The following is a 57,671-nucleotide window of genomic DNA, read 5'->3' as shown; positions in this document are numbered from 1 at the left end:
TCCGGTAAGTTTTCGTAGAGCCTTAGACATCAAACGCGCCTGAAGCCCCATTTGAGAATCCCCCATTTCTCCTTCAATCTCAGCTTTTGGTGTAAGTGCAGCAACAGAATCCACCACCAAAAGATCAATAGCTCCGGAACGAATAAGGTTGTCAGCAATCTCTAAAGCCTGCTCTCCATTATCCGGTTGAGAAATTAAAAGATTCGCTACATCAACACCCAATTTTTCAGCATAAAACTGATCAAAAGCGTGTTCTGCATCGACAATGGCAGCAATTCCTCCCTGCTTCTGGACTTCTGCGATTGCATGTATCGCCAGGGTAGTCTTACCGGATGATTCAGGACCATATATCTCAACTACACGTCCTTTCGGAAAACCTCCCACCCCCAAAGCAAGATCCAGTGTTACCGAACCGGTCGGAATAACATCCAGCTTTTCAATCGGAGCATCACCAAGCTTCATTACAGCTCCTTTTCCAAAGGTTTTCTCCATCTTATCCATCGTCAGCTGAAGTGCTTTCAATTTCTCTTTATTGATCTCTTTCGAATTTGCCATGTTTTCTATTTTTCTACAAATTTAGGTCTGCCGGTACGTAAAATATTTACGTTCTTCATAAAACATCAAGAATCTGTGCAGCGTGTTCTTTTGTTTTTACTTTTTCTATAATTGCTTTAATTATACCTTTTTCGTCAATGATAAACGTTGTACGGTGAATTCCTTCGTATTCTTTTCCCATAAACTTTTTAGGTCCCCAAACACCATACGCTTTGATCATAGTCAAATCCGTATCTGCCAGAAGGGGAAAAGGCAGATCATACTTTTCGGCAAATTTTGCGTGCCGCTTTTCATCATCTGCACTCACCCCGATTACCTGTATATTCTTATTCATCAGAACGGTTTCGTGATCCCGCAAGTCACAAGCCTGTGCCGTGCATCCGGGAGTCATATCTTTCGGATAAAAATAAATTGCCAAAATTTTACCTGAATAATCTGCCAGCGTGTGAGCTTTACCATTCTGATCTGTTACCGAAAAATCCGGCGCTTTGTCTCCAACCTTTAATGTCGTCATGTCGCTATATTTTTTGTCGTTTTATTGACGATATTTTCGTCAAAAATAAAAATTATTTAGTTCTCACCAAATAAATTTATGAGTTCTTTTGTTAATTTCGAAGAAATCTTCAGAAAATGCTCCCGTTTGTAAGAAACATAGCTCAATTCATCCACGATCAATATCCTGAGAAATCACAGGTAACCGTTGTTTTGCCTTCTCAGCGTGCGGGTAAGTATATTCAGGAAGAGCTTTTTTCCATTGTGCAAAAGCCTTTCTTTTCTCCGAGATTCATTACGATTAACACCTGGATACAACAACTGGTTTCCGAAACAGTTCTCTCTCAGACCGAATTATTATTTCAATTGTATGAAGTGCACCTTTCCCTCGCTGATCAGAAAGAATCATTTGACGAGTTTATGCGTTGGGGAAAAACACTACTGAGCGATTGTGATGAAATTGACAGGTATTTAATCAATCCTTCTGACCTCTTTAAAAACCTTCGGGATGTGAAGGATATTGAGAACTGGTCTTTTGATTCTACTAAAGAGCTTACAGAAAATCAAAAGCGATTTATGGAGTTCTGGGATAAATTGGGAACCTATTATCAAACACTACAGCTTCGCTTAGCGAAATCCGGAAAAATATATAACGGAGCTGCGTACCGTAAAGTAGCCGAAAATATCGATTTGTGCTTCAGAGAAAATAAAGATGCTCATTTCCTGTTCGTTGGATTTAATGCACTCTCTCCCGCAGAGATCAGTATCATGAAGCAGTTACAACAAACAGGACGTGGTCATATTTTGCTGGAAGCGGACCGTTTTTTTCTCGACGACCGTCAACATGAAGCCGGAACGTTTATCCGTGAATTAAAACAACAGGTACCGGGTGCTCAGATTTACACTTCGGATCTTCTTCTTAAAGAAGAAAAAAACATCGAAATAATCGCTTGTGCACAGCCAACGAGTCAGGTGAAAGCTGCTATGACGGTACTTGAGAGCTTTCCGGAAGAAAAAATTAAAAAAACACTTTTGCTTCTTGCTGATGAGTCGCTTATTGTCCCCGCAATTAAGCACATTCCTCTAAAAGCGAAAGAAGCTAATATTACCCTCGGGCTTCCGTTAAAAAACACCCTACTCCGAACGTGGGTAGATTTGTTATTTGAAGCCCAGGAGAATATACATTACTTTAAAACAAAAGCAGTATATCACAAAACGATTGTCCGGTTTTTCCGACATCCGTTTGTACACAAGCTGGCTTCGGAAAAAGATGTCCGGGAAATTGAAGCGATACAATTGCGTATCATTAAAAAGAACAGGCTTTTCTCGAAACCGGATTTTCCGGAACTATCGGAAAAACTGAATGAGCTGATACGCCTTGTATTCTCAGCCTGGGAGGACAATTGGGGAGACGCTTTGCAACGTATGCATGCAATCAACGCCCTATTATTTCCCTGCTTCGATATACAACAGGATCTTCTGGAACGAAGTGCAATCAACCAGTTTGACTCGGTTGTACGCGAGATGGTTCCTGTTTTCCATTCTCAATCTCCATCCATCGGTTTATTTACATTCAAACAACTCTTCAATCCCAGTTGGATGAATAAGGCAGTAGCTTATTATGGAAACCCCACAGAAGGGTTACAAATAATGGGATTACTGGAAACACGGATGCTGGATTTTGAAACACTAATTGTTATTGGAATGAATGAAGGAAAAATGCCTCCCGGAAATCATATTCAGACCATTATACCTATGGATCTCAGGAGGTATTTCGGGCTTCCGACTCCCACACAAAAGGATGCTTTATTTGCTCACCACTTTTACAGACTGCTTCCCTCGGCAAAAGATATTTACATCACTTACAATAATGCCCCGGGAGAAGGAATAGCAACGAATGAACCCAGCCGCTATTTACGCCAACTGGAGTTGGAGCTTGCCAGGGAGAATAAAAAAATAAACTGGTCGGAAAAGACCTTTCTTCTCGAAAAGGAAGAAAGTCACCCTGTTCAGATAGAACGGACAAAGGAAATAACCGAAGCTATTCTGAATTTTTTCAGTTCGGGGGTTTCCGCTTCTGCGCTCAAAAAATTCATTACCTGCCCTCTGGATTTTTATTACCGGTACATACTTGGATTGTATGAGAATGAAGAGGTGGAAGAAGAGATGGAAAGCAGTACATTCGGAGATATCGTACACCGAACACTGGAAGCCCTCTATACTCCATTTGTCGAAAAAAAGATTCAGGTTACCACTTACGATATTGAAAAAATGTTGAAAGTTTATCCTGTTGAGTTACAAAAACAGGTGTCCGAAGTATTCAATGCAGAGAAAGAAACCTTCGAAAAAGGACGAAATCTTCTTTCCTTCGAAATGGCTTCCTATCAGATTGACCGGTTTTTACGGGCCGAAAAGAAAATGCTTGAAGAAAATCCGGACAAGGAGCTCTATATCGAATCACTTGAAAATAAAATTGAGATCGAATTCGAAATAGAATGGGAAAAGAAAAAGTATCCTTTCAAACTATTGGGGCTTATCGATCGTATTGATAACTGGGGAAATAAAAGAAGAATCGTAGATTATAAAACCGGAAATTGTAAAGGAGATGATGTGAAATTCAATTTTTCGTCTTATTCTCCTATTCCGGACTATCCCAAATTGAAAAAAGAACTTACCAAGCATAAATTCACGCTACAGTTGGGGATATACAATGTCCTGTATTATTATGCTGAAAACAGTATACCTGACGCAACAGGGGTTGTTTCTCTGACTGCTCTTTCCAAAGGATTCCAGTCTTTACATTTTCCCAAACGCTCTGAAATAACTGAAGTCAACCCTGAGTTTATTGAACTTATGAAACAAATACTACTTAATATAGGTGAAGAAATGTTGAGTTTAGAAGTTTTTGAACACAGTCCGGAAGCCAAATACTGCGAATATTGTTACAAATAAAAAAAAGGAGGTTTTAGAAACCTCCTTAATTTTTTAAACCAGTAATAGTAAGTTGAGTAGCAAAATATAATTATTAATGTTGTGATTATTCTTTATTTACTCTTTGCTTCAACCTTGACACAAATTTAAGTCACAATAAGAAACAAAAAAAGAGGGCTGCCCCCTCAATTTTCAACTTATCCCTTATTTATCCCTTCTAAACGAAAATTCAGACCTATTTATAGAATCTACTTTCCATTCCAGTTTGTCATGGTTAACTGAATTCCCACAGTGCAGAAACCTTTAACAAATTCAGTCGCTGTTTTGATGCGTTCTTCAAGCTTCTCTGACTCTTCTTTTGACCATTCTCCCAACACATAGTCCGATTGTTGACCTGGAAAGAAAGCATCTCCCACGCCAAAACGCAGTCGTGCATACTGGTTCGTATTCAGGACAGCCTGAATATCCTTCAATCCATTATGTCCCCCATCACTACCTTTTCCCTTCATTCTCAATTTCCCGAACGGAAGCGCGATGTCATCTGTGACAATCATTACCCGATCCAAAGGAATATTTTCCTGTTGCATCCAGTAGTTTACTGCTTTCCCACTCAGATTCATATAAGTAGTCGGTTTAACAAGGAGAATCTGCCGTCCTTTATACTTACAACGTGCCACTTCTGCATGTTTTTCTACGTAGAAGGATTCTCCGACCTCCTTGGCAAAAGCATCTAATACCTTGAACCCTATATTGTGTCGTGTGTTTTCGTATTTAGATCCGGGATTTCCAAGACCTACAACCAAATATTTCATGATTTTTTCCTTGTTCTGACAGGACAAAGATACATAAAGTATAATAGCTATCCGTTTCTTCGTTCCACCGAATTGTATGTTACACCCATACTTTTGCTCCCTCCGAACAGTTCGTACAAATGTCGATCTGATTCCGTCGGGTAATGATCGCCTTTCGCATCGCTGCGTATTTTTCTCCGAACCAGATTGTACGGAAAGAATGTATTTTTAAATCTCCCAACTGGTGTTGAGCATCCTTGTCAAAACAACAAGGGACCAAGATTCCATCCCAGGTAAAAACAGTAGAACTCCACATTCGCCAGCAATGATTTCCTGTTTTTGCCTTCAGCGAATAAGTCCCATCATTATTACGTTTGTATCTGCTGTAACTTGTATCCGATGGTAATAATTCGTTCCCGTTCTTATAATCATATACCTGAACACTTTTCAATCGCACCTCATCTACTCCCAATTCATTTGCCAACTGACGAAGTTCTTCAATCTCGTGTTCATTTTGGCGAACTACTAAAAACTGAAAAATAAGATGTGGCGTTGTGCTTTTTAGTCTACTTTTTGCCGCAACTATTTGTTTGGTTCCTTCTATCACCTTTTCCAGATTACCATGAACCCGGTAATTTTCATACGTCTTCTGGGTTAAGCCATCAATAGATATAATCAACCTGTCTAATCCCGACCTCACGGTTTCCTCCGCTTTCTTAGCTGACAGAAAGTGAGCGTTTGTAGAAGTTGCCGTGTATATCTTTCTTTTCTTTGCCTCCTGAATCAAGGTAGTAAACTGAGGGTGCAAATACGGTTCTCCCTGAAAATAGTAATTGATATAAAAGACTCCGGAACCTACTTCATCCAGAATCTTTTTGTTCATATCCAACTGTAGTTTTCCTGTTTTTCTGGTAAACTGCTTCAATCCACTCGGGCACTCAGGACACCCCAGGTTACAAGCCGTAGTCGGTTCAATGCTTAACGCATAGGGTGTACCTGCGACTTTTGCCAACTTTAAATACCTTCCTACAAGGAAAGAACCTTTCAAAAGAAACAGATTCCATACTCTTTTAAAAGTTAGTTTTCGGATGATATTTAATGTATCTTTCATCAGACCTGGTTTCTAAGCACCCTGTTTTCCAGCTTTGGGTAAAGATACAAATCAAAGCCTAATTTTCCGGCAACCAGTATCCATAACCAAATCTGATCCGGTATAGGAATCCATACGTTTGCTCCGAGAAATACAATTCCTGCAACAGCAAATAAGACAAATACCCAACGGGCTATGGCAGACAATGATGATACAGTAAAAAAGCGAAAAGTACCATTCATCAGGAAAGTAAGTTTGTAATTCTGATAATTCATAAGGATAATAAGGGGCAACAAAATGATTCCCTGCGGAATCCCTAACTCTTTATACGTAAGGAAATCAAGTAGCGAAGCCATCAGGTTCATATCCTTATAAACGAATAGGATTCCCATCTCAAAACCAATCAATCCCACCAAGACAAAAAAGTAGTTTGTCAGATAAGGTCGATAATTCTGAATAGTAAGTTGTTTCCCGGTTCTATACGTATTTACCTTCCCTGCTTTTACAATAAACAGTACCAACGAAGCCAGTACATCAAGATAATAGAACAGCAAAATGAAGTGTAAATTCCAATCCCACCAATAGAATCCCAGAATCGGAATGAATAATTCACCTATTGCCTGTATTATAATCTGGTTTCTCACAACTTCAACAGATCATTAATCTGTTCCTGTGCCCCTTTATACTCCGGGTTTATTTTCAGAACGTTCTTAAAACACTCAATCGCTTTATTTCGATTGTTTTTTTCCACCTGAGACAACCCCAGGTTATACCATGCATCCGCATAATTCGGTACTATTTCCAATGTTCGTTCGAAAAAATAAGTGGCACTATCCATTTCGTTCTCAAGAACTAACTTGATCCAACCCTGATTATAATAGGCGATGAAATAGGTAGAGTCATACTCCAGAATTTTGCGATATAAATCCTGTGCTTCCACTTCTCCATTGTGGTATTGAAGATACAATGCCATCCCATGTAATGCTTCTAAACCTGCCGTATCAATTTCGTGAGCGGCTTTATAGTATTCATACGCTATCGGATCATTCTTTTGTTCAAATAAGTTTCCCAGTGCGATAAATCCACTATAAAAATCGGGGTCCATTTCAACAGCTGTCTGGTACGAGGAAATTGCTAACTCAGTCTTATTTTGTGCTCTAAACATTAATCCTTTTAATTCATAGGCATCCCTCAGGAACTTATCTCTTTTTAATGCCTCATCTGCAAACTCAAATGCTTTTTCATAGTAGTCTTCTATCGCATATGTTCTTGCCATTCCCAAATAGGCCTGCGCATTGGAAGGGTCATTTTCAATAACATAACTGTAGTCTTTTCGGGCAGCAAGCACTCTCGTCATCGCCAACATATAATCTCCATGTGCCTTCCGGACATCTAAATCCAGAGAGTCGAGGCGAAATGCTTTTGACATATCCGAGAATCCCTCATCCAATCTATTTATACGCATCAAAAGCAATGCCCGCTCCGTCAACAATTTTGAGTTATCCGGATCAGACTCCAGCTGTCTCCCTAGATCAGCTAATTTTTTCTCGTGGTCAACCGTTTCTTCGACTACTGCGATAGTCTCCTTCTCTTCTTCTCTTTCCTCCGGTTTATTCTTTGTATCATCGCAAGAAACTATTAAAAACAAGGTAAACACCAGAGATATTGTTATTTTCATGAACTTCATTTCATCATTTTCTTTGTAAGAACGTAAAATTACTAGATTTTGTTGAATAGGACTGCCCGCTAATCAGATATTCTCCCCCGTTCAGAAAGTAAATTGCTACCTGATAAAAACAAAATCAGTCCCGTAGTGTTTCACTTTATAGTATATTTACAACTCATTACAAAACTGTGAAAGAACAAATCAAAAGTCATTACGATGTGGTCATAATAGGAGCCGGAGTAAGCGGTCTGACATCTGCCGCCCTGTTAGGCAGAGCCGGTCTCTCTGTTGCTGTACTTGAAATGGATGCCCGTCCAGGTGGTTATCTGGCCGGGTTCAGACGTAAAGACTATCGGTTTGATTCAGCAATTCACTGGTTGAATCAATGTGGCCCCAAGGGATTTGTACACCGTATCTTCGGTGCAATCGGAACAGACTTCCCTGAAACGAAAGATCAGATTAACATCCGGCGGTTTATCACACAGGATATTGATTTTCTTCTTACAAATACACCGGATGATTTAAGGGATGAGCTTATACGAGAGTTTCCTCACGAAAAGAAAGGTCTACTTCGATTTTTTGCCACGGCAAAAAAAATGGCCGGAGCTTTTGCTAACTATTCAACCAATTTCAGGGATATGCAAACCCGAAATGTATTCGGGAAAGCCTATTACGGGTTAAAATTGGCTAAGTTCGGGCTCACTTTTGTCCCTCATGTATTTTACGGGGGAGAAAAAGGTGTGATAAAAGGCCTTAAAAAATATTTTTCCGATCCCAAGCTTTTGCAAATCTGGGCAGCAGAAGAGGATCTTTTATCCTGCTTAATTCCCATTGCCTGGGCGTACAATAAAGATTACCAACTTCCACCGAAAGGTGGCGGGCAGGTTTTTCCCGAATGGCTGGAATACGTTACCAAATCGCTCGGCAATCAGATATTTTATCAGACAAGAGTAAAAAAAATAGTTCATCAGGGCGACAAAGCCACACACATTCTGGCTGATCACAAAGGAAATGAACTGACTTTCTCTGCAGATTATTTTGTCGCTGCTTGTGATGTCGAAACACTTTATGAACGAATAATGGACCCGGAACTATCTGATACCGGGTTTCTTAACAAATTAAAAAATGCCGAATTGTATAGTTCGGCTGTTACACTTTCTATAGGTCTCGATTGCCCTGCTGAAGAACTTGGATTCAGAGATGAGATGTTGTTAATTGTAGATGCAACTGTCAAACGTTCTGATCACAACTCCGGTGACCCCCATAAAAGTGATCTGAGTGTCCTTGCCCCCACTACACGCGACAAATCAATGGCGCCGGAAGGGAAAGGAACTTTAACCATTTATGCGCCTGCCCATTTTCACCAATACAATAACTGGGGGGTCGATTATGATGACAACGGGAATATTATTCGCGGGGACCGGTATAAAGAGATAAAACAGGAATATGCTGACATTCTAATAGCAAGGGTAGAAGAAGCTATGGATACAGATATTAAATCACATATTACCTACCTCGATATCGCTACTCCCATTACGCATTATCGGTATACCGGGAATAAAGACGGAACGATGATGGGAGCGCGCCCCGGAAAAAATAATTACCAGGCGCGTATTGCCCACTATAAAACACCTTTGAAAAATGTTCTGTTAAGCGGTCACTGGGCTAACCTTGGTGGGGGTGTTCCAATTGCTGTTTCAACAGCTGCCAATTCATCACTGTTGATTTTAAAACACCTTAAACCCAAAATTTTCTCTGCGTTGGGAGCTTATTTCGATGGTAGAATTGATAAATCAAAACTGGATAAAACTCCCGGGATTGTAAACTATGCTGAAGATTGGCAGATGAAGCCTACCCCGGCAGAAAAGAAAGCGGAACGGGAAAAAGATGCTTAATCAATCCTTATTACACGGTTTTGTTTTACTCTTTCCCCCATTAAAAATAGTGAACCGTCCTTAAACTGGTTAGCCGTTCCCGGGCGAAAATTCATTTTCAGATCAGCTTTATAAATTCGTTCCTTTTCAACTTCCCCTTCTTCACTGACTACTACCATTACTCCTGAGTTTTTCCGATAGTTACTCATTATCCGGTAATCGGAAGGAGAGGTAAGATGTTTGTTGAAATTTTTATCGTTATCGTTGTATAAAACCGCAATTTTATCTGAGTACTCTGCCAAAAACACAGAAGAATACATCCCCATATCGTTATTTGTGACCTGGTATTTGGGAATTACTATATTCCGGATCGGAACTCCGGTTTCATCAAGAATATTGACAAAGACTTCCTGAAAATAATACAAATCCGTATAGGATGTTATGTCCGTACGCATATCATATCTTGGGTTAACCTCTTTATAACTTCTCTCCCCTACTACCACATAATTTCCGTTTGAAAACCGGTGGAGTTTTAGCAATTTGACGTTGGTTAGCGATAAGTTTGAATAATCAGTTAAATGAAAATCCCTAATCGTAATTTCTTCCAATGCCGCATCCCGGATTTGTAAATCAGGTGTCAGAAATACAGTAAAAATGCCACCGATTTGCTCTTCCGGCTCATTGGAAAAATAACCTGCAACCACTATATCATCTCCTGACTTGAGCAGCTCTATCTGTTGAATCCATTCGTTCTCCAACCTTAACTCAAGCTCTTCCACTTTCCGATTTGTTACATCGAAACTTAATAATGTGAACTTGTTGTTCTCCTTGATGATATTAAACTCGTTCGAAATATTCATTTTCTGCTCAGCCAGACAATAGATCCTGTCCGGCGCATCAGAAAGAAGTGTCAGAAAACTGAAATTGTTGTCTTTATTCGGCAATTCCACATCCCATGACCAGTTAAAGTTCAATGCTGCGTCAAAATTTTTGATTGTGATTTTTTGGTTTTGAAAACTCTCAAACGGATGCAAAGTCATCACTGTCAAAAACGCATCAGAGGTATCCCCGATAATATGAAACTCCGTTCCGGGGGGATTATTCGCAGCCAATGTATCAAGGCATATCGGATCAGCGATATTTCCTTTTTCATCCACTCTATGGGCCATCAGAAATCTTTCTTTTGTTTTCCGGTTTTTCGCCTCGGACAACAGAAAGATACCTCCCTCTAAAGAAACAATTTCAGTCGGTAACCATTCTATATTCTCATCAACAGGAGGTGTGATGTCCACCTGTCCGATTTGTTCAAGACTATTTCTATTATATCCCGATAAATAGATAGATCGTAATCTTCGCAACCCAAATTCTGTTTCGACACCATATACTGTTGAATCCTTTATCCCGAAAAAGCCCTGAAACTGTATTTTGGAATTCGTTCTGAAAACCGGACCTGTATATCCTTGCTCCTGTCCGTTAATCAGCAGGAATACAAACATAAAAAAAGAGGTAATCAACAACCGGCTCATTACTCCGAAGATAAGGAAGTTTTTTCACCCGTTAATCGTCTGATTTGAAAATCTACTTTAGAATGCGGTTCTCTTCGTTGGCAACCTTATTTTTATTTGCCAACTGACCACAGGCAGCGTCTATATCTTTTCCTCTGCTTCTTCTGACATTTACAATAATGTTTCTTTCTTCAAGAAATGCCGCAAAACGATCTACCCTTTCCGGTGCAGCCTGTTTGAACTCACCATCATCAATAGGATTATATTCTATGATATTCACTTTACAGGGTACATTTTTACAGAAAACGGCTAGTTCTGCCGCATCTTCTATTCCATCGTTGAAATCCCGGAAAATGATGTATTCGAATGTCACTCGCGTACCGGTTTTATCGTAAAAATATTTTAACGCCTCTGCAAGTGCTTCAAGATTATTTGTATCGTTAATCTCCATGATTTTGCTGCGTTTAGTATCATTCGCAGCGTGAAGCGACAAAGCAAGGTTAAATTTCACCTGATCGTCTCCGAGTTTTTTAATCATTTTGGCAATTCCGGCAGTAGATATGGTAATACGCCGGGGAGACATTCCCAATCCTTCTTCGGAGGTAATTAGTTCTACCGAACGAAGTACATTTTTATAATTGAGGAGGGGTTCTCCCATCCCCATATAAACAATATTCGAAAGTGGTTGATCGTATCTCGTCTCCGCCTGATTTTTGAGATAAACCACCTGATCTACAATCTCTCCCGCGGTAAGATTCCGCAGCAATTTGAGTCTTCCAGTCGCACAAAATTTACAGGCAAGACTACACCCAACTTGCGAAGAAATACACGCTGTAGTTCTGGAAGAAGTCGGTATTAGTACACCTTCCATCACCTGATTGGTTCCGGTAATAGAAAAAGCACATTTGATGGTCTTATCCGAACTGATCTGTTGATCATCCAGTGTAATTCCATCGATAAAGAAATGATCCTCCAGTTTTTTCCGTAGCTCTATTGACAGGTTGGTCATTTCTTCAAATGAGCGGGCATTTTTTTTCCACAACCATTCATACACCTGTTTTGCACGGAATTTTTTTTCTCCCAGCTCCTCCATTTTGACCTGAAGAGCAGGAAAATCAAGATTTCTGATATTTAGTCCCGAAGTGTTTACCATTTCACTGCAAAGTTACGACGAAAATTACAGTTGATCAGCATAATCCTGAAATGAATCAAAGTGCTTTAAATTCTTCCCAAAGTACTTTCAGATACTTTCGGGTTTTATCCATCTTTTCATTGATTTGTTCTTCCGAAAAAGTATTTGCTGTAAATCTTTCGGCATTCATAAACCAGAACATATCCCCGTCCTCATCTTTACATCCGTATCCCAGTGAGCTGGAATAAACGGCAAACGGATAAAAGTCGGGACTCATAATATCTCTGCTCCAGGGATAATCGTCCGATGGAATCTCCATTTGGTACAACAAAGTGGAAACAAAATCTGACTGTGTTGCAATTTTGTCCATATCAAAACCACGAAACTCTTCCGTAATCAATGGCCCCCAAAACAACAACGGGACTCTGAAATACGATGCAGCCGTAGCATTCTGATTAGTTGGTGTTGTCCGACCATGATCGGCTACAAACACAAAAAGTGTGTGCTCAAACCACTCTTCTTTTCGGCAATTTTCCACAAATTCATATAACGCGTGATCCGCATACCGGATACTATTCATAATTCCCGCTTCATCTCCTTTCCAAAAATGCTTCCACTTTTCAGGAATATCATACGGAGAATGTGTACTTCCGGAAAATGCAATTTGTAAAAATGGTTCTTTGGTTTGGTTAATCTCTTTTAAAAACTTTTTGTAGAGGTCTTCATCATACACATTAAGTACACCTCTTTCTAACCCGGAGTCAAAATCCTTTTCGTCCATCACCTTATCAAATTGGTGATCCAGAAAATACCCTCCTATATTTCCATACTTCAAGTCTCCTCCAAACAAATAAGATGAGTAATATCCGTACGGTTTCAGTGTCTGATTCAACGATTTAAGTTTTCTGCTTTTCTCAGGATGCATTGTCAAAGAAACCTGTGGGAGAGCCGGATACCCTCCAAAAATAGCCGCATTGCCAATCTCAGAGGTTCCGGCAGCAGCATAAAACTCACTACAATACACCCCTTCACTGATCATTTTATCAAAATGGGGTGTTGTTCCCTCATGAAGACCCGAGTAACTGATCGCATCTGCTGCCCAGCTTTCCAGTACAACGACAATTATATTCGGTCGTTTTTCAGCAAGAAAAATAGCATTGTGATCAGTTGTGTAACTGAGAACTTCTGTCGTAAATTCTTTTGATTCCTCCAGTGTCACCTCTTTCAGATATTGATCTAATTCTACCTTTCCGTAAAGACGTAAACTGTGTAGAAAGAAATAGGTTGAATTTACAGACACATCGTTGAGAACCGGATTTACCGAAAACATAGCCGAATTAATTCCTATTGGAATTGGTTGCCAGCCTCCTCTCGCACTCAGAAAAGATAAACCACCTAGAACAACCGTCATACCCAAAACGGATACACTGTGCCGTAGAGGAGAAATAGAATGCGAAGGCTCAAACCGAAACATCTTCTTCAGTAGCTTTATACCAAACAGCATTTCGAGAAATACGTATAGGAAAAAGAAAAAATAATTGGCTCCCGTGGCAGTCCGGAATACTTCATCCGGGTTAATTAAATGATTAAACACACGTACGGAAAGCTTGTGCATCCATTCTCCATAGGCATTTATTTCTCCCACATGGATCATAGAAACCAACAACAAAATAATGATCTGCTCCCATTTCATTATCTGCCAGGCTATCATACGTATTTTACCTTTCGAAAGGCGATACAATAACCAAAAAGGCAATGTAGCCAATGCGATAAAACCGATCATTGCCAGATCCAGACGGAAGGATTGAAAAAATACTCCCAAAAACTCTCCCCATCCTGACGAGAGAACCAGATCTGCATGATGTATTGAGAAGAGAAACCGCTGAAACGTAAATACCAACCACCAGAATACGACAAACTTCAAAACCTGTTTACTACTATCCAACGTATGTTATTATTGTTTTAAACAAAAGTAACATTAATATAAACAGAAAAACAAAAGAGCCGAAGCGATCTGTGCTCCGGCTCTAAAAACTAAGTTTTATTCTGGAATTATTTCCACTTCGCCATTTCCGACTCAATCATTCGTTTATACGAGAACTCTTTTCCACTCTCTTTTGCTTCTTCTTCACCAAGTTTAATTGCTTCCTTAGCCGAAGATCTTGCCGAATCATATTCTTTTTTCGCGGCATAGATTCTTGCCTCAATCAGTTTATGCAACCATGACGACTTGATTTCATTTGCCTCCTGTATAAATTTCAATCCCTTATCCAGACGTTTTCCTGAATCTGCACAATAACGTGCCGCATTTCTCAATACCATTGCATCCTTTGGGTTCTTTTCAATAGCTTCTTCAATTCCGGCCCATGCTTTAGTATCAACATCCACTTCAATTGGAATACGGATTTTAACTTTATCCCACTGCAAAACAAGATTGGCTTTATCCCAAACTACTTCATCAAAATAGAATAACATATTTTCAGTAAACTGTGCCTCTTCAGGTTTTACTGCAATTGTTAACACATCATCTTTCGGATCATAGTCATTTGTTCCCCAGGATTCGATATTTGAAGAGAACATTACCTGCCAGGTATCCTTTCCGGGCTTTACTAAAATAGCGTATTTCCCAGCTTTCAACTCTTTTCCTTCAATCTTAATATTGTCTTCTATTTCGATTGTTGTTCGTTCGTTCGCACCTACACGCCACATCTCTCCATAAGGAACTACATCCCCAAAAATCGTTCTGTTTTTTACTCCCGGACGGCTGTATTGTATTTCAATATCAGTCAAACCTACTGTTTGCTCCACCTCTGCTAACGGACTTGTTCTGGGTAACTTCTGCGCTACCGAAGTTGTTGCTATAGCTAAACCAATAGCCATTACTGCTAATCTCTTCATATTGTTCTCTTTTGTTTACAATTCATTCGACACCTCCTAAACTTTTTAGGCACTTGTGCACACGAAACTACTAATAAGGAAGGAAAATACAAAGGTTCAATCAGGTTATAACGGGGAAATTTCACTTAGTATTTTGTCAGCCAGCACATCGCTTAACAAGAAATAACTTTCTTTTGTCCAACCACCAACATGCGGACTTAAAATTACTTTCTCCGAATCCATCAACTTTCTGAAAATTTCAGGCAACTGATCTCCTTCAAACATATTTTCAAAGCTTGATTTTTCAAACTCCAATACGTCCAAACATGCTCCTGCGACCTTCCCCGAATCAATAGCTTCCAGAAGATCGGCAATACGAACAATTTTCCCCCGCGAAAGATTGATCAGAAAAAAGGGTTTCGCAAACCGGTTAAAAAAAGTTGCATCCGCCCAATACATGGTTTCTTCATTCTGTGGAATATGAAAACTCACCACATCAGCCTCCTCAAAAATACGCTCCATAGAAGATTCTTCCACCTGTCCCAGAGAAAAACCTGTTTTGTACTTATCATACACCAGAACATTCACATCAAAACCACTTAATTTTCTAGCAAAAGCCTGCCCATTGTTTCCGAAACCAATAATTCCAACTGTTTTTCCGTCCAGTTCAATCCCCCTGTTTCCTTCACGATCCCAAACTCCGGAACGAATTTCACGATCGCCCTTCAACAGGTTGTTGAATAGCGCCAGTAACATTCCCAATGCATGTTCCGCCACAGCATTTCTATTCCCTTCAGGGGCATTAAACAACCGTATGTTGTTATTCTCACAAAATGCAAGGTCAATATTTTCCATTCCGGCTCCCGATCGGGCAATAAATTCAAGTTGTTCCGTAGAAGAAAGTAATTCAGAATCTAAAGGAAACCGCGAACGAACGACAATTCCTTCGGCTTGCTGTACCAGTACTTTCGCCTCTTCATCTGAAATTTGCGTAGCATCAACACATTGAAAACCTGCTTTCGTAAGTCGTTTTTCAAGTATTTTATGAACAACATCCAGGAAAATAACTTGTTTTGACATGATCTTAATATAATAATAAACTCACAGCAAAATAAACAAAGAGTCCGACAACATCGTTTAGTGTTGTAATAAAAGGACCTGTAGCCAATGCAGGGTCAATGTTATAATGATCCAGAATCAGTGGAATCACTGTTCCAAAAAATGAAGCGAAAAGAATTACGGTCATAAGCGCAACACTTACCGTTACACCTAAACGAATATCCTGGTAAAAAATATAATTAAAGGTAAAGATTAGTGCAGCACATATTGCTCCATTAAGCAAGGCTACTGACACCTCTTTTGTCAACCGAGTTTTCAGGTCAGTTGTTCGCAATGTATTATTAGCAAGGCCCTGCACGATCAATGCGGATGATTGTACCCCAACATTTCCTGCCATCGCCGGAATAAGTGTTATATAAATTGCCAGCATCGCATGAAGTTCGATCTGAGGCTCAAAAGTTTTGATAACCTGAGCACCTAGAAGACCTCCAAAAAGCGCAATAACCAACCAGGGTAAACGCGCACGAGTTAATCTGAAAACACTGGAACGCGCTTCTACATTCCCGGAGATACCGGAAGCCATCTGGTAATCCTTTTCCGCCTCTTCCTGAATAACATCGATAATATCGTCAATAGTAATCCTACCTATCAACTTGTTTTGTCTGTCAACAACAGGAATACTCTCCAGATTATACTTACTCATTTGTTGCGCAACAAACTCCTTTGTATCATGCGCTTTAACCGAAATAATCTTCTTATTACTGTAGAGATCTTCAATCAAAGACTTAGGGGAGGCAAACAATAATCTTTTTAATGACAGAAGACCGATAAGTTCATTCTTTTCATCAACTACATAAATAGTGTAAACCTTCTCAACTTCTTCCGCCTGACGACGCAATTCGGCAATGCAACGCATCACAGACCAGTTCATTTGAGCCCGGATGAACTCTTTCTGCATCAATCCCCCGGCCGAATCCTCATCATAATTCAGAAGGTCTACAATTTCCGAAGCGACTTCATCATCTTCAATCTGGGAAATAACTTCTTCCTGTATATCTTCAGAAAGTTCTCCCAAAATATCGGCAGCATCATCCGAATCCAATTGCTCCAGTTGCTCGGCAATCTCTTTAGAAGAAAGAATTTTCAAAAAACGCTCCCTGACATCGTCTTCCAATTCCATCAGTACATCTGCACCCGGTTCATCATCCAAAAGGGAGAAAACATACTTTGCCTCTAGAGCATCCAGCTCATCAATAATCTCAGCGATATCAGCGGGATGCAGGTCAACTATTGCACTTTCAATAAAGCTGCTGTTCCCTTCTTCAACGGCTTGTCTGATTTGTTCTAGAAATTCCTTCGTAACTTCGAATGCCATGCGTTGAAATTTGTGCAAAGGTACTTGATTTGTTTGGAAATGAAAAGTCCCCTTACTCCTTATAAAACAGAAAGTTCGCCTAGGCGAACTTTCTATATGCTATTAATCGAAAAACGCGGAGTAATACTCCTTCCCACTTAAGGGCTTTAAACTGCCTGTATCTGTATTGAACCATCAGGTTCGTAACAAATATGTGAAGGAAAGTCTAATTCCACAATCTTTTTTTTCATATATTCACGATATCAAACCAATAATTAAATATTATAAAAAACTAAAAAACAACAATTTAATGAAAAAATAACTACGATGACTAAAAACATAACTATTCATCTCGTTCAACTTATTCAGTCGTTAAGCTCCTCCGAAAAACGATCTTTTAAGCTTTTTGCTAAACGGTCGGGTAGCAGTACGGAAAGTTCAAAGTTCATTCTGTTATTTAACTTTATTGACCGATTTCCTAATTACGATGATACGCTATTTCTGAAAAAGCATCCGGAGATAAAAAAGATTCAACTCCCGAACATTAAGTCTCATTTATACCATCAAATCCTAAATAGTTTACGGAATTTGCATTCCGGTCATTATAAACTAATGGAACTCCGTGAGAGTCTGGATCACGCTTATATACTCTACATTAAAGGACTACATTCTTCTGCCTTGCGCATAATTGAACGAACTAAATGTAAAGCCGAACAGGCCAATGACAGGGTACTTCTACTGGAACTTATTGAGTTTGAGAAAAGAATTGAAGCTCTTTATATAACCCGGGGATTTAAGGATCGCGCTGCACAACTGATTGAAGACAGTACCCGACTCAGTAATCAGGTAAGTAAAACTGTCGCTTATTCCAATTTAACTCTTGAACTGTACGGATTATACACCAAAGTGGGAGTTGTCCGTAACGAAAGAGATTTCCAGGTTATACAATCCATGTTTGAAGACAAACTTCCCAAGTTTGAAGCGGAAGAACTCGGTTTTCATGAGCGATTGATGCTCTACAACGCATACGTATGGTATCATGTTATCACACAGGATTTTTTAATGGGATACCGATATTCCCAAAAATGGGTGGATTTATTCGATGAATTCCCCGCAATGAAAACTATTGAATTTGAGATGTACCTTAAAGGGTATAACAATTTACTCCTTGCGCTTTTCAACATCCGGAATCACCCGAGACTTACTCAGGCAATCACTGACTTTGAACAGCTTGAGATGCCGGATTACAGAGGAGACAATGTAAATGTACAGTACTATCTCTTTTTGTACACAGCACTTATAAATAAACACTATCTGGAAGGATCGTTCTCTGAAGGGACAAAACTGGCAGAGACTATAGATGCGTTTATAGATCGCCATGCACACATTCTCGACCAACACCGAATCATGGTTTTATATTACAAAATTGGTTGCCTATTCTTTGGCGCCGGGATGAATAAAGAAGCTATACGTTATCTCAACCGTGTTATTCAGTTCAAAGTACAGGCATGGCGGGAAGACATCCAGTCTTTTGCAAGAATCCTGAACCTCATTGCCCACTATGAGTTAGGAAATGATATTCTGGTAGAATATCAGGTAAAATCAGTGTATCGTTTCTTACTAAAGAAGAATGATTTAAATGGTGTACAAATTGAGATTCTTGGGTTTCTGCGTAAATTACCTTTAAGTTCAAAGGATCAGGAGAATCTGGCCTTCGGAAATCTTCTTGAAAAACTGGTCGCTTTAAGTCATAAACCTTATGAAAAAAGACCTTTCCTGTATCTGGATATTATCTCGTGGTTAGAATCAAAACTAACGGGAAAAACTGTTCAGGAAATTGTACAATTAAAATTCAAAGAAGAACAGCGTACCGGAAAGCTACTGTACTTCCCTGTTAAAAAAAGTTAAGCCCGGACTAATTTCAAGATTTATGAGTTTTTTTGTTGATAGAATTGTACAATAAATAGTTGGATAAAAGACGACAATATTTCATTATAGCTGTCATTAGTGTTGCACTACTGACATTAATCGCCCTTCAGTTTTTTTGGGTAAAGGAGGCTATTGGCCAGGAAAAAAAGGACTTTGATGAAAAAACACATACAATTCTCGAGCGTGTCGCCCTTCGACACGAGAAGTCAGAAGAGTATCGTAAGTACCGGGAATTATTAGGACAGAATTTTTCCGGGAAATATAAAGATGTTCTGAAACAGGAATTCCAAAACCTGATGTCAGTAAAAGAAAAGGTGGAGATCAAAGACACCATTATTAACATCAGAGGCGAAGAACTCAATTATCTTATTATTACCGGTAAAGCCGTTGATACGATCACAGGCATTGAGGTTCAGCATCGTGTATTAGCAAGAAATGTACAGGAATTTCATGAGCTCATCTCTCCTGAGAATAATTATATGTCACTGGACACAACCGGCAGGATGATGGAATGGGATGTGCGTGCTGCACAAAACCTGTTCAAAAAATCAAAATATATTAATGAGCTGATGGTTCAGGCTTTCCGGGAAGACCTTTTTATGAAATCCAGTGAACGCATTGATCTTCATTTGCTAGATTCTATTCTACAGGAAGAGTTATATCTGGGAGAGTTAAAAACCTCTTATAAATACCGGGTTATTGACGAAAAGGGAGAAGTCTTAAGTGTTCCGGACAGCCTTCCTAATTATTCTAAGTCCCTAAAGAAAATTAATCATACCGCCCAATTATTTCCGGCCGAGTTGTTTCATGAACCACTCTACGTGGAGGTCTTCTTTCCTGACCAAACTACATTCCTGTGGAAAAAAATACAGGGAGTTGCCATAACAGCTTTTCTCGTTGTATTACTTATGATCATTTCATACTGGATCATGTACAAAACTCTGTTAACACAACGCAATCTTTCCGAGATGAAATCAGACTTCATCTCCAATATGACGCACGAATTTAAAACTCCGATTTCAACAATATCCCTGGCTTGCGAAGCCTTACGGGATGCCGATATATCGAAAGCAGATCCTGATGCAACCTCTTCCTTTATTAGTATGATCCAGGAAGAAAACAAGCGTCTGGAATCACTCGTAGAGAACATCCTCCAAATTGCAATTATAGAAAAGGGCGAATTAAAAATTAACAAAGAAACTATTGAATTCAATTCATTGGTTCATGCAGTACTCAATAAAGTGAAACTCCGGGTAGAGTCACTGGGGGGAACATTACACAACGAAGTTGCTATAGGTTCTGCAATGGTGAACGGAGATAAATTCCACCTTACCAATGTCGTCAATAACTTACTGGATAACGCTATAAAGTATTGTGACAAACAACCCGATATCAGAGTTATTACGAAAACAGAGGGGCATTATGTCATTCTCGAGATCATTGATAACGGAATTGGAATGAAAAAAGAGCATCTTTCAAAAATATTTGATAAATTGTACAGGATACCCACAGGCAACGTACACAATGTTAAAGGGTTCGGACTTGGATTGAGCTATGTAAAATCAATTACAGACCTTCACAACGGCAGTATCGATGTGGAGAGTCAACCTGGTGTCGGAACTACTTTCAGGATTAAACTTGAATTATTATGAGTAAACAAAGAATACTACTGGCAGAAGATGATGAAAATCTGGGAAAGCTTCTTACAACTTTCCTCAAAGCAAAGGGATTTGATACGGATCTTGCTGTCAATGGAAAAATTGCATTCGAAAAATTTAACACAAAAAAATACGACTTCCTCATTCTCGATGTAATGATGCCTGAACGCGATGGCTTTGCTGTTGCTGAAGATATCCGCAAAATCGATAAAGAAACTCCTATTTTATTCCTAACAGCCAAATCAATGAAGGATGATAAACTGAAGGGATTCGCCATTGGAGCAGATGATTATCTTACCAAACCATTTTCAATGGAAGAGTTGCTTGCCAGAATCAATGCAATCAACAAACGAATGTCAAAAAATGACTCATCCTCAGCACCAGTAGAGACTTTTACTCTGGCATCTGCCTCATTCAATCCCATTACCAGAGTTCTCACCATCTCAGGAGATGAAAAGAAACTCACAACAAAGGAAAATCAACTTCTTCATCTTTTGTGTAAAAGCCGTCCGGATGTACTGGATCGGGAAGTGGCTTTGCGGGCAATCTGGGGTGATGACAATTACTTTAACGGACGATCCATGGATGTTTATATTGCCAAGTTAAGAAAGTTACTTCGTGACGAAAGTCGTATTGAAATTATTAACATTCATGGCAAGGGATTCCGATTGATTGTCAATGAATAGCTTTAACAAAAGTTAACAAAAAAACATCTGTACACCCTGTAAATAAAGGAGTTTCAACTTTGGCATAAAGATTGAATGTAGATTATTAATATTTAATTAAAATCTATTAGTATGATCGCAAAAAAAAATCCGAAGTTAAACTTCGAAAGAAGAAGATTCGCCTTCTTCCAGATCGGCTTAATTGTAGCCGGAACTATGACGTTGGTTGCTTTTCGTTGGGCAACACCGACCGGAATTACGGAAAATGAAGAAGTTGCCCCGGAACTAAAACGGGACCTCACCTACGACATCATTGAAAAACCAGAAGTCATTGAACAAAAACAACAAGTAGCTAAACAGGAAAGAACTGTAGCTGTTGTAACAGACATTGTAAACCCTGTTGATGATCTCAAGAAAAAAGATGATGGCCTTATCGAACCATTTATTGAACCCGGAGACTTCAAAATAGGAACCTCTACTTCTCTCCCTCCCGGAGATCCGGTTCTCAGTAATGAGCGTTTTGAAATTGTAGAAGAAATGCCTGAGTTTATCGGAGGAGAAGAAGCTATGATGAACTATTTCGGAAAAGCAATAAAATATCCCGAAATGTCTGTAAGAATAGGTGATCAGGGACGTGTTTATGTCAAATTTCTGGTAAGAGACAATGGAGCTATCAGCGATGTTCATGTCGTTAAGGGAGTAACTCCCGAATTGGATGCCGAAGCTATCCGTGTCGTTAAAAAAATGCCGGATTGGAAACCCGGAAAACAACGAGGACGCCCTGTTAATGTTTGGTATGTAGTACCTATTAACTTTAGTCTGAAATAAAACAACACCCGATCGCAAAAATAGCAAAGGAGGTAAGCAAATATGTTTACCTCCTTTCTATTACTTATACCATATTTTCAGGTTTTACCCATTGGTCATACTCTTCCGCTGTGAGGTACCCCAAACGTACCGCCTCTTCTTTTAGAGTTGTTCCATTTTTATGAGCAGCATTAGCAATCTCTGCCGCTTTGTAATACCCTACATGCGTATTCAATGCTGTCACCAACATCAATGAGTTATTCAACAATTCGTTAATTCGCTCGGCATTTGCTTCAATACCCTGAACACAGTTCACCTCAAAAGAACGACAGGCATCACCAATTAATCTTGCTGATTCAAGTAAATTCGCAATCATAACCGGCTTGAATACATTTAATTCATATTGCCCTTGAGAACCGGCAAATGAAATCGTTACATCATTCCCGATGACCTGCGCGCACACCATGGTCAACGCTTCAATCTGCGTCGGATTTACTTTTCCCGGCATAATTGAAGACCCGGGTTCATTGGCGGGTAGAATTAGTTCACCAATCCCCGATCTTGGACCAGACGCCAACAAACGTATATCATTACCGATTTTATATAATGAAACAGCTATTTGTTTCAATGCTGCATGTGTTTCAACAATTGCATCATGTGCAGCAAGTGCTTCAAATTTATTCTTTGCTGTCACAAACGGCAGCTCTGTAAACTCCGCAATTTTTTCCGCAACAAGAGCTGCATACCCCTCCGGAGCGTTAAGCCCTGTTCCGACAGCCGTTCCCCCCAAAGCTAATTCTGAAAGATGTTTCAAGCTATTCTTTAATGCAGTCAATCCGTAAGTTAATTGAGCAGCATAACCTGAAAATTCCTGCCCTAATGTAAGGGGGGTTGCATCCATAAGATGTGTTCTTCCTATCTTAATAATTTTATCAAATTCTGTTGATTTTTTATGAATCGTTTGTTGCAATTGTTCTATTCCGGGAATTGTATTTTCAACCAATAGCTTGTATGCTGCAATATGCATCGCTGTTGGAAAAGTATCATTTGACGACTGCGACTTATTTACATCATCATTGGGTAATACAACTGGTTGATCTTGTCCGGGTTTTCCTCCGCTCAGCACGAGAGATCGATTGGCGATAACCTCATTGACATTCATATTTGACTGTGTCCCCGACCCTGTCTGCCAGATCACAAGCGGGAACTGTTCATCATGCTTCCCCGAAATAATTTCATCACAAACCTTTGAGATTAGATCTTTCTTTTCTTCACTTAGTATACCCAAATTATGATTGGTATGCGCTGCTGCTTTCTTTAACACTCCGAATGCATGGATTATTTCAAGCGGCATGGAAGCAGGTGTTCCTATCCTGAAGTTATTCCTTGAACGTTCTGTCTGAGCCCCCCAAAGTGCATCAACAGGCACCCTTACTTCTCCCATCGTATCTTTTTCTATTCGATATTCCATAATTTTTATTTGTAAAACTGAATTATTTATTACTTTTACAACGTCGGATATTATCAAATTTACGAAAGTTAACCGATAGTTAGAAAACGGGAAAACGCTTTATCCCTTTATTAGTGAGAAAAAATAATGTGATATGACAGTAGTTGGAATTGTACTTTTCTTTTTATTTGGCGGAATGGCATTTTGGTTGTTATTGTTCCTTCTTGGATTTGCTGTTCCCTATTGGGTAACATTAGGATTATTTGAAGCAATTCGCCCGAAAAGAGTGTTAGAAGACAACGACGAAGAGTAGGATTTAAAATCTCTTCATAATAGATATTGGTAACCACCTCATATTTGGGGTGGTTTTTTTGTATAAAACACTCCCGATAACCGAGTTCAAGTGTTTACCAATATTCTGCCTACGCATTGCGTATATAATCTAACCACAAAAAAGAAGGCTACCAAAATTGATAGCCTTCAAAAATTATCTTGTATCAAAGATTTACTTCTTCACTACAAACTTCTTAGTAACCTTAGATCCGTTAGCAACAAGTGTATATGTATACATTCCTTCTGCCATTGCTGACGTTGAAATCGCCATTGTGTGAGATCCTGCTGCCACATTTGACTCTTCCGCCGAGTAAACAAGCTTTCCTGCCATATCTCTAATTTCAACCGCTACATCTGAACCTTCGTTCAACGAGTATGCGATAGTCGCATTATTAGACGCTGGGTTCGGGTAAAGTGATACATTAGAAGACTCAATTACATTATCTTCTACGCTCAGGTATGTTCCGAAATCCAATCGTACCACAGGAGCATCAACAAGATCTCCGTCAGACGCAAGGCTAATCATTCCTCCATCTCCTACTCCAACTACAGTACCAGAAAGTGTAAATCCTGCAAGAGCAATTGGAACTTCAGATCCAGAGAAGAAACAAGCCACCGGAAGAATAATATCTCCCGCCTGAAGAGACACTGGGTTTTCAAACTGTACATTCACCAATGTACCAAAATCAGATGCCTGAACCTCATGAGTCAATGAAATATCAACATACTCATACCCTGTTCCAGGCGTAAATTTGAATAACTGAACAAATAGTCCATTCCCGATATAAGGAGTTGGATCTGCTGCAGGATAAACCCCTACCTGAACTCTCTCCAACATAGCATCTTCGAAGATTTCAAAATCAGCTCCAATACCTGGGTCAAGCGCATTGTTTGCCCATCCTGTAAAGGCTCCAGAATAAGAACCAGCTGTACCATCAAATCTATCAACCGCCATCACTTTAGATGTTACTTCAAAAGGCTCAACTTTTGTTGCTTTCGAAGGATCTACAAATGGTTGATCTCCTGCTACAGTCATTGTAAAATCATATACACCCGCAGTTGCAGGAATTAGGAATCCATTTGGAGACTCAATAGATAAAGAATCTTCTGCGATTGGAGCAACTGCTACTGCTGGTGTTGTAAACGTATATCCAGAAGCATTAGACGCTGTAAATGTAAGGTTCTGAGTTGTAGAACCATCATTAATAATATCACCTCCAAAAGTAATTTCTGTTGAACCATCTACCTGAGAAACCGGGAATTTTGTATAATGCAATCCTGCTGCTCCAGCTATTGAGTAAACATTAAGAAGTGCTACATCATTCTCATACGCTTCAATAATATTTACATCATCAATCATCCATGCATAATCCCATGCTCCCTGATATCTGAATCGAATATAAGCCGTTGAACTCCCTCCAATTACTCCTGACATATTTACCTGAACAACAACCGGATTTTCTGTAGCCGAATTCAAAGGAATGTCCTGATGTACCTGAACCGTTGTCCAATCCGTACCGTTTGTACTAGCTTCAACAAAACATTCTCCTGCATAAGCGCGGTAATAGGACTCAAACTGAATCAATACAGCAGCATTTCCAGTTAAATCAATTGGGTTAGCATTACCGATCCAAGAATTTTGAGTACTGGTACCTGAACCCCAACCATCTGAATCAAACAAGGCAAAATTTCCTCCGGATGTAGATGCAATAACCCCCATTTCAACAGAGAACTCACCAGTAGGTGCTGCCGTTCCAACAACCCAGTCAACAGAAGGGGTAGAATTATTACCTACACTCCAATCTGTAGGAGTACTAAAATCTGAAGACCAAATTATATCTCCTTCAGCTTTTGTTTGGTAATGATTTGAGATTGATTTCCCCTGTGTAGTCAATCCATTTTTTTTCGGATAAGACTCAACAGTACTAACTCCAGTGATTCCCTGACCAAAAAGGACAGAGCAAGAGAAAATAGCTGTCGATAATAAAGTTAATTTTTTCTTCATACTTAAGTGTTTTAAACTAATTTACAACATTTTTCTTAAAAAAAAAAGAGGACAGGATTAGAATCCTGCCCTCTTCATAAAAATTTTCTTTAAAAGCCTATTTTTTCACTACAAACTTCTTAGTAACCTTAGATCCGTTAGCAACAAGTGTATATGTATACATTCCTTCTGCCATTGCTGACGTTGAAATCGCCATTGTGTGAGATCCTGCTGCCACATTTGACTCTTCCGCCGAGTAAACAAGCTTTCCTGCCATATCTCTGATTTCAACCGCTACATCTGAACCTTCGTTCAACGAGTATGCGATAGTTGCATTATTAGACGCTGGGTTCGGGTAAAGCGATACATTAGAAGACTCAATCACGTTATCTTCCACGCTTAGGTATGTTCCGAAATCCAATCGTACTACTGGTGCCTGAACAAGATTTCCATCAGATGCAAGACTAATCATTGAGTTATCTCCAACTCCAACTACATTTCCTGCTGTTGTGTATCCTGAGAACGCGATTGGAACAACTGATCCTGTAAAGAAACAAGCAACTGGAAGAATAATATCTCCTGCCTGAAGAGAAACTGGCTCTTCGAACTGAACATCTACCAATCCTCCAAATTCTCCTGCCTTCATTTCATGCTCCATAGAAATCGCTACAAACTCATATCCTGTACCTGGAACAAACTTAAACAACTGAACAAAAAGAATATTATCGATATACTCTGCCTCATCATTCACAGCAGAGACACCTACCTGAACACGTTCCAACTCAGCATCTACGAAAATTTCATAGTCTGTTCCGATCCCCGGATCAAGTGCTTCATTTGACCATCCTGTAAATCCTCCGTTGAAAGAAGCTGCTGTACCGTCGTAGCTATCAACCGCCATCACCTTATTAGTCACTTCAAATGGGTGTACTTTAACATCATCAGCAGTGTTATTCAATGTAATATCCTCTACCGTAGAAACTTCGATTGTTGCATCACCATTTCCTGTAGAAATAGTAATAACATCTCCTGAAACGTATCCTGAACCAGCGTTGTTTACAGTAACCGCAGTAACAACTCCTGAACCATCCGTTACAACATCAACAGTAAGACCTGTTCCTGTACCACCTGTTACAGCAACGTCAGCAGCATCTGCATACCCTGTTCCTCCAACTAGTGAAGTATTATCCAATCCTGTAACAACTCCTGTAACAGGGTTAGCATTCATTAACTGATATGTAAAGTCATAAACACCAACAGTAGCAGGAATTGTATATCCAATTGGTTGATCAACAAATAATGAATCGAATGCCAAAGAAACAACTGAAGAAGCAGGTCCGTCCTGATTATATCCGGCAGCATTTGACACATTCAATAACGCATCAATATCCTGACTTCCTACATTTTGCATTTCTGCTCCAAAAGAAACTTTAGTAGTCCCGTCTACCTGAGTAACAGGAATTTTCGTGTATTTCAATCCTGCTGCACCAACAGAACTGAAAATATCATTGATTTTTACGTCATTTTCAAATCCTTCTACGATACGCATGTTATCAACAAACCAACCATAAGTTATATAAGACATACTTTGACCATTCATTCCTCCGTTCCAGTAAAGACGTATCATAACACTTGAAACATCACCTGAAAGGTATGGTTCCAGATTAAATCTACGTGTCATCGGTTTGTCGTATTCTGAACCTCCTGAAGCCGTCAACATCTCCAAATCATTGTTTGTCGCAACTGTAACCCATGAGGCACCACCTGTCAAACTGATCTGAACAACCTGAGAATCTGCAAACAAAGCTCCATATTGCTCAAATTCAAGATGAGGAACCGGTACACCTGTTAAATCGATTGAACCAGTATATGTCAACGTAAAAGGACCAGCATTAACTTGATTTCCTTGAGTAGGGTCATTATTGGCAAATCTAGCAAATTCACCAGAAGTCCCCATATCTCCTCCGCTGCTATATCTCCAGCTATTTGCTACAGTTGCTCCAATAGACCAACCGTTTGTCTCATAAGCATTTCCAGGCCCTGCTGCAACCCACTCTGTAGCATCCTCAAATTCATTTTCCCAAACAGTGTCACCACCTGCTTTTTCAATAGAACCTACATTAAGATTAGGTTTAAGGACAGATGTATTTAATTCTGCTCCTTTTGTTACATCTTCTGCTAGTAACATTTTCTTTGCCTGCCCCATAGAAACACCTGAAGCTAAAAGCAAAGTAGAAAATAGAATAACTTTTCTTTTCATGATTATTAAATTAATAAGTTCCGAAATTAATAAAAAAACTCTGATAATCCATAATAAACAGTACAATTAACAAGGGTTAAAAGATTCTAACATTTTCTTTCCTATCTTTTAAAAAAGCTAATTTCTCTCTTAGACTTTCTAACTCTGTTCGTGATAATACAGATTTAAAAACAATCTCTTCAGAATTATCGTATTTCTGTAAAATCTCCCCCTGCCCATCTACCAATTGAGAATGACCATCATATTCAATACCATTACCATCTGTGCCAACCCGATTTACTGCCAACACATAGCACTGATTTTCAACTGCTCTTGCAGGAACAAGAATATCCCAATGTTTAATTCGTCTTGTTGGCCAGTTCGCATTATACACTAAAAGGTCATACAACGGTTTCCCGTCTTTCCCAATACTATTTCTAGCCCCTTCAGGAAAACGAAGATCAAAACAAACCTGAAGTTTTATCCGCCAACCTTTGAATTCTAAAATCTTCTCAGTCATCCCGGGACTAAAAACTTTTTCCTCGCCGGCAAGTGAAAAAAGATGCATTTTATCGTATTTTTTTATATGCCCGTCAGGAAATACTGCAACCATCCGATTATAAAACAGACCTTCCTCCTCTATTATGAGAGAAGCTATCGTAAGACAATTGTATCGGGCACTCACCTTTTTTAACCAATCAACCCCTTCAGATTGGCTCATCGTTTCTGCCAACGGTTTTGCGTTCATCGTAAAACCGGTATGGAACATTTCAGGGAAAAGTAAAACATCTACATCAGACAAATCACTTCTCTCAAGTAAATTCTCAAAATGCTCCAGATTCTTCCCTTTATCCTCCCAGAATTGTCTGGATTGAACACCCGCGACTACTAAATCTGACATAATATATCTCCTGCTTTTGAAAGCGTCTCTTCATCCTTTGCAAAGCATAGACGCAGGTAGTTTGTAAAAGGTTGGGAAGTATAAAAAACAGACAAAGGAATCGTTGCTACCCCTTTCTCTTTTGTCAACCAGACCGCATAATCGACATCTTCCATGTCGGTAACACCTGAAATATCGACTACCTGAAAATAAGTGCCGGAACAAGGCATCAACTTCAAAGAGGATTCACTCAAACTATTAGACAAAACCTCTTGCTTGGCTCTGTAAAATCCAGCAAGTTCTTTTATTTCAAAAATCTTTAGATATTCTGCTATCGCAGATTGGGCAAAATGGCTTACTGAAAAGACCAGGAATTGATGCACTTTCAGAATCTCTTTCATGATTTTATCCGGAGCTGTAAGATACCCGACTTTCCAACCTGTCGCATGCAAAGTCTTGCCAAAAGATGAAATACAAATTAACCGGTCAAAAAGTTGAGGATAATAATTAAAACTTACGGGCTCACCTAAAAAATTAATGAATTCATACACCTCATCTGCAAGAATGAAACAATCCGGGTACTTTTCAAGAACACCTACCAGACTATCCATTTGTGCTTTGGTAAAAACGGTTCCTGTTGGATTATGCGGATTATTAACAATAATCATTCGTGTCCGTGAATTTAAAGCATCCTCTATCGCATCTATATCTAACCTGAATTGACGATCTAAAGATACATGAACCGCTTTCGCTTTTACAAGGTCAACCGCAGGTCTGTAGCAATCATAAGCGGGATCAATGATCAACACCTCATCCCCTTCATTAACGAGAGCCTGAACAACCGTAAAAATTGCTTGCGTTGCTCCTGCTGTAACCAAAATGTCATCAACACCAATCTTCCGTTGATATTCCTGATCAACCACTTGCCTAATCTGCTCACGTAATGTAAGAAGGCCTTGCATAGGTGCGTATTGATGAACATTTTGATGGATGGTGTCAGCTAGAATCCTTTTAAAGTCTTCCGATACCGGAAAACCAGGAAAACCCTGCGACAGGTTGATTGCACCTGTCTCTGCAGCCAAAGCGCTCATTTGTGTAAATATGGTTGTTCCTACATTAGGAAGCTTTGATGTAAGTCTCACTTTTGTATCTTTGGTGTTTTATTTGGATAAAGTTAAAATGAAAAAACGAATTTTAAGTTTACTGACAGTATCATTCTTTTTGTTGACTGCCTGCAGCTCAAAAAATGAACTGTGTACTTGTATCGAAAAGGGAGATGAGCTCAATCAATTTTCCAGCGAACTACTGAAAAGTGACGTCATTACTGAAGAGCAGGAAGAAAAACTCCAATTACTTAGAGAAGAGGTAGATGAAATTTGTGATCAGTTTAAAGAAATGGGACCCGAGCAATTATACGAGCTCAGAAATGAATGTGGAAATTTCCCTGAACCCTGATCCAACAATCACTTTCCGGACACTTCAGTTATTGCCGCCATTTTCAACTGTTTGATCATACTCACCAAGCCATTTGCTCGTGTTGGTGAAAGATGCTCCTGTAATCCGATTTCTTTTATAAAACCTAATTCGGCCTTTGCAATATCTTCAGGACTCTGATGAGACAGCACACGAATTAACAACCCTATTATTCCCTTTGTGATAATCGCATCAGAATCAGCCGTAAAGACCATCTCATCTCCTTCTTTTTCTGCATGCAACCAAACCCGACTCTGGCAACCTTTAATAAGCCTGTCATCTGTCTTATATTTTTCATCGATCAACGGAAGTTCTTTTCCGAGTTCAATAATGTATTCGTATTTATCCATCCAGTCATCATAAACTGAAAATTCATCAACGATTTCTTCTTCTATTTCCTTAATTGTCTTCATTTGTTTTCTTTACTTCAGCATTCCTACCGCTCTGTTTAGAGCATTTATCATACTATCCACTTCCTCTTTCGTATTATAAAAAGCAAATGATGCTCTTATTGTCCCTGGAATGTTATAAAAATCCATTATAGGCTGAGTACAATGATGACCAGTTCGTACAGCAATTCCCATCTTATCTAATAACGTTCCCACATCATAAGGATGAGTTCCTTCTATTAGGAAGGAGATCACACTGGTTTTGTTTTCAGCTTCTCCATAAATTTTCATTCCTTCGATCTCCATCAATCTATCGGTAGCATACTCCAACAACTCCGATTCGTACTTCTGAATAGCATCCATATCCAGCGTTTTAAGATACTCAAATGCTTTTCCAAGACAAATCCCCCCTGCAATATGCGGTGTCCCTGCCTCAAATTTATGTGGCAAAGTATTATAGGTAGTTTTCTCAAATGTTACTGTGGCTATCATATCCCCCCCACCCTGATAAGGAGGCATCTGATTTAACAGTTCTTGTTTTCCATACAAAATTCCAACTCCAGTCGGACCAAATACCTTGTGTCCTGAAAGAGCAAGAAAATCACAATCCATTTCTTTCACATCCACTGCCATGTGCTGCACACTCTGCGCTGCATCTACAAGAACTTTGGCACCAACTAAATGTGCCCAATCAATTATTTTCTTAATTGGATTAATAGTTCCCAGAGCATTTGAAATATGAGTAACTGCCACCATTTTTGTTTTTTCCGAAAGCATTTCTTTATACGCCTCAAGATCCAACTCCCCGGATTCAAACATCGGTATTACCCGAAGCACACATCCTTTTCGCTCACAAAGCATCTGCCAGGGAACGATATTCGAGTGATGTTCCATCGCAGAAATAATAATCTCATCTCCCTCTTTCAACAGTTCTCCAAAAGAGAAAGCAACCAAATTTATACTATCGGTTGTGCCTTTTGTGAACAATATTTCGTTGGAATTACTCACCCCAAGACAACTTGCTATCAATGCCCGTGCATCTTCATAAGCCTGAGTTGCAACCTGACTTAGATGGTGTACTCCTCTATGAATATTTGCGTTGTATTTTGAGTAGTACGCAGTAATCGCATCCAATACAATTTGTGGTTTTTGTGCAGTTGCTCCGTTATCAAAGTAAACCAACTGTTTATCCCCAACCTTTTCCGAAAGAATCGGAAAATCGTTTCTAATCGCATATACATCAAACACATCAGACATAGCTCTTCTTCTCTTTTTTGCAAAGTTACAAATCAAATACGAGCAACATGAATATTTGAACGGAAATAGAATTTATAAGCCCCCTTATCTACTTATTTTATAGTTTTACACCCCTTTTCTTTGAGAATTATTAAGTAAATTGCGTCCAAAGATTACGATACAATGATTGTCAAAATAAAAAACACATCCGAACAAGGACTCCCGGCCTATGAGACACCTCTTTCTGCCGGAGTTGACTTACGGGCAAACAATACGCATTCAATTACATTACAACCTCTGGAAAGAACATTGGTTAAAACCGGTCTTTTTTTGGAAATACCGGCCGGTTATGAAGCTCAGGTGCGACCAAGGAGTGGATTAGCCCTAAAAAAAGGAATCACTGTTTTAAACTCTCCTGGCACTATTGATGCAGATTACAGAGGTGAAATCGGTGTCATCCTCATCAATTTGTCTAACGAACCTGTTACTTTGGAAAATGGAGAACGTATTGCTCAACTGGTATTTGCCAAAGTAGAACAGGCAACATGGGAAGTAACTTCCGACTTATCAGAAACAAAGCGAGGTGCAGGGGGGTTTGGAAGCACCGGTACAAAATAAATTTAACGACTTAAAACGAAATTAGATAGATGAAAATTATTGTTCCAATGGCTGGTAGAGGTAGCCGTTTGCGTCCTCATACATTAACTACACCCAAACCTCTTATTCCTGTGGGAGGAAAACCAATTGTCCATCGGCTTGTTGAAGATATCGCAGCTGTTTGTAACGAACCTATAGAAGAAATTGGTTTTGTGATCGGGGACTTTGGTAGTGAAGTTGAACAGGAACTTATTGAAGTAGCTGAAAAGCTAGGTGCCAAAGGACATATATTTCATCAAACAGAGCCTTTGGGGACGGCTCATGCAGTTCTTTGTGCCGAGCCTTTACTCAATGGAAAAGTTGTTGTCGCGTTTGCAGATACTTTATTTAAGGCCGACTTCACCATGGAGGATAATGTCGATGGTGTACTTTGGGTAAAACAAATCGAAGACCCCAGTTCTTTTGGAGTAATCAAAATGAATGAAAACAAGGAAATAGTTGATTTTGTAGAGAAACCTCAAACGTTTGTTTCCGATCTGGCTATGATAGGCATTTATTATTTCAAAAAGGGTGAAGAACTAAGAGCAGAAATTAATTATCTCATTGATAACGCTATTATCAAAGGGGGCGAGTATCAGCTCCCGGACGCTTTAAGAAGACTAACTGAAAAGGGCACTAAATTTAAGCCCGGAGAAGTTTCAGAATGGTTAGACTGTGGAAATAAAAACGTTACTGTACACACCAATCAGCGGGTACTGGAGTACGACAGAGAAAAAGGACTATCCACAATTAGCAGCCAGGCAAACATTGTCAATTCAGTCATTATACCTCCCTGTTTTATCGGAGATCATGTAACTGTGACAAATAGTGTAATCGGGCCCCATGTTAGTCTTGGAAGCAATTCAAAAGTAAAGAGTTCGGTGATCTCTAATTCGCTGATTCAAAATGGTACGGAAATTGATTCTTCTAATCTAAAGAATTCAATGATCGGAAATAATTGTAAAGTCACCGGCAGATCAAGCGATCTGAGTATTGGCGATTATTCAACAAGTAAAGAATGAAATTTTTTTGGCATATAACTCTGTTTCTTTGTTTCCTCTTATTTGCAGGAAATACAGCTCTTGCGCAAAAGAAAAAGCGAGATAAGAAGAATAAAACGGAAGAGCGTATACGTGAAGAAGCGAAAGAATCTGCCTTAACTCTTCCTGGAGAGCGGACTCCTTATAAGGCTAAATTTTATGAAGCTTTACGATTAAAAACTGTAGGAGATTACAATGGTGCAGTAGCTTTATTTGAGGAATGCATAAAAATGAATCCTGAAGATGATGCGGTGCTATACGTACTTGCTAATTTTTATGCAGGAAACAGACAAACAACAAAAGCCAAAAACTACATAGAAAAAGCATACGCTATCGACCCTGATAATATTTGGTATCTCGAACTTTTAGCATATATCCAGCAAAATTCAGGAGACTACGATCAAGCAGAAGAAAGTTACAAAAAGCTTACGGATATTGAGCCTTACAATCTTGACTGGCTCTATTATTATTCAGAAGCACAGTTATATAACAGCAATATCAAAGGAGCTATATCTACTTATGACAGAATGATTGAAGAGGCAGGTCCTATTCCTGATCTTGTTCATCGAAAAATTGAAATGCTGGTAGATCAGGGAGAAACCGAAAAAGTTGTCACTGAATTACGTGGACTCATGAATGAATACCCCGATTCTCCTGAATATGCTGCTATGCTCTTGGATTATTACAAGAGTCTGGGTAAAGAGTCTGAGATTATTAGTCTTCTGGATGAGATGCTTGAGAAAGATCCCAATAACCCTCATACGTTGCTCGCAATGGCAGATTACTATAATTCAAAAGGGGATAAGCAAAAAACATATGAATATTTAAAGAAAGCGTTCGCTAGTCAGGCTTTAGAGATTGATTCAAAAATAAAGCTCTTAATAGACATCCATGATAATCAGAATCCGATCGATCAGGAAGCCTTTGAATTATTGGAGATTCTGATTAAAATGCACGGTGCAGATGCCAAAACCTATTCTATTCAGGGAGATTTTTTTCTAAAAAATGGTAACAGACAAGAAGCTTTGGAAGCATTCCGAACTGCCCTCCAATTTGATAAAACTAAATATCCGATTTGGCATGAAACCCTTTATCTGGCTTTTATGTTAGGGCAATACGAAAATCTCTATCAGGATAGTAAAGCAGCTCTTGAGTATTTCCCAACGATCTCCAATATCTATTTGTTTGCCGGTGTTGGGGCATTATCAACCGGAAGAACTGACGAGGCGATTGAATATTTAACAATAGGGAAAGATTTCGTTGTAAAAGACAAACTGCTCTCTGCTGAGTTTGATTTTTATCTCGGTGAAGCGCATATGGCAATCAAGGAATACGATAAGGCTCTTACTCACTATAAAAATGCACTATCGGAAGATCCTTCTAATGCTGTTTATCTAAACAATTTTGCTTATAAACTAGCTGTGCATAATGTACACCTTGACGAAGCTCTGAAAGCCATACAATCCGCAGATCGAATAAGTCCTGACCAACCCAACTTTCTTGACACTTATGCCTGGATATTATTCAGAAAATCAGATTATAATGAAGCTCTTGTGAAAATAAAAAAAGCATTTTCATTTTCCCCTAAAAATGCTGTTATAGCAGAACATTATGGTGATATTCTTTTTAAACTGGGAGAGAAAGATGAAGCTAAAGAATTATGGTTAACTTCGCGCGATTTAGGAAATAAAGATGAAGTGCTGGAGAGAAAAATTGAAACAGGTGAATATTATGAGCGCAATCCGTAATAATCACTTCAAGTGGATTGTAGTGGCCGGGCTTGTATTGATTTCATGCTCCAAAAAAAGTTTGGACAGCGGATTCGGAAAAATTGAAAGGAAACGCACATCAGAGCTTGTTCAACATTTAGAAGAATTATCAAAAACGGAGTGGGACTTCTTATCTACCAAAATTGCGATACGATTTTCTTCTCGCGAGCAAAGGCAAAGTTTCAAGACAACCTTGAAAATGAAAAGAGACAGTGCAATAAATGCCACTATTACTTTTGCTGCTATTCCTATAATCAATTCTGTTTTAACCTACGATTCACTGAAAGTTGTCAATAAAAAGGACAAATGCTTTATCTTGGCTGATTTAGATATTCTAAAAGATAAATTCGAAATCCCATTTGATTTTCCTCAGGTAGAAGAATTGTTATTAGGACTTCCTCTTGCCTGGGAAACAGACGAAAAATACCACCAGTTGGATGATACAAGATATTACATTGTTAGCTCACATAAAAAGCGCTTCATTAATCGTCGGGAAAGCCGACCAGAAAACAATATCCTCATCAGATACTTTCTACACCCTCAAACATTGGATTTGGAACAAATAGCACTGGATAGTCCGCAGGACACTCTATCCATACGGATACAGTTTTATGATCGCTACACAGATATGGGAATTCCACTTCCTCAGAGAACTGAATTGGAGATTTTTACTCCACGTGATACAATTGCGGTAGAAATGAAATTTCAAAAACCTGAAATAGAAAAGGAAAAGACCATATTTTTGACTATTCCTGACAGCTATGAAGAATGTAACTAGTTACATATTGTTTTTACTCCTTTTTACTCTCTCACCTGTTTTTTCCCAACAGAAAAGTGAGAAGCTAAAAAAAGAACAGGCACAACTTGAAAAACAGATTCAGGCCACCAAATCTTTGCTGGAAACTACCAAAAAAGGAACTGAAAAAAGTTTTCAGGAATTACAGCTCACAGAACAGAATATTCGTTTTCGGGAACAATTACTTGAGAATATTGATCAACAGATAAAAGCCACTGACAATAGAATCCAGGATATTGAGTCTTCAATCGTTTCTTTAAATGCCAAAATTGAAAGCTTAAAGGAGCAGTACCGGGCAATGGTGTTCTACGCTTATAAAAAGCGAAATAAATACGATCGTATTATGTTCATCTTTTCCAGCGATAACTTCAATCAGGCTTACAAAAGAATGGTCTATCTGGAAAAAATAAAAGAAATCCGACTGCGTCAGGTACTTCTTATTCGACAAAATCAAGACCTTCTTGCAAAGGAAAGTGTAGAACTAAACGATCAAAAGCAGGAATCTTTAAAACTGGCAAGTACAAAACGTGCAGAAAGAGAAGCCCTTATAGCTGACAAAGAGAATCAACAGAAACTCTACAATGAATTTAAGTCACGCGAAAATGAACTACTTACCAAACTAAGAGAGGAAGAACGAAAAAAGGCTGCATTACAGGCAGAAATTCAAAAAGCAATAGCACGTGAACTGGAGGAAGCTAGAAAAAAAGCTGAAGCAGAACGTCTTGCCCGGGAACGTGCGGCAAAAGAAAAAGCTGAAAAAGAAGGTGGAGTAGCTGTTGTTCCTAAAGAAAATGTAAATGATGCCGCTGAAAAATTTGGTCTGACACCTGAAGCCAGGTTAATCGGTAGCGATTTTACTACAAATAAAGGAAAGCTTCCTTATCCCGTAGAAAGTGGAACCATTACTGAAAAATTCGGAAAGAATCCCCACCCTACAGTTCCTCACATATACACCTACAATAATGGTGTTGATATAAGTACTGCCAAAGGAGCTAATGTCAGAGCTGTTTTTCAGGGAGAAGTTACCTCTGTTTTAAGTATTCCCGGAGCTGGTAAGGTAGTGATTATTAAACATGGAAACTATAGAACGGTGTACTCTAACCTTCAGGATGTCTACGTGGATAAAGGCACCAAAATCTCTGTAAAACAGGTTATAGGGACATTGCTACCCCAAGGAAATATATCAATAGCGCACTTCGAAATTCATGAAGTAAAAGCTAACTCAGTAGAAAAACTAAACCCTTCCTACTGGTTAAGCAATTAAAAAAGCTGCCCCGTCAGAGGCAGCCTTTTAGGTGTAGGTTAGGGTTACATTGAACTAAGCTGATTTTGCCAACTCTCCATGATTAAGAAGTACAAGGTCTTTTACTTCTATTTCTGTGGAGTAGTGACTTTTCCCGTCTTTTCCGCGAAAAAAACGTGATCTCAATTTACCCTCGATCGCTATTCTTGCTCCTTTATGAGCAAACTCTTCTAGAACTATGGCCCATTTTCCCCAGGCAACTATTTTGTGCCATTGATTTTCTGTTTCGACTTTTCCTTCCAGCCCCTTGCGGTACTCCCGGGTTGTCAAAGCAAAACGCACCATTTTCTTTCCTGATGATGTTGTAATTACAGCAGGTTCCTTTGTTAGGCTCCCTATCAGGTGTACATGATTTACTGGTGTATTCATAATCGGTAAGTTTTAAGGTTAATTTTTCTTTCCTAAGAGCAATACATCTGATGCCTCTATTTCCGTAAAGTACTTCTTGTCGCCATTCTTGTCATCATAGCTCCGGGTAATAAGTTTACCTTCGACCATAATTTCCTGTCCTTTACTTACATAGTTCTCAAAAATACCAGCAAGTTTTCCCCATGCAACAACCGTATGCCACTGGGTGCTTTCAACTCGCTCTCCATTTTTATTTCGATATGACTCACTTGTTGCCAATGTTAAACGCACAAATTTACGTCCGTTTTCAAAATTTCGAACTTCAGGCTCAATTCCTGTGCGTCCTACTAATGCTACTTTGTTTCTTAACGTGCTCATACTGTTAATTTTTAATGTTAGTTAATTTCAACACGTCGAGTGAGTTTGTAATCAATCGACACTGCAAAGTTGAGACAGCATCAAAAAGTTTTTCGTTTATTAATTATTTGTATACGGAAGTTATTCGTTTGAAATCATTTGAAAAATGTTTTTATACCTGATAATAAAATACTTAACCTTGAATAAGGTTTGTATAAGGTGAGTAATTCAATAAGAAAATAGTAGATAATAAAAACATTTAATGCCTTCTGAAATGATCTGAAGGCATTAAAATACAGGTATGAAAACTAGTTCAGTGATAGATCCTTCTTCTAAGATTTAAACTTTAAAGCGTAAACTGATTTATAAGAGTCGGGATTCTGGAAAAAAGAATCTAGCTCTTCTCTGGATTCCTTTTCAACAAAAGACATTAGCGGCTGCTCTACTTCAAACAACCTTACAATTGATTTCCTGATTTTATTATCCCACTCCTTATAATAAGTGTCAAAATCATCTGGTTTAATTACTTTTCTGCAATTAGCCGAGCCACAACTAACCTCCATAGGATAAGTCAGGTTAAAAATCCCGTATTCGTCAGTAATCTGTTCCCCTTTTTGGATATTGCGAATAGCTATTTCAAAACCATATCCGGTACTTATTGTATTACAATTACAACAGTGATTTACATATTTCGCAAAATCCCAGCTGATTATACGGTTCCCGTTCTGATCAATATAGGAATACTTCTCTATAACTTCTTTTACTTCCTCAGAATGCAACAGGTAATCGGTAGGAGTAACCACTAACTCCAAAGAGTCTTTTACGTATACAATTGTTCCTTCGGGAATATCATCAGTTGCAAACACACCGTATCCCACATGGTCATCAATGAACCTCAGTTCAGTTTTCGGATGAATCATAAAACCATCAATTTACTAATTAATGCCCCCTCGGCCTCATCCCTTTAGTAGGTGACTATCGCTTACTCAGCAGTACTCAATTTTTCATCGAATTTATAGTATTTTCTATTTCAAAAATCAATTTCAATAAAAAATTCAAGCTTAAACATAAAACAATGAAAATCAGTCAAAAAACACACTTAGTCAACCAATTCCAAACCATTGTCTTTCCCTTTATCTATCGCAGGGATTCCATCTACCATCCATTTTGGTGCGGGCTTGTTCAACAAATAATGATCGAAAAATTGCTTCATCCGAATACTTAAATCTCGTCGGTTAGATTCCTTCATCAGGTTATGTTTATCTCCGTTGTAATTTAACAACCAAACAGGTTTATTTAATCGTCTCAACCCCATAAACAACTCTATTCCCTGATACCATGGAACAGCACCATCATTATCATTGTGCATAATTAAAAGAGGTGTTTTTACATTCGGAAGACCAAATAACGGTGAGTTTTCCACATAACGCTCCGGTTCTTCCCAAATGGTTCCTCCAATACGACTTTGTGTTCTTTCATACTGAAACATCCGGCTAAAACCACTTCCCCATCGAATTCCTCCATAGGCAGAGAACATATTCGCCACCGGAGCACCCGCCATAGCAGCCTTATATCTATTCGTCATCGTTATAAGCTGCGCTGTCTGATAACCTCCCCAACTCTGTCCCTGAAGACCCATCCTTTCTGAATCAGTAAACGGATATTTCTTTAAGACATAATCTGTCCCGGAAACAATACAATCGTAAGCTGACTCTGCCGGATTCCCTGCTTCATACCTGATATCCGGAATGAATACAACATAACCTGATGAAGCATATTCTGTCGGAAAAATAATGGATGCTGTTGGCCGCGGCACCCAGTGTCTGTGCAGGTTATCACTATTCAATTCGTAAAAATATACCAATAAAGGATACTTTTTCTCTGGATCAAGATTTTCAGGCGTATAAAGTAATCCCTGAAGCTTCTTTCCGGAAGGAGTTTTCCATTTAATCAACTCAACATTCGCCCAATTATAATTTTCCTGTTGGGGATTAGTATGTGTCACTACTTTAGGGTTTGTAAACTCCACATCTGTTACCCACAATTCCGGATAATTGCTTACAGTTGATCTCCGGTAAGTAACGACATCACTTTCCTCGGACTTGCTGAACCCAAATAGAGCCGCATTGTCCTCCATTCGTTTTACAAGGTTCCATTGCTCATCAATAGTAAAAATTGCTTCTTGTTTTGTTTTATCATCCTGAGACTTGATCCACACCCGCTGCGGGTTATAATATAAACTATCTTTATCCCATTGTATTACTTCATAATTTTGAGGATAACTCTTTTCCGAAGCAATTGAAATATTTCGGTAAGACGTCCCATTATACCGGACTCTGTATAAATCGTGTTTGGCCATTAGCCAAAGATGTGTTTTGCTGTTTTCCCAATATACTTTGTTAATTGCTGTAGGTTTGTAAGGTTGTCCGTTATTATCCTCCAACCAATCCGCATCAAAACCACAAGTAAGACAATTGGTCCTATCCGCAACAAAATCATGCAGCATATACTCTTCCTTTTTAGAGTCAAAATACACAGCTTTTGTTCCTTCCGGATCTAAATGGATATATTCTGTACATCCCTCTAAAAACAATTGCGGTTCAACATCTTCAATACGGATAAAATAATAATCCTTTTTCCAGGGGAAACTCCAGCCAGACTCCCATCTGTAACGCTCATTACTGGAAAGCAAAAAATAACCCGTACGATGTTTACTAAAAGAAACTACCTGCATCGAATCACTTTCTAAAACTCCTAACTTACCGGTTGTCCAATCATAGAAACTGAGAAAATTTTCTTTTTGCTTTCTCTTTAAACTCATCAGCTGTTGGGGTTGAATTTCATCATCTTGCCATCCCCATATATCCACTTTTACCTTCTCATCTTCTGTTAGTGTATCTTGTTGCTCTCTTTCAGGAAGTGGAGATGTCCCAAAGAATAATCGATCGGCATCCTCTGCAAACACAAGATTACCATACTCACTGGGACCATGACCTTTAGGCATCCCTCTAAATAAGCTGTCAATTACTAATTGAGGCTGATCCGTTTCCAAATCAGTAATAAATAGTTCGAAATGTTTATTCTTTTCAACAGTATCTCTGCTCGCCAAAAAAGCAATTTTACCCTCTCTGGAGTTCCAGACCACCTTACCTACCGAAGTAAAGGGTCCAAAAAATTGATTTTTTGAAGGGTCTTTCAAATTACGAACATCTAACGTGTACACATCTTTACTTTCTCTTTTCTGGTGCGTAACAAAACTTATATACCTTCCACTATCACTGAAATGATAGTCAGTAACATCCAATATTTGTTCTTTTTCATACGTAACCGGATTAAATAAGGTAACTAATTTTCCTTTCGAATCAGGTCGTTCCTTTCCTTTCTTCTTTCTCTTCTTTTTTTTCCTCTTCTTCCCTTTTTCAAGAGGTAATTCATTTGAATTCGTTCGGTACATTAACCAATCAGAAAAAGAAGTGACCTTAACATCCAGAAGGTTTGCAATATAAAATGACGTATCCCGCCCCGGAATATGGATCCACAAAGAATCTTTTGGAAGTTTATCCTTTTTGACTTTTTTGATTTCCAATTTCCGAATTGTATCAAACTGTGGTCGGATTTTGGCAACAAAGAACAAATCATTATTTCCAATTTGAAAATCATATCCTCGCACCAATGTATCCGCATCAGTACTATTCAGGTTTTTGTAGCTTAAAAAGCCATCTCCCCGATAAGGGGCTGTTTCATAAAATAGTATTCTTCCGGATCGGGAAATTCCGGTTTTTTTCAAAGACTTCCACTCGTCATATTGCTCATGCGTCAACTCCACTTTTTGGGAAAATCCTTGTAAAGCTGTAAAAAAAGATAAGACCAACAACCACTTATTCATTCTAAGGTACTTTTCGCTAAAAATACACAGATTTCGCTGAACGCAAAAAGTCTGTTCAAGAGACTTTCGTTAGGTATAAATACCGAAAAACAAAAACAATCTGCCTATTACGCTGTTTTATCTTGTAAAATCAATTGTTTGTCTATATATTTGAGTTGTGCAACCCAAAACTAGACACAAATAATGTTGGCGGAAATTACCATGAAAAAAATTATTATCGGAAAATGGTATGATCTCGGGACTATCGAAATCGGCTATTTGGATGGTGCAATTTACTATGCCCGACTAAAAAAGGACGAAACAATGACCTTGGATTGTCTCAGGAAGTCTATTGACTTTCGTAAAGAATATGGTATTGAAGACGCTTACCTTATACTTGAATTCGGAGAATTTTCCACTACAGATTTAGACACACGTTTATTTTCAATGAACAGGACGGACGAGCCTTTTAAAGCCGAAGCTTTTGTCACCAATAACCTGGCACAGAAAATAATTGTAGACAATTATGTCAAACTTAACAAGAGGAAAATTCCGTTTGCGCGATTTGACTCTTCTGAAGAAGCCTTCTCATGGATTGAAAGCTTGAAAAAATTGGAAAAATCAGCGTAACTTCGCGCTTCATGAAGATAAAGTTAGTCTGTGTAGGGAAAACAGGGAAAGATTTTCTGGAAAAGGGAGAAGAAGAATACATAAAGCGATTAGCCAAATATGTCCCCTTTGAAAAAGTTGAAATCCCTGACATTAAAAATGCAAAAAAACTCACCCACGAGCAAATAAAAGAACAGGAAGGAATTGCAATTCTTAATAAAGTTCAATCAACTGATCATCTCGTCCTGTTAGATGACAAGGGAAAAATGTATACCTCTATTCAGTTTGCTGACTACTATCAGAACTTGTTTAACAGAGGAATAAAAACAACTGTTTTTGTAATTGGAGGTCCGTATGGTTTTAGTGAAACTGTCTATCAGAGAGCCAATGAAAAGCTCTCTCTCTCCAAAATGACTTTTTCTCATCAGATGATTCGTCTTTTTTTTCTGGAACAAACGTATAGATCAATGACTATTCTTCGGAATGAGCCGTATCACCATGAGTAGCAAAGAAATGCTTCTACTTCAAATCAGAAATAATCCGGTGTAAATCTTCGTGGTTTTGTATCACTAAATAGTCTTTCTTTCCCTTCTCCATTACCTGCTTTCCTCCAATGGCCAAAACTCCAGAGTAAAATGCTCTCACCTTTCGAACGTGTTCATCAAGTGCATTATCATCTGCATTTACTACCCAGGAAGTAACCAGAAAATCAGGTTGGATCTGTTTTACAATCGCCTCCAGTGCATCCAAAGGAACTGATTGTCCCAGATAGAAAACTTTCCACCCCTCTTCTTTTAAAATATAGTGATAAAACAACAGTCCCAACTCATGCCATTCATGCTCCGGAAGATAAAGTACAGCTCTCCGTTCGGGATCCTCTACTTTCGTCCTTACCTTATCAATGGAAGCGATAATCTTCTGACGGATCAGGTGGGCTACAAAATGCTCCTGCGCCGGATTAATCGTCCCAACGAGCCACATAATACCAATTTTGTCGAGGAAAGGAATAACATAATGTGAAAATGCAACTTCCATTCCTTTCTCTTTTACCAGATCATCAAAGACCGAATTAAAAAGAGTTTCGTCCAATCGCAATAATGAAAGCACCAACTGCTCAACAGAACTATTTTCCAGTGATTTATTATATAACTTTTGTACCCTTGACGACCGTTCCTCAGGTGTCATTTCTGCAATAAAAGAAATCTTTAACCCATTATTAACCAGAACTGAAACTAACAATATCGTTTGTAGATCTTCATCTGAATATGTTCTTACATTCGTATCGGTACGACAAGGTTCCAACAAGCTATAACGCTTCTCCCACATACGTATCGTATGCGCCTTGATCCCCGTTAAACTTTCAAGATCTTTTATCTTGTACTCTGCCATACGGTTAGAACAACCCTCCGTAGATTAAGTTCACAAAAAAATAGTTCCGATGAAAAATTAGTTGATTTTAGCGTACTTCCCCCCCCGGATTCATGTCCTTTTCCGGAGAAACAAAAGCAAGGTTTCCGTTAGCGTCTTCTGCCATTAAAATCATTCCCTGAGACTCAACCCCTCTGATTTTTCTTGGAGCCAGATTAAGTAAAACACTAACTGTCTTTCCAATAACCTCTTCTGCTGAATAGTACTCAGCTATACCTGAAACGATCGTTCTTTTATCAATTCCGGTATCTACTAAAAGTTTTAAAAGTTTATCAGCCTTAGGAACTCGTTCTGCTTCGAGGATTTTACCCAATCGAATATCCATCTTGACAAAATCATCAAAACTAATAAGTTCTTTTTGTGGTGTCATATCGCTCGCTTTATCAACATTCAATTTTTGTGATGCTTTTAATTTCTCCAACTCCTGTTCAACAAATTCGTCGTCAATCTTACCAAATAAGATGGAAGGCTTGTTAATCGTATCACCTTCCTTTAAAAGATCCATGCGTCCGGCTTCTGCCCATTTCAACTCCGACAGATTTAAGAAGCCGGCAATTTTATCCGCTGTACCCGGCAAGAAAGGACGAAGAACAACAGACAAATTAGCTGAAATCTGTAACGCAATGTTCATAATTGTTTTTACGCGCTCCGGATCCTGTTTTACCAGTTTCCATGGTTCAGTATCGGCAAGATACTTATTTGCCATACGCGCCAGATTTATAGCTTCGCTTTGAGCTTCCCGGAACTTATATCTATGAATTAGAGCAGCAATTCGCTCCGGAACCTGTTTTACTTCAGCCATGAGCTTTTTATCCTCCTCTGTTAATTCTCCCTGAGGAGGAACTGCCCCTTCGTAGTACTTATGAGACAATACCAAAGCCCGATTAATGAAATTACCGAGAATATCAGCTAACTCATTATTTACGCGCGCCTGAAACTCTTTCCAGGTAAACTCAGCATCCTTCGACTCCGGAGCAATGGCCGTCAGTGTATATTTCAATTCGTCCACTTTATCCGGGTGATCTGCTAAAAATTCATGCAGCCAAACTGCCCAGTTTCGGGATGTTGAAAATTTGTCTCCTTCCAGATTTAAAAACTCGGATGCAGGAACATTATCCGGAAGGATAAACTCACCATGGGCTTTCAGTAAAATCGGGAAGATAATCGCATGGAAAACAATATTATCTTTTCCTATAAAATGAATCAACTTCGTATCTTCATTTTTCCAGTAATCTTCCCAGTTCTTCCCTGTATCTTTTGCCCACTGTTTAGTGGCTGAAATATAACCAATCGGTGCATCTAACCAAACGTATAATACTTTTCCGTCAGCGCCTTCGACAGGAACAGGAATCCCCCAGTCAAGATCTCTTGTCATTGCACGGGGCTTTAATCCTCCGTCAATCCAGGACATACATTGGCCTATCACCTGGTTTCTCCATTGTTTAGGGTCATGATGCTGTTTCCCTTCCAACATCCCCTCTTTAATCCATCCTCTCAGCCATTCTTCATGCCTGTCCATTGGAAGGAACCAGTGAGATGTTGATTTCAACACAGGACGTGATCCGCTCAACGTTGATATCGGGTTAATCAACTCAGTGGGACTTAAAGTCGTCCCACATTTTTCACATTGATCTCCGTATGCTCCCTCACTGTTACAATTCGGACACGTTCCGGTTATGTATCTGTCTGCAAGGAATTGTTTATATTCCTCGTCATAATATTGTTCTGTAGTTTCCTGGATAAACTGCCCTTCATCATCCAGCTTTTTAAAGAAATCCTGAGCTGTTTTGTAATGAAGTGGATCGGATGTCCGGTGAAAAATATCGAGAGATATATCAAAATCTCTGAATGCTTTCCCAATAATTCCATGATATTTATCTACAATTTCCTGAGGAGTAATTCCCTCCTTTTTTGCCCGGAGGGTAATTGCTGCTCCATGTTCATCGCTTCCGCAAATAAATGCTACATCTTCATCATTCATTCGCAGAAAACGCACAAAAATATCGGCTGGTAAATAAACCCCGGCAACATGACCTAAGTGTAATGGACCATTAGCATATGGTAATGCCGCTGTAACTGTATATCTGGTTTTTTGCATGAACTATCGGATTAAAACGACAAATGTAAACAGAATTATGATTATTTCTCTGAATTCCGCACCACTGTTCCTACTCCTGAATGATTTCAGGAACAAAGATATCCTCTGTAGATCTGCTCTGTTTTTCTTGTTTGGCCTGTATCAACCACAGAAGAACCCCGAGGATGAGAATATAAATTCCTATCCTTATCAGGTATCTGTAACTTTTCGAATGCCTCCTGTATTGCGAAAAATTAAACTTTATGTTGTCCTTTTCTGACATCTGCTTACAAAATTAAGTGGTTTTTTTACCTTTGGGAAAACAAAGTTTGACAATGTCAGAAAAAATCCTTGTCACAGGCGGAACTGGTTATATCGGATCTCATACAGTGGTAGAGTTATTAGCCCGGGGATTCGAACCTGTAATTTTAGACAATCTCTCAAACAGTCATGAGGATATTCTCGATGCTATTGAGGATATTACAGGAGTAAGGCCTCTTTTTTACAAAGGTGATTGTCGTGACGCAGCAGTCTACGATGAGATTTTTTCTTCGCACCAAATTTCCTCAGTAATCCATTTTGCCGCTTTTAAAGCTGTTGGAGAATCCGTACACAAGCCTCTTGCTTATTTTGACAACAACATCAACGGATTAAACCAGCTTTTAATGGCTATGGATAAGTTTTCCATTAGAAATCTCGTATTCTCTTCTTCCTGTACAGTCTATGGCGACCCTGACAATCCGGTTGTCACAGAAGAAACTCCGCTCAAAGACCCACAATCTCCATACGGGTTTACAAAACTTGCCGGAGAGAAAATGCTTGAAAATGTAGTCCGGCATAAAAAACAAATGCGGGTTGCATTATTACGCTATTTTAATCCGATCGGGGCACACCCTTCAGGAAAAATAGGTGAATTACCGCAAGGAGTCCCCAATAATCTGCTTCCCTATATTACCCAGACTGCTCTGGGAATCCGGGAAAAACTTGCTGTATTCGGTAACGACTATCCGACATCTGACGGATCGTGTATCCGCGACTATATTCACGTTTGTGACGTGGCAAGTGCTCATGTTTCAGCAATCATGATGATGTATAAGAAGGATGAACCTTTCATTGATGCAATTAATATTGGAACAGGTAAGGGAACTTCTGTCCTCGAAATAATTCGTATTTTTGAGGATGTTAATGCAATTGAAATTAATTGGGGATTTGCTCCCAGACGAGAAGGAGATGTTCCTGAAATTTTCGCAAAAGTTGATAAGGCAGAACAAGTATTAAACTGGAGTGCAAAATTTTCCGTTAGGGATGCAGTAAAGGATGCATGGGAATGGGAAAAAAAGTACAGAAAACAATGAATTACAGATTAATTATATTCGTTTCTTTTGTCTGTCTGTTTTTTACAAAAAACAGTTTTTCTCAGGCAGATACCATTAAAAAACAAGACACACAAAGCAGGTATAACCCCGGATTGTTATGGCGGTTTACCGGGTTTGAACCCCGTTACGGAAAAGAGGGCGAAAAATACGATCGTCTCATTGTTGACATCTGTTATAACGACTGGCTAGGAGATAAAAACGGGGCAAAAACACAATGGTATTCTATCGGATACAATATTAACCTGCTTTTTGATGTGCCCTTCAATAAACAGAGTACTGCTTCTATGGGAATAGGTCTGAGTTTTTCTCACGTGAACCTTATGAACAATGGTGTCCTCCGTATTAATGATTCGCTTGAAACAACTACTCTTACTCCACATTTTGCGGGAGAAACTCCCAGAAAAATGAATAAGTTCGTTGCCAATTATATTGAAATACCTGTTGAATTCCGCTTCCGGTCTCCGGGTTACCAGCACTTTAAATTCCACCTCGGATTTAAAGCAGGTGTGCGAATCAGCTCATTTGAAAGATGGAAAGAAGGTTCAAAAAAATTCAAAGAATTTAATCATCCCGATGTTGCTCGTTTTCGATATGGCATCACTGCGAGAATAGGAATCCGCAACTGGGCTCTGTTCGGATCATTTTTCATCTCTGATCTGTTTACAAATTCCCAAAGTTCACAACTGCTTCCATACAGTTTCGGAATCAGTTTGTCTTTATTCTAGCTATTATTCACACAATAGCTGAATTTACCAAAGAATCTGAATTTGAAAACTTTGGTTTAGAAGATGTTCATATTTTTCATAAATTGTAACAAATTTTAAACCAAAATGAAACGCATATTTACCCAAAAGATCACATTGGTCTTATTAGCAATACTATGCTCACTATCCATGCACGGGCAGAAGTATTCGAAAGTCAAAATTTATACCGATAATGAAGGTCTGAGAACCCTTGCAGAAATGGGTGTGGCTGTTGACCACGGACATCTCAGAAAAAACATTTTTTTCATCAGTGACTTCTCTGAATTTGAGATCGAATTAATACAACAATCGGGATTTCGTCATGAAATTCTTATTGATGATGTAAGCCGCTTCTATGCAGAACAAAATACATCAAACATCAAAAATAATTTGGAAAAAGAGGGAGGAATATGTTCGGGAACTCAACAAAACCCAATTGATAATATCATCAGCCCTTCCAATTTTGAATTAGGATCAATGGGCGGGTATTATACCTATGCTGAATTTCTGGACGATCTGGACGCTATGGCAACTGCTTATCCCGGTTTGATTTCAGCTAAAGCCCCTATTTCAACGTTTCAGACCTTTGAAGGAAGACCTGTTTATCATGTGAAAATTTCAAATAATCCCAATACAGACGACGGTGATCCCTATGTTCTATACTCTGCTATTCATCATGCCCGTGAACCGGCATCATTATCTCAAACCATGTATTTTATGTGGTACTTACTGGAAAATTATGGTTCTGACGATGAAGTAACTTACCTTGTTGACCATACACAGCTGCTTTTTGTTCCGGTTATCAACCCTGACGGATACATCTACAATGAAACAACCGATCCCAACGGAGGAGGAATGTGGCGCAAAAACAGACGAAATCACGGCAACGGAACGTATGGAGTAGATTTGAACCGAAATTACTCGTACGGATGGAATACGACAGGAGTCTCTAATCAAACAGATGGTGAGACCTATCCAGGAACTGCTCCTTTTTCCGAACCGGAAACACAAGCTATGAAATGGCTGAATGAGCAGTACACTATTAAACTTGCGCTGAACGCTCATACTTATGGGAATACACTTCTGTATCCCGTAGGTACAACAGCCGAAGAATTTGCCGAACACCACGACTATTTTGCCGATATCTCAGGTCACATGTGCGAGCATAATAATTACTTCCCGCAAAAAAGTTCAGGATTGTACCCTGCATCCGGTGATTCAGACGATTACATGTACAAAGTGGACATTGGCGTTGGAAATAAAGACAGTGTTTTTGCTATGACTCCGGAAATAGGTGAAAGTTTCTGGCCTGCAGCCAATCAGATAGAATCCATTTGCAAAGAAATGCTTTTTACGAATATGGTACTTTCTCATCTGGCACACCGATACGCTTTAGTTAGAGATCTTGATCCCTCCACACTTGATAATGCCACCGGAGTGTTTAACCATTCTATCAAAAGACTGGGACTTGAAGATGGTACTATTACCGTTTCAATACATCCGATTTCCGGTTTAGCTTCGGTAGGAAATCCCATTCAATATGACCTGAATATACGCGAAGAACAATCCGGAGCAATCGCTTATTCTGTACTTCCCGATTTTCAACCCGGCAGTGAAATTGTGTATGAATTACTAACGGATAATGGCACCTGGATCAGACGTGATACGATACGAAAGACATTTGGAACTCCAACCCTCCAATTTGCTGATGATGCAGCTACTACCGGAAACTGGATAGGTGATTGGGCACTGACCGGAGAAGAATTTTTCTCCCCTTCCAAATCATTCACAGATAGTCCTATGTCCAATTATGAGGCTGACGATTACAAGATTTACAAATATCATCAAACGATAGATCTTACCGAAGCGACCGCTGCCATGGTACGTTTCTACGCAAAATGGGATATTGAACCGGACTGGGATTACGCTGCGTTCGAAATTTCCTCTGACAATGGTAATTCCTGGACCCAATTGTGTGGTCAATATACCAACCCGGGAGTGGATCAGACAAACTGGCAGGGACAAAGTGTAGGGATACAACCCATAGGTTTCCCCATTTATGACGGAACACAATCGGAATGGATACTTGAAGAAATTTACCTGAATGATTATCTGGGAGAAATGGTTCAATTACGTTTCGTACTTCATGCCGACGGAGGTGTTCAGGAAGATGGTTTCTATTTTGATGATTTCCAGCTCCTTTACAATTTAACAAATGGAACCAACGGAATTACAGAAAGTGAAACCTCATCTATCAGTCTGTTTCCAAATCCGGCAAATGAATACGCAATCCTTGACTTTGGTCAACAGTTAGGAAACGGAGAAGTAGCTGTTTTCTCTCCTACCGGGCAATTGATCAAAATGTATCAACTTTCAGGAACATCTAAAATTATAGAAATCAAAACCGCAGATTTCCCGCAGGGAATTTATACCATAATGTATACGGATCATAACGAAAACAGACAAACAAAACGCCTTGTCGTTATTCACTAATAAAGCTATCAAAAAATAAGGAGGACACTGGATCCTCCTTATTTTTATTTCATTTTACCTCAAACAGAATTCCAGAACGGCTTCAATAAACTCTTCCGGTTTTTCAGAATGCACCCAATGCCCTGCTCCTTCAATAGTTACAACATCGCTATCCGGAAAATACTCTTCCAATTCAGGAATATCCTCATCCAGGATGTAATTCGATAATTCGCCTTTTATAAATCGAGTCAGGGTAAATACCTCTTTTTTCGGAAGTGCTTTCAAAATTTCCGGCATCTGTTCCCGTAAAACAGGAAGATTCATTCTAAAAGCCAGTTTTCCCTTCTCTACCCAATACAGATTTTTTAGCAAAAATTGCCGAACAGCTATATTGCCAACATACTGCTCCAATTGCTTGTCTGCTTCACCTCTTGAAGCAATTTTATCAAAATCTAAAGAACAAAGCCCTTCCAAAATTGTATCGTGATGCATCGGATACTCCTTCACTCCCATATCAACAACTATGAGCTTCTTAACACGATCTGGGAATAATTGCGTAAATCGCATGGCGGCTTTCCCTCCCATGGAATGCCCCAGAATAACTGCTTCCTGAATCTCCAGATCATCCATTAATTCTCTTAAATCCTCAGCCATTAGATCATACGTATGAAGATCAGCATGCGGAGAATGTCCGTGATTCCGATTATCAACAAGAATTACTTCGTAATACTCTCCAATCTTTTTAGCATGTGTTTGCCAATTATCTAAAGACCCAAAAAGTCCGTGAAGAATAATAAAAGGGTGCCCTTCTCCGTATTTCTTATAATTCAGTTTCATGAAGCATCTATTTTTCTTGGACAAAGATAAACTTAAAAAAATCTTTAGGACCCCATATTACGAACAGACGTTACTTATTCTGCCAGATTCGGGCCTAGCCATCGTTCCATAACTTCAACCGGAAGTCCTTTTCTATCTGCAATACTCTCTACCTGCTCCATTGTAATCTTTCCAACTCCGAAATACTTCGCATCAGGATGAGCAAAATACCACCCACTCACTGAAGCTGTAGGTAACATTGCCAGAGACTCTGTAAGGGAAACTCCTGTCAATTCTGTTGCATTCAACAAAGCAAACAATCCGGTTTTTTCCGTATGATCAGGACAGGCAGGATATCCGGGTGCCGGACGAATCCCTTTATACTTTTCTCTGATCAACTCCTCATTTGAAAAATGTTCATCGGGAACATAGCCCCATATCTCCCTGCGCACTTTTTCATGCATACATTCCGCAAACGCTTCCGCCAACCTGTCAGCTAATGCTTTTAGAAGAATGGCGTTATAATCATCATGGTCCGCCTCAAATCGTTGAACATATTTTTCTATTCCCAACCCTGCTGTTACAACAAACCCTCCTATATAGTCTGTAATTCCGGAGTCTTTAGGTGCAATAAAGTCAGCAAGGGCATGGTTATAAGCTCCCTCCGCCTTCTTTAATTGCTGACGCAATGTACGTTGAATATACAAGACTTCACTTTTCGTTTCATCCGAGTAAATTTCAATATCATCGTCTACACTATTTGCCGGCCAGATTCCCACCACAGCACTAGCCGTCAACCATTTTTCGTCAATAATTCGTCGCAACATTCCCCGGGCATCTGCGTACACCTTTTGCGCTGCTTCCCCAACTATTTCATCTTCCAGTATCTTCGGAAAACGACCGGCTAATTCCCAGGTCTGAAAAAAGGGCGTCCAGTCAATATACCGGGTCAGTTCTTCCAATGGATAGTCATTAAACTCAACCAATCCTGTTCGTTTTGGTCGCACTATATTTCCCTGAAAATCTAAATCCTGTTTCTTCTTTCTCGCTTCCGGCAATGACAAATAAGTCTTAGCCGCCCGATTATTCATGTGATGTTCACGCATACGAGAATACTCCGTCCGTAATCCCTCTACAAAAGCAGTCTTTTTATCCCCCAGTAAACTTTCCACTACTGTCACCGAACGGGAAGCATCTAGTACATGTACTGTAGGACCTTTGGTATAGTGCGGTTCAATTTTTACTGCCGTATGAACTTTTGAAGTAGTTGCACCACCAATCATAAGTGGAATAGAAAGTCCTGCTCTTTCCATTTCTTTTGCCAGATGAACCATCTCATCCAGTGAAGGAGTAATCAATCCACTCAGTCCGATCACATCCACATTTTCTTTGTTGGCGGCTTCAAGTATCTTTTCCGGAGCGACCATTACCCCCAAATCAATTACTTCATAGTTGTTACATCCCAGAACTACACCAACAATATTTTTCCCGATATCGTGCACATCTCCCTTAACCGTCGCCATCAGAATTTTTCCGGCGGCTTCTCTTTTTCCATCTTTTTCGGCTTCGATAAAAGGCAATAAATAACCAACAGCCTTCTTCATAACCCGGGCAGATTTTACAACCTGAGGCAAAAACATCTTTCCACTTCCAAACAGGTCCCCCACAATATTCATTCCGTCCATCAGAGGCCCCTCTATCACCTGAATAGGTCGTTCATACTGATGACGGCACTCCTCAACATCCTCTTCTATGAACTCTACTATGCCTTTGACAAGAGCATGTGCTAACCGCTCCTGAACCGTTTCTTCCCGCCAACTTAAATCTATCTCTCTTTTTTTTCCTTCTCCTTTTACTGTCTCGGCATATTCCAATAATCGTTCTGTTGCGTCCGGACGACGATTCAACAACACATCTTCTACATACTCCAGCAATATTTTATCAATATCATCATACACCTCAAGCATAGATGGATTGACAATCCCCATATCCATCCCTTCTCGTATTGCGTGGTACAAAAAGGCCGAATGCATGGCTTCCCGCACTCTGTCATTCCCTCTGAAAGAAAAAGACACATTAGAAACACCGCCGCTTACCTTTGCTCCGGGTAGATTTTCTTTAATCCATCTCGTTGCCCGAAAAAAATCAACCGCATTATTGTTATGCTCTTCCATCCCGGTAGCCACCGGAAAAATATTCGGATCGAAAATGATATCCTGACAGGGGAAACCTACTTTGTCAACCAGGATCCGATACGATCTTTCACATATTTCTATTCGACGTTCATAATTATCTGCCTGCCCCTGCTCATCAAACGCCATTACGATAACAGCCGCACCATATCGCTTGATCTTTTTTGCATAATGTATAAACGAATCCTCTCCCTCTTTCAAGGAAATAGAATTCACCACTCCTTTTCCCTGAATACATTTCAGTCCCGCCTCAATAATTTCCCATTTCGAGCTGTCAATCATGACCGGTACCCTAGCTATATCCGGTTCGGATGCAATCAGATTGAGAAACTTCACCATCGTTTTCTCTCCGTCGATCATCCCTTCATCCATATTAATATCGATGATTTGCGCTCCTCCCTGTACCTGATCTAATGCTACAGCAAGTGCTTCTTCGTACTTCTCTTCCTGAATCAGTCGTAAGAACTTCCGGGAGCCCGTTACATTGGTACGTTCTCCAATATTAACAAAATTGGTTTCCTTCGTTATGACCAGAGGCTCAAGTCCTGACAACTTTAGAGGGGGAATGGTTTTCGACATATTCTGATCTTCCTTTTAATCGTTAGTATTTAGATCCTTTTCAAGTTGTCTGGGGGAGTATTCTTTTGCCAAATCAGCTATTACGCGAATGTGTTCAGGTGTTGTTCCACAACAACCTCCCACTATATTTACCAATCCTTCCTCCAGAAAATCCTTAATTTGTTTTCCCATTTTCTCGGGTGTTTCATCATACTCTCCAAATTCATTCGGTAATCCTGCATTCGGATGAGCACTCACAGCAAATGAAGATCGTTCATTCAGAATCTGTAAATAAGGACGCATTGCTTCTGCCCCCAAAGCACAATTCAGCCCCACCGAAAGTAAAGGCATGTGTTCAATTGAGATTAAAAATGCATCTGTTGTCTGCCCTGATAATGTTCTTCCACTTGCATCAGTAATCGTCCCCGATACCATTATCGGTAAATCCGTACCTTTTTCTTCCTGAACACAATCAATAGCAAATAAAGCAGCTTTTGCATTCAGTGTATCAAAGACCGTCTCAACCAACAAAAGATCACACCCTCCGTCAATGAGTGCTTCGACCTGTTCCGAATAGGCTTTTACCAACTCATCATAAGTAACCGCCCGAAATCCCGGATCATTTACGTCGGGAGACAAAGAAGCCGTACGATTTGTCGGACCTATTGACCCGGCAACAAACCGGGGTTTCTTCGGATTAGCAGCTGTAAACTCGTCTGCCACTTCTCTTGCTATCTTCGCCGAATGATAGTTGAGGTCATACACAATATGTTCCAGTCCGTAGTCTGCCTGGGCAATACTGGTTCCTGAAAAGGTATTCGTCTCTGCGATGTCCGCACCTGCCTCAAAATAAGCCGCGTGAATTTCCTTAATCACGTCCGGACGGGTTAAAGAAAGAAGATCGTTGTTTCCTTTCAAAGGTTTCTCATGATTTTCAAACCAGCCTCTACGAAAATCATCTTCAGTAAGATTGTATCGTTGAATCATGGTTCCCATGGCTCCATCCAGTACTAAAATACGTTGGAGAAGTGTCTCTCTCAAAAGCCGGGTGCGCGATGATTTTTCCTGTGTACTCATAACTCTCTTTTCTTAACTTGAGTTCTGAAAAAACTAGAATATAAAGAGAGATGAAAAAATGAAGACTGCCTGAACAATCAGAATGAACACTTATCTTTTTCCAACAAATCTGTCAGAAGCGGATTTGGCACCTTTTCGGTATCAGAACCGAGAGGTTGCCAAGGTTTCGCAGGGCCTGTCCCTCCACCTTTCTCTATAAGCATTTTTTAAAGAACTGATACAAAGATAGTACAGAATTCTGTATCCTCGTACAAATCAGAAAAATTTAAACCAAAACCCAACATGAAACAAAAAATAAATGTTTTCCAATTCAAAAGAATAATGCTTACTTTTGGCGATTCAAAACTTTAAATTTTCGAAAGAAATGCCATATTTATTCACTTCGGAGTCAGTTTCTGAAGGGCACCCTGATAAAGTTGCCGACCAGATTTCTGATGGTTTGATCGATCATTTCCTAGCATTTGATCCGGATTCTAAAGTAGCATGTGAGACTTTAGTAACCACAGGTTTGGTTTGTTTAGCAGGTGAGGTTAAATCCAATACATACCTCGACGTTCAGCAAATCGCCAGAGACGTTGTTACTAAGATCGGATATACAAAAAGCGAATATCAGTTTGATGCGAAATCATGTGCTGTTATTTCTGCTATTCATGAGCAATCTGAGGATATTAACCGTGGAGTAGACCGCGGAAATCCGGAGGAGCAAGGTGCCGGAGACCAGGGAATGATGTTCGGTTATGCAACAAAGGAAACGGAAAACTTCATGCCGCTTGCGCTTGATCTTTCGCATAAAATCCTTATTGAGTTAGCTGCACTCCGCCGCGAAATGAAGGACATCACATACCTTCGTCCGGACGCTAAGGCTCAGGTAACTATTGAGTATAGCGATGACAATGTTCCTCAACGAATTGATGCTGTTGTCGTTTCTACTCAACATGATGACTTTGATGAAGACGAAGCTAAAATGTTAGCTAAAATCAAATCTGACATTATTGAGATTTTGATTCCTCGTGTAAAAGCTCAGTTGAAACCTGAACTACAAAAATTATTCAATGACCAAATCAAATATCACATCAACCCAACAGGTAAGTTTGTGATTGGTGGCCCTCACGGAGACACTGGTTTAACCGGTCGTAAGATAATTGTTGACACGTATGGAGGAAAAGGAGCACACGGTGGCGGAGCATTCTCAGGAAAAGATCCTTCCAAAGTAGACCGTTCTGCTGCTTATGCGACTCGTCACATTGCTAAAAACATGGTGGCTGCGGGTGTTTGTGATGAAATTCTTGTTCAGGTTTCTTACGCTATCGGTGTAGTAGAGCCTATGGGAATTTATGTAAACACATACGGAACTGCAAAGGTGGATATGACCGACGGAGAGATTGCTCAAATAGTAGGTGAGATCTTTGATATGCGTCCGGTAGCTATTGAGCGTCGTTTGAAACTTCGCGAGCCTATCTATTCAGACACTGCTGCTTATGGACACATGGGACGTAAGTCTGAAAAGAAAACCGTTGTTTTTGAAAACGCAGGAAAAAAAGTGTCGAAAGAAATCGAAACATTTACCTGGGAGAAACTAGATTACGTTGACGAAGTAAAATCTCGTTTCGGATTGTAATTCATCTCCTACATGATATCTCTAAGAGCCGTAGTTCCTTCTGCGGCTCTTTTATTTTTATCCGGTTTGCTTTTTTTATCTTTACCCAAAATACAGACGTATGTCAAAATTAGCTTTAGTTCCCACTCCTATCGGAAATCTGGAGGATATTACGCTGCGCTCCATACGCTATCTCAAAGAATGTGATAGTATTTTCGCCGAAGACACCCGCGTAACACGAAA

General features: G+C 39.4%; 48 protein-coding genes and 1 riboswitch (2 of these 49 cut by a window edge). Of the genes, 20 read left to right on the top strand and 28 right to left on the bottom strand.

Features of this window, described 5'->3' with window-relative positions; genetic code table 11:
* Both recA and bcp read right to left on the bottom strand, forming a co-directional pair.
* Positions 1 to 555 carry the 5' portion of a recombinase RecA gene (gene recA, locus AC4PL9_RS00750; RefSeq protein ID WP_491602884.1) on the bottom strand. The gene continues 495 nt to the left of window position 1, outside the view, so 555 of the gene's 1,050 nt are visible here — the first part of the coding sequence; the start codon lies at positions 553 to 555; its stop codon lies beyond the left edge, outside the window.
* A 55-nt stretch (positions 556 to 610) separates the two neighbouring features.
* Positions 611 to 1,069, bottom strand: coding sequence for a thioredoxin-dependent thiol peroxidase (bcp, locus tag AC4PL9_RS00745; protein WP_491602883.1), 459 nt, complete (start codon positions 1,067 to 1,069; stop codon positions 611 to 613).
* Positions 1,070 to 1,185: 116 nt separating this feature from the next.
* Between bcp and AC4PL9_RS00740 the strand changes: the two genes are divergently transcribed.
* A complete protein-coding gene (locus AC4PL9_RS00740) occupies positions 1,186 to 3,999 on the top strand; it encodes a PD-(D/E)XK nuclease family protein (protein ID WP_491602882.1) in 2,814 nt (937 codons plus the stop codon).
* Between the two features lie 227 nt (positions 4,000 to 4,226).
* Here the strand turns inward: AC4PL9_RS00740 and pth are convergent, their stop codons facing one another.
* The 4 genes from pth to AC4PL9_RS00720 form a co-directional block, all read right to left on the bottom strand.
* Positions 4,227 to 4,790: an aminoacyl-tRNA hydrolase gene (gene pth / locus AC4PL9_RS00735; RefSeq protein ID WP_491602881.1), complete on the bottom strand. Its 564-nt coding sequence runs from the start codon at positions 4,788 to 4,790 to the stop codon at positions 4,227 to 4,229.
* Positions 4,791 to 4,869: 79 nt separating this feature from the next.
* Positions 4,870 to 5,880, bottom strand: a complete 1,011-nt coding sequence (locus tag AC4PL9_RS00730; protein WP_491602880.1) for a radical SAM/SPASM domain-containing protein — start codon at positions 5,878 to 5,880, stop codon at positions 4,870 to 4,872.
* Positions 5,880 to 6,503: a hypothetical protein gene (locus tag AC4PL9_RS00725; protein ID WP_491602879.1), complete on the bottom strand. Its 624-nt coding sequence runs from the start codon at positions 6,501 to 6,503 to the stop codon at positions 5,880 to 5,882. The genes AC4PL9_RS00730 and AC4PL9_RS00725 overlap by 1 nt, the downstream gene beginning before the upstream one ends.
* Positions 6,500 to 7,537 (bottom strand): tetratricopeptide repeat protein, encoded by a 1,038-nt coding sequence (locus tag AC4PL9_RS00720; RefSeq protein ID WP_491602878.1) that lies wholly within the window; start codon positions 7,535 to 7,537, stop codon positions 6,500 to 6,502. Before AC4PL9_RS00720 ends, AC4PL9_RS00725 begins: the two co-directional genes overlap by 4 nt.
* Positions 7,538 to 7,713: 176 nt before the next feature.
* On the opposite strand from AC4PL9_RS00720, the gene AC4PL9_RS00715 reads away from it, so the two are divergent.
* Positions 7,714 to 9,420: a phytoene desaturase family protein gene (locus tag AC4PL9_RS00715; protein WP_491602877.1), complete on the top strand. Its 1,707-nt coding sequence runs from the start codon at positions 7,714 to 7,716 to the stop codon at positions 9,418 to 9,420.
* Here the strand turns inward: AC4PL9_RS00715 and AC4PL9_RS00710 are convergent.
* The 6 genes from AC4PL9_RS00710 to mgtE all read right to left on the bottom strand — a co-directional run bounded on the left by AC4PL9_RS00710 (position 9,417) and on the right by mgtE (position 17,347).
* Positions 9,417 to 10,895 (bottom strand): hypothetical protein, encoded by a 1,479-nt coding sequence (locus tag AC4PL9_RS00710; RefSeq protein WP_491602876.1) that lies wholly within the window; start codon positions 10,893 to 10,895, stop codon positions 9,417 to 9,419. The genes AC4PL9_RS00715 and AC4PL9_RS00710 overlap by 4 nt on opposite strands.
* 82 nt (positions 10,896 to 10,977) lie before the next feature.
* Positions 10,978 to 12,057, bottom strand: coding sequence for a dual-specificity RNA methyltransferase RlmN (rlmN, locus tag AC4PL9_RS00705; RefSeq protein ID WP_491602875.1), 1,080 nt, complete (start codon positions 12,055 to 12,057; stop codon positions 10,978 to 10,980).
* Between the two features lie 55 nt (positions 12,058 to 12,112).
* A complete protein-coding gene (locus tag AC4PL9_RS00700) occupies positions 12,113 to 13,981 on the bottom strand; it encodes an LTA synthase family protein (protein ID WP_491602874.1) in 1,869 nt (622 codons plus the stop codon).
* A gap of 107 nt (positions 13,982 to 14,088) precedes the next feature.
* Positions 14,089 to 14,934 (bottom strand): DUF2911 domain-containing protein, encoded by an 846-nt coding sequence (locus AC4PL9_RS00695; RefSeq protein ID WP_491602873.1) that lies wholly within the window; start codon positions 14,932 to 14,934, stop codon positions 14,089 to 14,091.
* 105 nt (positions 14,935 to 15,039) lie between these two features.
* Positions 15,040 to 15,993, bottom strand: a complete 954-nt coding sequence (locus AC4PL9_RS00690; protein WP_491602872.1) for an NAD(P)-dependent oxidoreductase — start codon at positions 15,991 to 15,993, stop codon at positions 15,040 to 15,042.
* 4 nt (positions 15,994 to 15,997) lie between these two features.
* Positions 15,998 to 17,347, bottom strand: a complete 1,350-nt coding sequence (mgtE, locus tag AC4PL9_RS00685) for a magnesium transporter (RefSeq protein WP_491602871.1) — start codon at positions 17,345 to 17,347, stop codon at positions 15,998 to 16,000.
* A gap of 306 nt (positions 17,348 to 17,653) precedes the next feature.
* Here mgtE and AC4PL9_RS00680 point away from each other — a divergent pair, with 306 nt between their 5' ends.
* From AC4PL9_RS00680 to AC4PL9_RS00665, 4 genes are all read left to right on the top strand, one after another.
* Positions 17,654 to 19,234 (top strand): hypothetical protein, encoded by a 1,581-nt coding sequence (locus AC4PL9_RS00680; protein WP_491602870.1) that lies wholly within the window; start codon positions 17,654 to 17,656, stop codon positions 19,232 to 19,234.
* A gap of 59 nt (positions 19,235 to 19,293) precedes the next feature.
* A complete protein-coding gene (locus AC4PL9_RS00675) occupies positions 19,294 to 20,907 on the top strand; it encodes a sensor histidine kinase (protein ID WP_491602869.1) in 1,614 nt (537 codons plus the stop codon).
* Positions 20,904 to 21,599 (top strand): response regulator transcription factor, encoded by a 696-nt coding sequence (locus tag AC4PL9_RS00670; RefSeq protein ID WP_491602868.1) that lies wholly within the window; start codon positions 20,904 to 20,906, stop codon positions 21,597 to 21,599. The genes AC4PL9_RS00675 and AC4PL9_RS00670 overlap by 4 nt, the downstream gene beginning before the upstream one ends.
* A 111-nt stretch (positions 21,600 to 21,710) precedes the next feature.
* Positions 21,711 to 22,406: an energy transducer TonB gene (locus AC4PL9_RS00665; RefSeq protein ID WP_491602867.1), complete on the top strand. Its 696-nt coding sequence runs from the start codon at positions 21,711 to 21,713 to the stop codon at positions 22,404 to 22,406.
* 64 nt (positions 22,407 to 22,470) lie between these two features.
* Here the strand turns inward: AC4PL9_RS00665 and fumC are convergent, their stop codons facing one another.
* On the bottom strand, positions 22,471 to 23,856 hold the full coding sequence (gene fumC / locus AC4PL9_RS00660; protein ID WP_491602866.1) for a class II fumarate hydratase: 1,386 nt from the start codon (positions 23,854 to 23,856) through the stop codon (positions 22,471 to 22,473).
* A gap of 133 nt (positions 23,857 to 23,989) precedes the next feature.
* Between fumC and AC4PL9_RS00655 the strand changes: the two genes are divergently transcribed.
* A complete protein-coding gene (locus AC4PL9_RS00655; RefSeq protein WP_343785047.1) occupies positions 23,990 to 24,148 on the top strand; it encodes a hypothetical protein in 159 nt (52 codons plus the stop codon).
* Between the two features lie 192 nt (positions 24,149 to 24,340).
* Here the strand turns inward: AC4PL9_RS00655 and AC4PL9_RS00650 are convergent, their stop codons facing one another.
* The 4 genes from AC4PL9_RS00650 to AC4PL9_RS00635 form a co-directional block, all read right to left on the bottom strand.
* Positions 24,341 to 26,173, bottom strand: coding sequence for a T9SS type A sorting domain-containing protein (locus AC4PL9_RS00650; RefSeq protein WP_491602865.1), 1,833 nt, complete (start codon positions 26,171 to 26,173; stop codon positions 24,341 to 24,343).
* A 97-nt stretch (positions 26,174 to 26,270) separates the two neighbouring features.
* Positions 26,271 to 28,412 carry a T9SS type A sorting domain-containing protein gene (locus AC4PL9_RS00645; RefSeq protein ID WP_491602864.1) on the bottom strand — a complete coding sequence of 714 codons (2,142 nt, stop codon included), beginning with the start codon at positions 28,410 to 28,412 and terminating at the stop codon, positions 26,271 to 26,273.
* A 76-nt stretch (positions 28,413 to 28,488) separates the two neighbouring features.
* Positions 28,489 to 29,292 (bottom strand): nitrilase-related carbon-nitrogen hydrolase, encoded by an 804-nt coding sequence (locus AC4PL9_RS00640; protein WP_491602863.1) that lies wholly within the window; start codon positions 29,290 to 29,292, stop codon positions 28,489 to 28,491.
* A complete protein-coding gene (locus AC4PL9_RS00635) occupies positions 29,280 to 30,413 on the bottom strand; it encodes a methionine aminotransferase (RefSeq protein ID WP_491602862.1) in 1,134 nt (377 codons plus the stop codon). Before AC4PL9_RS00635 ends, AC4PL9_RS00640 begins: the two co-directional genes overlap by 13 nt.
* A gap of 37 nt (positions 30,414 to 30,450) precedes the next feature.
* On the opposite strand from AC4PL9_RS00635, the gene AC4PL9_RS00630 reads away from it, so the two are divergent.
* Entirely contained in the window at positions 30,451 to 30,726 is a 276-nt protein-coding gene (locus tag AC4PL9_RS00630) for a hypothetical protein (protein ID WP_491602861.1), read from the top strand.
* A gap of 8 nt (positions 30,727 to 30,734) precedes the next feature.
* Here the strand turns inward: AC4PL9_RS00630 and AC4PL9_RS00625 are convergent, their stop codons facing one another.
* Both AC4PL9_RS00625 and AC4PL9_RS00620 read right to left on the bottom strand, forming a co-directional pair.
* On the bottom strand, positions 30,735 to 31,157 hold the full coding sequence (locus AC4PL9_RS00625) for a SufE family protein (RefSeq protein WP_491602860.1): 423 nt from the start codon (positions 31,155 to 31,157) through the stop codon (positions 30,735 to 30,737).
* A gap of 9 nt (positions 31,158 to 31,166) precedes the next feature.
* The gene (locus tag AC4PL9_RS00620; protein ID WP_491602964.1) at positions 31,167 to 32,381 is read right to left on the bottom strand and encodes an aminotransferase class V-fold PLP-dependent enzyme; all 1,215 of its coding nucleotides are present in this window, start codon (positions 32,379 to 32,381) and stop codon (positions 31,167 to 31,169) included.
* Positions 32,382 to 32,552: 171 nt separating this feature from the next.
* On the opposite strand from AC4PL9_RS00620, the gene dut reads away from it, so the two are divergent.
* Genes dut through AC4PL9_RS00595 form a run of 5 tightly spaced genes read left to right on the top strand, consistent with a single transcriptional unit; the run spans position 32,553 to position 37,874 of the window.
* Positions 32,553 to 32,987, top strand: a complete 435-nt coding sequence (dut, locus tag AC4PL9_RS00615; RefSeq protein ID WP_491602859.1) for a dUTP diphosphatase — start codon at positions 32,553 to 32,555, stop codon at positions 32,985 to 32,987.
* A gap of 29 nt (positions 32,988 to 33,016) precedes the next feature.
* Positions 33,017 to 34,027, top strand: coding sequence for a sugar phosphate nucleotidyltransferase (locus AC4PL9_RS00610; RefSeq protein ID WP_491602858.1), 1,011 nt, complete (start codon positions 33,017 to 33,019; stop codon positions 34,025 to 34,027).
* Positions 34,024 to 35,793, top strand: coding sequence for a tetratricopeptide repeat protein (locus AC4PL9_RS00605; RefSeq protein WP_491602857.1), 1,770 nt, complete (start codon positions 34,024 to 34,026; stop codon positions 35,791 to 35,793). The genes AC4PL9_RS00610 and AC4PL9_RS00605 overlap by 4 nt, the downstream gene beginning before the upstream one ends.
* Entirely contained in the window at positions 35,777 to 36,592 is an 816-nt protein-coding gene (gene lolB1, locus AC4PL9_RS00600; RefSeq protein WP_491602856.1) for a lipoprotein insertase outer membrane protein LolB1, read from the top strand. The genes AC4PL9_RS00605 and lolB1 overlap by 17 nt, the downstream gene beginning before the upstream one ends.
* The gene (locus tag AC4PL9_RS00595) at positions 36,576 to 37,874 is read left to right on the top strand and encodes a murein hydrolase activator EnvC family protein (RefSeq protein WP_491602855.1); all 1,299 of its coding nucleotides are present in this window, start codon (positions 36,576 to 36,578) and stop codon (positions 37,872 to 37,874) included. The genes lolB1 and AC4PL9_RS00595 overlap by 17 nt, the downstream gene beginning before the upstream one ends.
* A gap of 54 nt (positions 37,875 to 37,928) precedes the next feature.
* On the opposite strand, the gene AC4PL9_RS00590 is transcribed toward AC4PL9_RS00595, so the two are convergent.
* The 4 genes from AC4PL9_RS00590 to AC4PL9_RS00575 form a co-directional block, all read right to left on the bottom strand.
* Complete coding sequence (locus AC4PL9_RS00590) at positions 37,929 to 38,282, bottom strand: single-stranded DNA-binding protein (protein ID WP_491602854.1); 354 nt, start codon at positions 38,280 to 38,282, stop codon at positions 37,929 to 37,931.
* 18 nt (positions 38,283 to 38,300) lie between these two features.
* A complete protein-coding gene (locus AC4PL9_RS00585) occupies positions 38,301 to 38,639 on the bottom strand; it encodes a single-stranded DNA-binding protein (protein WP_491602853.1) in 339 nt (112 codons plus the stop codon).
* A gap of 311 nt (positions 38,640 to 38,950) precedes the next feature.
* Positions 38,951 to 39,538 (bottom strand): SET domain-containing protein, encoded by a 588-nt coding sequence (locus AC4PL9_RS00580; RefSeq protein WP_491602852.1) that lies wholly within the window; start codon positions 39,536 to 39,538, stop codon positions 38,951 to 38,953.
* Between the two features lie 179 nt (positions 39,539 to 39,717).
* Positions 39,718 to 42,504, bottom strand: a complete 2,787-nt coding sequence (locus tag AC4PL9_RS00575) for an alpha/beta hydrolase family protein (protein WP_491602851.1) — start codon at positions 42,502 to 42,504, stop codon at positions 39,718 to 39,720.
* A 201-nt stretch (positions 42,505 to 42,705) separates the two neighbouring features.
* Here AC4PL9_RS00575 and AC4PL9_RS00570 point away from each other — a divergent pair, with 201 nt between their 5' ends.
* Both AC4PL9_RS00570 and rlmH read left to right on the top strand, forming a co-directional pair.
* Positions 42,706 to 43,113, top strand: coding sequence for a DUF7793 family protein (locus AC4PL9_RS00570; protein WP_491602850.1), 408 nt, complete (start codon positions 42,706 to 42,708; stop codon positions 43,111 to 43,113).
* Positions 43,114 to 43,124: 11 nt separating this feature from the next.
* Positions 43,125 to 43,598, top strand: a complete 474-nt coding sequence (gene rlmH, locus AC4PL9_RS00565) for a 23S rRNA (pseudouridine(1915)-N(3))-methyltransferase RlmH (protein WP_491602849.1) — start codon at positions 43,125 to 43,127, stop codon at positions 43,596 to 43,598.
* Between the two features lie 13 nt (positions 43,599 to 43,611).
* On the opposite strand, the gene AC4PL9_RS00560 is transcribed toward rlmH, so the two are convergent.
* Positions 43,612 to 44,481 carry a MerR family transcriptional regulator gene (locus AC4PL9_RS00560; protein WP_491602848.1) on the bottom strand — a complete coding sequence of 290 codons (870 nt, stop codon included), beginning with the start codon at positions 44,479 to 44,481 and terminating at the stop codon, positions 43,612 to 43,614.
* 67 nt (positions 44,482 to 44,548) lie between these two features.
* On the bottom strand, positions 44,549 to 46,618 hold the full coding sequence (gene metG / locus AC4PL9_RS00555) for a methionine--tRNA ligase (protein ID WP_491602847.1): 2,070 nt from the start codon (positions 46,616 to 46,618) through the stop codon (positions 44,549 to 44,551).
* Between the two features lie 314 nt (positions 46,619 to 46,932).
* Here metG and galE point away from each other — a divergent pair, with 314 nt between their 5' ends.
* The 3 genes from galE (at position 46,933) to AC4PL9_RS00540 (ending at position 51,209) form a co-directional block, all read left to right on the top strand.
* Positions 46,933 to 47,952: a UDP-glucose 4-epimerase GalE gene (galE, locus tag AC4PL9_RS00550; protein ID WP_491602846.1), complete on the top strand. Its 1,020-nt coding sequence runs from the start codon at positions 46,933 to 46,935 to the stop codon at positions 47,950 to 47,952.
* Positions 47,949 to 48,698: an outer membrane beta-barrel protein gene (locus AC4PL9_RS00545; protein ID WP_491602845.1), complete on the top strand. Its 750-nt coding sequence runs from the start codon at positions 47,949 to 47,951 to the stop codon at positions 48,696 to 48,698. Before galE ends, AC4PL9_RS00545 begins: the two co-directional genes overlap by 4 nt.
* A 105-nt stretch (positions 48,699 to 48,803) precedes the next feature.
* Positions 48,804 to 51,209 (top strand): M14 family metallopeptidase, encoded by a 2,406-nt coding sequence (locus AC4PL9_RS00540; RefSeq protein ID WP_491602844.1) that lies wholly within the window; start codon positions 48,804 to 48,806, stop codon positions 51,207 to 51,209.
* Between the two features lie 54 nt (positions 51,210 to 51,263).
* Here the strand turns inward: AC4PL9_RS00540 and AC4PL9_RS00535 are convergent, their stop codons facing one another.
* The 3 genes from AC4PL9_RS00535 to AC4PL9_RS00525 all read right to left on the bottom strand — a co-directional run bounded on the left by AC4PL9_RS00535 (position 51,264) and on the right by AC4PL9_RS00525 (position 55,831).
* Positions 51,264 to 52,025 (bottom strand): alpha/beta fold hydrolase, encoded by a 762-nt coding sequence (locus AC4PL9_RS00535; RefSeq protein ID WP_491602843.1) that lies wholly within the window; start codon positions 52,023 to 52,025, stop codon positions 51,264 to 51,266.
* Positions 52,026 to 52,099: 74 nt separating this feature from the next.
* A complete protein-coding gene (gene metH, locus AC4PL9_RS00530) occupies positions 52,100 to 54,775 on the bottom strand; it encodes a methionine synthase (RefSeq protein WP_491602842.1) in 2,676 nt (891 codons plus the stop codon).
* 15 nt (positions 54,776 to 54,790) lie between these two features.
* A complete protein-coding gene (locus AC4PL9_RS00525) occupies positions 54,791 to 55,831 on the bottom strand; it encodes a homocysteine S-methyltransferase family protein (RefSeq protein ID WP_491602841.1) in 1,041 nt (346 codons plus the stop codon).
* 87 nt (positions 55,832 to 55,918) lie between these two features.
* Positions 55,919 to 56,033: riboswitch (SAM riboswitch) on the bottom strand.
* Positions 56,034 to 56,195: 162 nt separating this feature from the next.
* Here AC4PL9_RS00525 and metK point away from each other — a divergent pair.
* Both metK and rsmI read left to right on the top strand, forming a co-directional pair.
* Entirely contained in the window at positions 56,196 to 57,449 is a 1,254-nt protein-coding gene (gene metK / locus AC4PL9_RS00520; protein ID WP_491602840.1) for a methionine adenosyltransferase, read from the top strand.
* Positions 57,450 to 57,549: 100 nt separating this feature from the next.
* A protein-coding gene (rsmI, locus tag AC4PL9_RS00515) for a 16S rRNA (cytidine(1402)-2'-O)-methyltransferase (RefSeq protein WP_491602839.1) crosses the window boundary here: on the top strand, positions 57,550 to 57,671 show its 5' portion. Its footprint extends 604 nt past the window's final position; only the first 122 of its 726 coding nucleotides appear in the window; it begins with the start codon at positions 57,550 to 57,552; the stop codon falls past the right edge of the window.

The sequence above is a fragment of the Wandonia sp. genome, from assembly GCF_984588085.1.
This window is presented reverse-complemented; position numbering and strand designations above follow the sequence as displayed.

Bases quoted from the DNA above. Each gene is read 5' to 3' on its own strand.
- AC4PL9_RS00655 (WP_343785047.1), top strand. From the start codon at position 23,990: ATGACAGTAGTTGGAATTGTACTTTTCTTTTTATTTGGCGGAATGGCA.
- AC4PL9_RS00690 (WP_491602872.1), bottom strand. From the start codon at position 15,993: ATGTCAAAACAAGTTATTTTCCTGGATGTTGTTCATAAAATACTTGAA.
- AC4PL9_RS00595 (WP_491602855.1), top strand. From the start codon at position 36,576: ATGAAGAATGTAACTAGTTACATATTGTTTTTACTCCTTTTTACTCTC.
- AC4PL9_RS00645 (WP_491602864.1), bottom strand. From the start codon at position 28,412: ATGAAAAGAAAAGTTATTCTATTTTCTACTTTGCTTTTAGCTTCAGGT.
- lolB1 (WP_491602856.1), top strand. From the start codon at position 35,777: ATGAGCGCAATCCGTAATAATCACTTCAAGTGGATTGTAGTGGCCGGG.
- AC4PL9_RS00730 (WP_491602880.1), bottom strand. From the start codon at position 5,880: ATGAAAGATACATTAAATATCATCCGAAAACTAACTTTTAAAAGAGTA.
- galE (WP_491602846.1), top strand. From the start codon at position 46,933: ATGTCAGAAAAAATCCTTGTCACAGGCGGAACTGGTTATATCGGATCT.
- dut (WP_491602859.1), top strand. From the start codon at position 32,553: ATGATTGTCAAAATAAAAAACACATCCGAACAAGGACTCCCGGCCTAT.
- AC4PL9_RS00680 (WP_491602870.1), top strand. From the start codon at position 17,654: ATGACTAAAAACATAACTATTCATCTCGTTCAACTTATTCAGTCGTTA.
- AC4PL9_RS00695 (WP_491602873.1), bottom strand. From the start codon at position 14,934: ATGAAGAGATTAGCAGTAATGGCTATTGGTTTAGCTATAGCAACAACT.
- metG (WP_491602847.1), bottom strand. From the start codon at position 46,618: ATGCAAAAAACCAGATATACAGTTACAGCGGCATTACCATATGCTAAT.
- AC4PL9_RS00605 (WP_491602857.1), top strand. From the start codon at position 34,024: ATGAAATTTTTTTGGCATATAACTCTGTTTCTTTGTTTCCTCTTATTT.
- AC4PL9_RS00585 (WP_491602853.1), bottom strand. From the start codon at position 38,639: ATGAGCACGTTAAGAAACAAAGTAGCATTAGTAGGACGCACAGGAATT.
- pth (WP_491602881.1), bottom strand. From the start codon at position 4,790: ATGAAATATTTGGTTGTAGGTCTTGGAAATCCCGGATCTAAATACGAA.
- mgtE (WP_491602871.1), bottom strand. From the start codon at position 17,347: ATGGCATTCGAAGTTACGAAGGAATTTCTAGAACAAATCAGACAAGCC.
- AC4PL9_RS00625 (WP_491602860.1), bottom strand. From the start codon at position 31,157: ATGAAGACAATTAAGGAAATAGAAGAAGAAATCGTTGATGAATTTTCA.
- fumC (WP_491602866.1), bottom strand. From the start codon at position 23,856: ATGGAATATCGAATAGAAAAAGATACGATGGGAGAAGTAAGGGTGCCT.
- AC4PL9_RS00670 (WP_491602868.1), top strand. From the start codon at position 20,904: ATGAGTAAACAAAGAATACTACTGGCAGAAGATGATGAAAATCTGGGA.
- AC4PL9_RS00710 (WP_491602876.1), bottom strand. From the start codon at position 10,895: ATGTTTGTATTCCTGCTGATTAACGGACAGGAGCAAGGATATACAGGT.
- AC4PL9_RS00740 (WP_491602882.1), top strand. From the start codon at position 1,186: ATGCTCCCGTTTGTAAGAAACATAGCTCAATTCATCCACGATCAATAT.
- AC4PL9_RS00560 (WP_491602848.1), bottom strand. From the start codon at position 44,481: ATGGCAGAGTACAAGATAAAAGATCTTGAAAGTTTAACGGGGATCAAG.
- AC4PL9_RS00665 (WP_491602867.1), top strand. From the start codon at position 21,711: ATGATCGCAAAAAAAAATCCGAAGTTAAACTTCGAAAGAAGAAGATTC.
- metH (WP_491602842.1), bottom strand. From the start codon at position 54,775: ATGTCGAAAACCATTCCCCCTCTAAAGTTGTCAGGACTTGAGCCTCTG.
- rlmN (WP_491602875.1), bottom strand. From the start codon at position 12,057: ATGGTAAACACTTCGGGACTAAATATCAGAAATCTTGATTTTCCTGCT.
- AC4PL9_RS00545 (WP_491602845.1), top strand. From the start codon at position 47,949: ATGAATTACAGATTAATTATATTCGTTTCTTTTGTCTGTCTGTTTTTT.
- AC4PL9_RS00640 (WP_491602863.1), bottom strand. From the start codon at position 29,292: ATGTCAGATTTAGTAGTCGCGGGTGTTCAATCCAGACAATTCTGGGAG.
- bcp (WP_491602883.1), bottom strand. From the start codon at position 1,069: ATGACGACATTAAAGGTTGGAGACAAAGCGCCGGATTTTTCGGTAACA.
- AC4PL9_RS00650 (WP_491602865.1), bottom strand. From the start codon at position 26,173: ATGAAGAAAAAATTAACTTTATTATCGACAGCTATTTTCTCTTGCTCT.
- AC4PL9_RS00570 (WP_491602850.1), top strand. From the start codon at position 42,706: ATGAAAAAAATTATTATCGGAAAATGGTATGATCTCGGGACTATCGAA.
- AC4PL9_RS00720 (WP_491602878.1), bottom strand. From the start codon at position 7,537: ATGAAAATAACAATATCTCTGGTGTTTACCTTGTTTTTAATAGTTTCT.
- AC4PL9_RS00575 (WP_491602851.1), bottom strand. From the start codon at position 42,504: ATGAATAAGTGGTTGTTGGTCTTATCTTTTTTTACAGCTTTACAAGGA.
- AC4PL9_RS00525 (WP_491602841.1), bottom strand. From the start codon at position 55,831: ATGAGTACACAGGAAAAATCATCGCGCACCCGGCTTTTGAGAGAGACA.
- metK (WP_491602840.1), top strand. From the start codon at position 56,196: ATGCCATATTTATTCACTTCGGAGTCAGTTTCTGAAGGGCACCCTGAT.
- AC4PL9_RS00610 (WP_491602858.1), top strand. From the start codon at position 33,017: ATGAAAATTATTGTTCCAATGGCTGGTAGAGGTAGCCGTTTGCGTCCT.
- AC4PL9_RS00535 (WP_491602843.1), bottom strand. From the start codon at position 52,025: ATGAAACTGAATTATAAGAAATACGGAGAAGGGCACCCTTTTATTATT.
- rlmH (WP_491602849.1), top strand. From the start codon at position 43,125: ATGAAGATAAAGTTAGTCTGTGTAGGGAAAACAGGGAAAGATTTTCTG.
- AC4PL9_RS00580 (WP_491602852.1), bottom strand. From the start codon at position 39,538: ATGATTCATCCGAAAACTGAACTGAGGTTCATTGATGACCATGTGGGA.
- AC4PL9_RS00540 (WP_491602844.1), top strand. From the start codon at position 48,804: ATGAAACGCATATTTACCCAAAAGATCACATTGGTCTTATTAGCAATA.
- AC4PL9_RS00630 (WP_491602861.1), top strand. From the start codon at position 30,451: ATGAAAAAACGAATTTTAAGTTTACTGACAGTATCATTCTTTTTGTTG.
- AC4PL9_RS00590 (WP_491602854.1), bottom strand. From the start codon at position 38,282: ATGAATACACCAGTAAATCATGTACACCTGATAGGGAGCCTAACAAAG.